41 protein-coding genes (1 of these 41 only partly in view) are annotated in these 52,782 nt (G+C 44.4%); 25 read left to right on the top strand and 16 right to left on the bottom strand.

What is annotated here, in order from left to right:
* Positions 1-136: 136 nt before the first annotated feature.
* On the bottom strand, positions 137-1,075 hold the full coding sequence (locus Q0590_RS18450; RefSeq protein ID WP_302039062.1) for a PIG-L deacetylase family protein: 939 nt from the start codon (positions 1,073-1,075) through the stop codon (positions 137-139).
* A gap of 228 nt (positions 1,076-1,303) precedes the next feature.
* On the opposite strand from Q0590_RS18450, the gene Q0590_RS18445 reads away from it, so the two are divergent.
* Positions 1,304-2,443 carry an acyltransferase family protein gene (locus tag Q0590_RS18445; protein WP_302039061.1) on the top strand — a complete coding sequence of 380 codons (1,140 nt, stop codon included), beginning with the start codon at positions 1,304-1,306 and terminating at the stop codon, positions 2,441-2,443.
* Between the two features lie 17 nt (positions 2,444-2,460).
* Here Q0590_RS18445 and Q0590_RS18440 read toward each other — a convergent pair whose 3' ends face one another.
* Positions 2,461-2,979, bottom strand: a complete 519-nt coding sequence (locus Q0590_RS18440; RefSeq protein ID WP_302039060.1) for a hypothetical protein — start codon at positions 2,977-2,979, stop codon at positions 2,461-2,463.
* 375 nt (positions 2,980-3,354) lie between these two features.
* Between Q0590_RS18440 and Q0590_RS18435 the strand changes: the two genes are divergently transcribed.
* Positions 3,355-4,341: a sugar phosphate isomerase/epimerase family protein gene (locus Q0590_RS18435; protein WP_302039059.1), complete on the top strand. Its 987-nt coding sequence runs from the start codon at positions 3,355-3,357 to the stop codon at positions 4,339-4,341.
* Between the two features lie 128 nt (positions 4,342-4,469).
* Here the strand turns inward: Q0590_RS18435 and Q0590_RS18430 are convergent, their stop codons facing one another.
* The 4 genes from Q0590_RS18430 to Q0590_RS18415 form a co-directional block, all read right to left on the bottom strand.
* Positions 4,470-6,134: a carboxylesterase/lipase family protein gene (locus Q0590_RS18430; protein ID WP_302039058.1), complete on the bottom strand. Its 1,665-nt coding sequence runs from the start codon at positions 6,132-6,134 to the stop codon at positions 4,470-4,472.
* Positions 6,135-6,400: 266 nt separating this feature from the next.
* A complete protein-coding gene (locus Q0590_RS18425) occupies positions 6,401-7,465 on the bottom strand; it encodes a GNAT family N-acetyltransferase (RefSeq protein ID WP_302039057.1) in 1,065 nt (354 codons plus the stop codon).
* A 145-nt stretch (positions 7,466-7,610) separates the two neighbouring features.
* Positions 7,611-8,174, bottom strand: a complete 564-nt coding sequence (locus tag Q0590_RS18420) for an NADPH-dependent FMN reductase (protein WP_302039056.1) — start codon at positions 8,172-8,174, stop codon at positions 7,611-7,613.
* Positions 8,175-8,333: 159 nt separating this feature from the next.
* Entirely contained in the window at positions 8,334-8,939 is a 606-nt protein-coding gene (locus tag Q0590_RS18415; protein ID WP_302039055.1) for an HAD family hydrolase, read from the bottom strand.
* Positions 8,940-9,179: 240 nt separating this feature from the next.
* Between Q0590_RS18415 and ggt the strand changes: the two genes are divergently transcribed.
* The 3 genes from ggt (at position 9,180) to Q0590_RS18400 (ending at position 15,255) form a co-directional block, all read left to right on the top strand.
* The gene (gene ggt, locus Q0590_RS18410; RefSeq protein WP_302039054.1) at positions 9,180-10,886 is read left to right on the top strand and encodes a gamma-glutamyltransferase; all 1,707 of its coding nucleotides are present in this window, start codon (positions 9,180-9,182) and stop codon (positions 10,884-10,886) included.
* A 181-nt stretch (positions 10,887-11,067) separates the two neighbouring features.
* On the top strand, positions 11,068-13,380 hold the full coding sequence (locus Q0590_RS18405; RefSeq protein WP_302039053.1) for an OPT family oligopeptide transporter: 2,313 nt from the start codon (positions 11,068-11,070) through the stop codon (positions 13,378-13,380).
* A gap of 330 nt (positions 13,381-13,710) precedes the next feature.
* Positions 13,711-15,255, top strand: a complete 1,545-nt coding sequence (locus tag Q0590_RS18400; protein ID WP_302039052.1) for a sensor histidine kinase — start codon at positions 13,711-13,713, stop codon at positions 15,253-15,255.
* A 70-nt stretch (positions 15,256-15,325) separates the two neighbouring features.
* Here Q0590_RS18400 and Q0590_RS18395 read toward each other — a convergent pair whose 3' ends face one another.
* The 3 genes from Q0590_RS18395 to Q0590_RS18385 form a co-directional block, all read right to left on the bottom strand.
* Positions 15,326-16,609 (bottom strand): dienelactone hydrolase family protein, encoded by a 1,284-nt coding sequence (locus Q0590_RS18395; protein WP_302039051.1) that lies wholly within the window; start codon positions 16,607-16,609, stop codon positions 15,326-15,328.
* A gap of 382 nt (positions 16,610-16,991) precedes the next feature.
* Positions 16,992-17,510 (bottom strand): Npt1/Npt2 family nucleotide transporter, encoded by a 519-nt coding sequence (locus Q0590_RS18390; RefSeq protein WP_302039050.1) that lies wholly within the window; start codon positions 17,508-17,510, stop codon positions 16,992-16,994.
* 198 nt (positions 17,511-17,708) lie between these two features.
* Positions 17,709-18,455 (bottom strand): glucosamine-6-phosphate deaminase, encoded by a 747-nt coding sequence (locus tag Q0590_RS18385; protein WP_302039049.1) that lies wholly within the window; start codon positions 18,453-18,455, stop codon positions 17,709-17,711.
* A 218-nt stretch (positions 18,456-18,673) separates the two neighbouring features.
* On the opposite strand from Q0590_RS18385, the gene Q0590_RS18380 reads away from it, so the two are divergent.
* The 15 genes from Q0590_RS18380 (at position 18,674) to Q0590_RS18310 (ending at position 39,307) form a co-directional block, all read left to right on the top strand.
* Positions 18,674-20,254, top strand: a complete 1,581-nt coding sequence (locus Q0590_RS18380; RefSeq protein WP_302039048.1) for an arylsulfatase — start codon at positions 18,674-18,676, stop codon at positions 20,252-20,254.
* A 44-nt stretch (positions 20,255-20,298) separates the two neighbouring features.
* Positions 20,299-20,670: a DUF6331 family protein gene (locus Q0590_RS18375; RefSeq protein ID WP_302039047.1), complete on the top strand. Its 372-nt coding sequence runs from the start codon at positions 20,299-20,301 to the stop codon at positions 20,668-20,670.
* Entirely contained in the window at positions 20,667-21,101 is a 435-nt protein-coding gene (locus Q0590_RS18370; protein ID WP_302039046.1) for a hypothetical protein, read from the top strand. The genes Q0590_RS18375 and Q0590_RS18370 overlap by 4 nt, the downstream gene beginning before the upstream one ends.
* Before the next feature lie 29 nt (positions 21,102-21,130).
* On the top strand, positions 21,131-21,436 hold the full coding sequence (locus Q0590_RS18365; protein WP_302039045.1) for a YrhB domain-containing protein: 306 nt from the start codon (positions 21,131-21,133) through the stop codon (positions 21,434-21,436).
* Between the two features lie 34 nt (positions 21,437-21,470).
* The gene (locus tag Q0590_RS18360; protein ID WP_302039044.1) at positions 21,471-23,564 is read left to right on the top strand and encodes a sulfatase-like hydrolase/transferase; all 2,094 of its coding nucleotides are present in this window, start codon (positions 21,471-21,473) and stop codon (positions 23,562-23,564) included.
* Between the two features lie 217 nt (positions 23,565-23,781).
* On the top strand, positions 23,782-25,515 hold the full coding sequence (locus Q0590_RS18355) for a tetratricopeptide repeat protein (protein ID WP_302039043.1): 1,734 nt from the start codon (positions 23,782-23,784) through the stop codon (positions 25,513-25,515).
* Between the two features lie 160 nt (positions 25,516-25,675).
* On the top strand, positions 25,676-27,082 hold the full coding sequence (locus Q0590_RS18350; RefSeq protein WP_302039042.1) for an amidohydrolase family protein: 1,407 nt from the start codon (positions 25,676-25,678) through the stop codon (positions 27,080-27,082).
* Between the two features lie 257 nt (positions 27,083-27,339).
* Positions 27,340-30,381 carry a hybrid sensor histidine kinase/response regulator transcription factor gene (locus Q0590_RS18345; RefSeq protein WP_302039041.1) on the top strand — a complete coding sequence of 1,014 codons (3,042 nt, stop codon included), beginning with the start codon at positions 27,340-27,342 and terminating at the stop codon, positions 30,379-30,381.
* Positions 30,382-30,863: 482 nt separating this feature from the next.
* Entirely contained in the window at positions 30,864-31,343 is a 480-nt protein-coding gene (locus Q0590_RS18340; RefSeq protein WP_302039040.1) for a hypothetical protein, read from the top strand.
* 144 nt (positions 31,344-31,487) lie between these two features.
* Complete coding sequence (locus Q0590_RS18335; RefSeq protein ID WP_302039039.1) at positions 31,488-32,156, top strand: DinB family protein; 669 nt, start codon at positions 31,488-31,490, stop codon at positions 32,154-32,156.
* 57 nt (positions 32,157-32,213) lie between these two features.
* On the top strand, positions 32,214-33,761 hold the full coding sequence (locus Q0590_RS18330) for an autotransporter outer membrane beta-barrel domain-containing protein (protein WP_302039038.1): 1,548 nt from the start codon (positions 32,214-32,216) through the stop codon (positions 33,759-33,761).
* 59 nt (positions 33,762-33,820) lie between these two features.
* Entirely contained in the window at positions 33,821-35,410 is a 1,590-nt protein-coding gene (locus Q0590_RS18325; protein ID WP_302039037.1) for an autotransporter outer membrane beta-barrel domain-containing protein, read from the top strand.
* Positions 35,411-35,434: 24 nt separating this feature from the next.
* Positions 35,435-36,163 carry a T9SS type A sorting domain-containing protein gene (locus Q0590_RS18320; RefSeq protein WP_302039036.1) on the top strand — a complete coding sequence of 243 codons (729 nt, stop codon included), beginning with the start codon at positions 35,435-35,437 and terminating at the stop codon, positions 36,161-36,163.
* 42 nt (positions 36,164-36,205) lie between these two features.
* Entirely contained in the window at positions 36,206-36,772 is a 567-nt protein-coding gene (locus Q0590_RS18315; RefSeq protein ID WP_302039035.1) for a nuclear transport factor 2 family protein, read from the top strand.
* A gap of 126 nt (positions 36,773-36,898) precedes the next feature.
* On the top strand, positions 36,899-39,307 hold the full coding sequence (locus tag Q0590_RS18310) for a VWD domain-containing protein (RefSeq protein WP_302039034.1): 2,409 nt from the start codon (positions 36,899-36,901) through the stop codon (positions 39,305-39,307).
* Between the two features lie 87 nt (positions 39,308-39,394).
* Here the strand turns inward: Q0590_RS18310 and Q0590_RS18305 are convergent, their stop codons facing one another.
* From Q0590_RS18305 to Q0590_RS18280, 6 genes are all read right to left on the bottom strand, one after another.
* Positions 39,395-39,853, bottom strand: a complete 459-nt coding sequence (locus Q0590_RS18305) for a GNAT family N-acetyltransferase (protein WP_302039033.1) — start codon at positions 39,851-39,853, stop codon at positions 39,395-39,397.
* 123 nt (positions 39,854-39,976) lie between these two features.
* Positions 39,977-41,293, bottom strand: coding sequence for a vanadium-dependent haloperoxidase (locus Q0590_RS18300; protein WP_302039032.1), 1,317 nt, complete (start codon positions 41,291-41,293; stop codon positions 39,977-39,979).
* A gap of 317 nt (positions 41,294-41,610) precedes the next feature.
* Positions 41,611-42,594 carry a helix-turn-helix domain-containing protein gene (locus tag Q0590_RS18295; RefSeq protein ID WP_302039031.1) on the bottom strand — a complete coding sequence of 328 codons (984 nt, stop codon included), beginning with the start codon at positions 42,592-42,594 and terminating at the stop codon, positions 41,611-41,613.
* Positions 42,595-42,746: 152 nt separating this feature from the next.
* On the bottom strand, positions 42,747-43,754 hold the full coding sequence (locus Q0590_RS18290; protein WP_302039030.1) for an enoyl-CoA hydratase/isomerase family protein: 1,008 nt from the start codon (positions 43,752-43,754) through the stop codon (positions 42,747-42,749).
* A complete protein-coding gene (locus Q0590_RS18285) occupies positions 43,744-44,841 on the bottom strand; it encodes a class I SAM-dependent methyltransferase (RefSeq protein ID WP_302039029.1) in 1,098 nt (365 codons plus the stop codon). Before Q0590_RS18285 ends, Q0590_RS18290 begins: the two co-directional genes overlap by 11 nt.
* Positions 44,842-45,161: 320 nt before the next feature.
* Complete coding sequence (locus Q0590_RS18280) at positions 45,162-45,932, bottom strand: MerR family transcriptional regulator (protein WP_302039028.1); 771 nt, start codon at positions 45,930-45,932, stop codon at positions 45,162-45,164.
* A gap of 561 nt (positions 45,933-46,493) precedes the next feature.
* Between Q0590_RS18280 and Q0590_RS18275 the strand changes: the two genes are divergently transcribed.
* The 5 genes from Q0590_RS18275 (at position 46,494) to purU (ending at position 51,778) form a co-directional block, all read left to right on the top strand.
* Positions 46,494-46,964 carry a T9SS type A sorting domain-containing protein gene (locus Q0590_RS18275; RefSeq protein WP_302039027.1) on the top strand — a complete coding sequence of 157 codons (471 nt, stop codon included), beginning with the start codon at positions 46,494-46,496 and terminating at the stop codon, positions 46,962-46,964.
* A gap of 172 nt (positions 46,965-47,136) precedes the next feature.
* Entirely contained in the window at positions 47,137-49,368 is a 2,232-nt protein-coding gene (locus tag Q0590_RS18270; protein WP_302039026.1) for an alpha-galactosidase, read from the top strand.
* A 48-nt stretch (positions 49,369-49,416) separates the two neighbouring features.
* A complete protein-coding gene (locus Q0590_RS18265; RefSeq protein WP_302039025.1) occupies positions 49,417-50,331 on the top strand; it encodes an SMP-30/gluconolactonase/LRE family protein in 915 nt (304 codons plus the stop codon).
* A 56-nt stretch (positions 50,332-50,387) separates the two neighbouring features.
* Positions 50,388-50,819 carry a hypothetical protein gene (locus Q0590_RS18260; RefSeq protein ID WP_302039024.1) on the top strand — a complete coding sequence of 144 codons (432 nt, stop codon included), beginning with the start codon at positions 50,388-50,390 and terminating at the stop codon, positions 50,817-50,819.
* Between the two features lie 119 nt (positions 50,820-50,938).
* A complete protein-coding gene (gene purU / locus Q0590_RS18255) occupies positions 50,939-51,778 on the top strand; it encodes a formyltetrahydrofolate deformylase (RefSeq protein ID WP_302039023.1) in 840 nt (279 codons plus the stop codon).
* Between the two features lie 25 nt (positions 51,779-51,803).
* Here purU and Q0590_RS18250 read toward each other — a convergent pair whose 3' ends face one another.
* Positions 51,804-52,782, bottom strand: partial view of an energy transducer TonB gene (locus Q0590_RS18250; RefSeq protein WP_302039022.1) — the 3' portion only. Its footprint extends 674 nt past the window's final position; 979 of the gene's 1,653 nt are visible here — the last part of the coding sequence; the start codon falls outside the window, past its right edge — the gene reads right to left on this strand; it ends in the stop codon at positions 51,804-51,806.

Here is a 52,782-nt window from a genome sequence, read left to right as displayed (position 1 = left end):
ACTTTGTTGTTTGGTCACACTAAGTTATTAGCTGATTCCCTTTTTTGTTCAATTATCATTCTTGCAATTTCTGCCTCTCTACTTTTTAAACATCTTCTAAATATCCAGATCCATTCCATTGTTTAAGCGTTTACTACTAGTTACTGCCCAGCATAGGGAATAACCGTTTTATATCTGCCTCGGTTGGCCGGGCGCCATATTCGCATATTTCGAAAGATTCGGCATGCTGCACCTGGGCTGCTTTTTCTGCTCCATACCATTTCTCCAGCGATTTTCTCACTTCCGGGGTAATTTTTACGGTCCGTGTTTGAGCCAGCCATTTTTCCCGGTCTGCTTTGTTTTTGGGTACATCCGACGCATGGTTCCCGATCCAGGGCAGCCACTCATACATCTGCGACTCGTGTGCATCCATGGCATGTATTTTCTGGGTAAATACCTTGGAAATATCCACAGCTACATCCGGGCGGAAAGGATTGGGCCGTTCAAAAGAATCCTGAAAATAGAGGAATATCGGGTTTTTTTTCAGGGGAGGAGTTTCCGGGGCCACATTGGGAACAGCCACCATATAGGCTGCATCCTGCACTAAAATGCCGGTGTAGCGGTGGTCGGGATGGTAGTCATTGGGGCGCGGAGCAATGACCACATCGGCATTCCATTCCCGGATTTTTTTGATGATCTGGAGGCGGACCTCCAACGTGGGCAGTAGTTCTCCATCATGATTGTTTAACACATCGTAGGTTACACCAAACCGTTTACCAGCTTCCTGGGCTTCGGCAAACCGGCGTTTAGCCAGCGATGCGCCTTTGTCGTTCTGGTGGCCGGCATCTCCATTGGTTACCGAAACAAACTTAACGGCATGGCCCATAGAAGAGAGAATGGCTGCTGTACCTCCGCCTTTCATATCACAATCATCCGGGTGGGCACCGATCATAATAATCCGTACTTTGCTGGCATCTGTCTGGGCCATAGTTAGCTGTGAAATACCTAACAGTAATAAGCAAATAACCTTTATACCTGCATTTATCCGGGCTTGCCCCTGCCTGGCGGCACAAAGAATAGTAGTAATTTTTTTCATATACGCAGTAATAGGGAGTAAGGAATGACGGGTAAAATATAAGCAATAAGCAAGTACAACTGCTACAGATTTCCAATTTATTTTATGTTTTCTGTTGGATTGTTTATAAAGCGGAAAGCAGGGCACACGTTAGTAAATTTTATTTAACAGCAAGGCTTTTATTTAGAAAAGGAATTTGTATTTTCAAAACTTCAGGCTTTTGAGTGTCAGCATTAGTTAACCCAGCGTATGTCCATCACCCTTCAAACGACCGCAACACAGCGCTTCACGGCACTGGATGTTTTCCGCGGAATTACGGTTTGCTTTATGATTATTGTGAACACGCCAGGGAATGGAGATACTAGTTATAGTCCTTTACATCATGCCAGCTGGCACGGATTTACGCCTACCGACCTGGTGTTTCCTTCCTTTCTGTTTGCGGTGGGTAATGCACTGATCTTTGCTACTGCACGCTTTCAACAACTCACACAGGCACAGGTGCTGGGTAAAATTTTTAAGCGGACCTTGTTAATTTTTTTGCTCGGCTATCTGATGTACTGGTTTCCCTTTGTACACTGGAATGAAACCGGCCAACTGGCAGCCAATCCATTTGAAAATACCAGGGTGTTTGGCGTGCTTCAACGGATTGCCCTCTGTTATGCTGCTGCCTCTTTATTGATCTATTACACTGGCTGGAAAAGAGCTTTGCTGATATCAGTGGCCGGGTTGTTTGCCTACTGGGCACTGCTATTTATTTTTGGAGATACCGGAAGCCAGTACTTACTCGAGGGCAATGCTGTATCGAAGCTAGATGTCTGGCTACTGGGCCCCAATCATTTGTATCTTAAACAAGGTACTCCCTTTGATCCGGAAGGATTATTAAGCACGCTTCCGGCTATTGCCAATGTAACAGCCGGATATGCTGCCGGTTATTTTTTGCAGCAGAAAGGCAGAAGTTATGAAACCCTGGCCAAACTGTTAATCGTGGGCTGTGTACTGCTGGCAGTAGCTTATGCCTGGGATCTGGTTTTTCCGATCAACAAAAAGTTATGGACCAGTTCGTTTGTGGTGCTGACAGTAGCCATAGATTGTATTTTGCTAGCCTTGCTGGTATATGTAATAGATTTCCGCAGGAGTACCCAATGGAATTATTTCTTCCAGGTATTTGGCAAGAATCCATTATTTATTTACCTGTTATCGGAAGTGCTGGCAATTCTGCTGTCTTTTTTCCGGGTAAACGGGCAAAGTATGTATGGAGTTATTTACCAGACCGTATTCCAGCCGGTAGGCGATTACCTGGGTTCGTTCTTGTTTGCTGTGGCCTTTATGCTACTCTGCTGGGTAGCCGGCTATATCCTGGATAAGCGTAAGATTTATATACGCGTATGATGTAGGCAGTAAACTTGCTAGAAACTTTTTCCGATACTGATGCCAGCCCAGAATATCATATAGCCATCCGGATTAAGGATGGGCATATACCCGGCCCGTAGCATAAATCCACCCTCAGGTTTCTGGTACCGGTACCCAAGTCTAAACGTTGTGGCGGCCTGCAGTCTTTCCCGCTCGTAGTCGCTTCCTCTTGCTCCTGCATAGGTTACATATCCTACAAAAGGGGTTAGTCCGATACCAGTTTCAAAATGATGGTTGCGTTTACCAGTGAACGCGAGTACTTCCAGAGGAACTATTGGGTAAGGGGCGGTAAGGTTGTTTTTTGGTAATAGACTGATACCTGCCCGTGCACCTACTTTTATATACTTTTCTGGCAGAAAAATCCGCTCATAATTTAAGGAATAGATGTACGCATTTCCGCCCATTTCCAGGTATAGGGCATTTCTGGCTTCCACACGTTGAGAAAAGGTAGTATGACTATACAATAAAAGGCTGCCCATCCATGCAAGGATTAACAGCCTGTACATGCGTTTCATAAGAGATGGGAGTAATGTTCTTTGGAGGTGGTTCTTATTTTCGATATATCCGAAGTAACAACACAGATTGGCTTTGCACAAAGCTGATTATTCGCCATTACAGTGTTGACAAAATAGGTAATTATATGTTGAATGGAGTGTAGTAAAGTTCTCATTTTAAATAGTTTGTTTGTATATGGCTTAATGTGAAACCCTCTTAAAAGTAAACCATGCCTGGCACCCGGATGAGAAAAGAGATAATGTAGTAAGAGGGTTATTGGGGTGGCTTATGCCCAGGAAAAGAAAAATAATTGCCTGAAAAGCCTGGCTATATTATAAATAAAAAACCTTTACTTATTTTTATCTTGTTCCACCTAACCCAATCTTTTCATACCTATGCATACTCCCATACCTTCCTTAGAAAGTGAATCAACCTCTTCCAGACGGGAGTGGCTAAAGAAAGCAGGATTAGTAAGTGTTGCGGCTGTTGGAGCACCTGCTATGCTGGCTTCAGCAGAAAAAAATGCCCCTGCTCCCGCTGCCCAACCTATCCGTATCAGTGTATCCACCTATTCCTACTGGCATTTTAGAGAGCCAAAATACCCGGTAGAAAAAGTAATTGAGGAGGCCGCGAAGCTTGGCTTTGATGGCGTAGAAATTTTGCACCGGCAGATGGACAACGAAACCATTCCCTATATGAATAAACTCAAACGGATGGCTTTTGAACGGGGACTGGCCTTGCCCATGCTGTCTATCCACCAGAATTTTGTGAAGCCAGATGCAGCTGAACGCAAGAAAGACATAGACCATACCATTAAATGTATTGGCCTGGCTACTCAAATGGGTATTCCGTGTATTCGCTTAAATTCCGGACGCTGGAATACGGCTGGTACCTTCGATGAGCTGATGAAAGTACGTGGAAAAGAAGCACCTTTGCCAGGCTATACCGATGATGATGCGTTTAAATGGTGTATTGATGCAGTAGGCGAATGTTTAAAAGAAGCAGAAAAAGCCGGCGTTATTCTGGCGATAGAGAATCACTGGGGCTTAACCACTCAAGTCGAAGGCTTGCTAAGAATCTACCAGGCACATGCAAGTTCACCGGCTATGGGTATGAATGTAGATACTGGCAACTTTGCCGGAGATCCGTATTCCCAGTTTGAGAAGCTGGCTCCCTATGCCACCATTGTACAAGCTAAAACCTATTATGGCGGCGGCAACTGGTACACTTTAGACCTGGATTATGGGCGGATTGCTAATATCCTGCGGAAAGCTAATTTCAAAGGCTATGTCTCTCTGGAAATGGAAGGAAAAGAAGATGCCGCCACCGCCGTTCCCAAAAGCCTGGCTGTGCTCCGGAAAGCTTTTACTACACCTGCATAAGAAATACTTCATTATTTCTGATTTGTTGGCAAGCTAAACAAGAAGACAAGGAATGTTAGATGCTAAAGTAAAAACTTCTTTATTCAACATTCCTTGTTCAATATTCAAATCTATAGTAAACAGCAAGCTTACACCACAGGCAAAGCCATTCTGGCACTTCTGTCTGGGTCGTTTTTTACTACCGGTGTATCATCCAGAATCATGGTTTCTCCATTCTGGGCAGTGAATTTAGGCCAGGTTGGGAGTCCGCCGCCGTTAGGGTTGCCGGTACGGGCAAACTTCAGGAAAGAGTCCGCCATTTTCTCGGAAAGTTTTCTGGGTCTTGCCCCGCCGCCAGTGTGGGTGAGCATTAGGTCGGTATTATAGAACCAGAAGCAAATATCACTGCAATGGAAAGCACGCATCCGGTTGTCGAACAGGGGAGGCTGCCATCCGAACCAGGCCAGGTACACAGGAGCCTGTTGCTTGGACTTGGCTGTGGCCAGGGCTACGGCATTTTGCCGGTTACTGATCGCCATCGACCATATTTCAATAGGCTTTTTCTCCGGGAACGCTTTAGCATAGGCATCGGCTATTTTTCCGGCATCTTCACCAAACCGCTCTTTCAATTTCTCTTTTACCCCATCCAGCGAAATCGTCTCCAGGGAAGAATCCGTACGGCTGGGAGATGCTTCATTAAATGTGGTGCAGATAATCATGGGAATGTCCGCCGCTAGCGGAGTAGGGGCAGGGTCATAGGGATGTTGAGGTAGAAATTTGCCATCGGCCACAGGGCTCCAGCCGCCTCCGCGTTTTCCTTGTGCCTTTAGTTCATCGGATAGTTTTTTGCTTGCCCGGCTGGCAATGTCATAGTATTCTTTCCAGGGCAACTGCTGAAGTTTGTCTACCTGGGCAGCGGTTAACCCGGCCTCCTGCAAGATATAGGTTCCCAGTTTTTCAGACACCTCTTTGTCGGTTGCCCGTAACGAAGCGCCACTCAGCACCACTGCTTTATGAAATAATCCTTTGGCCGAAGGCATGGCGGTTAGCGTGCTTACTTTCACTCCCCCGCCGGACTGGCCAATAATCGTTACATTGCCCGGATCGCCGCCAAAATTGGAAATATTGTTTTTTACCCATTCCAGGGCAGCCACTATATCGAACATACCTACATTGCCGGAAGCCGCATATTTTTCGCCGCCAGCTCCTGCAAAATTAGCAAAGCCCATAGGCCCCAGCCGGTGATTGAGTGAACAAAATACAATATCACCCCACCTGGTCAGATTTTCTCCGTTGTAGCCATCCTGTTCAATGCCATTGCCATTTGTAAAGCCTCCACCATGCAGCCACACAATCACTGGCCGTTTTTTTGTATCAATAGCAGGCGTCCACACATTAATCCGCAAACAATCTTCACTGACATCATCATAATTCCAGTGGTCAATAAATGAGCTGTAAGCATTCGCATAGCGGTTCTCCATGTTCTGTGGAGCAGTATTTCCCCACCAGATAGCGGGTTTTACCTCTGTCCAGGAAGCAGGTTTCTGGGGAGGCATAAAGCGGTTTGCCCCGGAGGTATCGGCTCCGTAGGGTATACCTAAAAATGTATGGATTCCCCGTAAGATGAATCCCCTGACTTTGCCATATTGGGTATTGGCTATTGCTATATTATCGCCGATAAAAAGAACTTGTCCATCTTCCGCTGCTTGTGTGTGTTCGGAAGTTGTAGCCGCTAAGGGAAGGGCTGAAGTTAGCCCCAGAGCCGTGGTACCAAAACCAAGTTTCTGGAGAAAGTTTCTGCGGGTATTTGCCATTGTGTAGAGTTTAAGGGTTGATCATGTATAAAAAAGCCTGATGGTTAGCCATATTGTTGCCTCCTAATCAGTCAAACTATTCTATAAATTGTACAATATACGAAGGGAGATGTTTTTCTCATACATTTTTGAAAACCTTTATTGAGAATTAATTGCTTGTAAAGGTAAATTAACCTCCTAAAATCTATACAGCTTTGCCAGTTAACAGCCACATTAGGTTATAAGGGCATAAACGGCTGCTATTTGTGATTAGCACTATTATAGCTTTAGGTATAATCGAATGCAGAGGTGTAAATAGGTTGATCTGGATATTGCTTAAGCTGTCCGATAGAAATTCCATTGGTCTTGGCCATCACATGCGTATGAATGTGCTGCTTCAGAGAATTCATAATGCCCAGTTTACCTGATTCTTTTAATTGCTTCATAAGGGGAGAATGTGTATCGAGCAGGTACAATGCAGAGCTGACCTGGAAATGATGTAGGACACTCTCTAGCATCGGAATTACTACATGATTATACCCTGGTTGTACAAATAAGGCTTCCAAAGCCAGAAAACGGTGCTGTACAGGATTGATAAGCTGCTTGAGTACTGGGATATGGGGGAGTACATGCATAATAAGTTTACCTCCTATGCCGGGCATATCCACGATCCGCCATGACACCGGATTGGCTTGCACCCCGGCAATAATTTTACCTTTTTCCTTCCATACAAAATAGTGCTGGTTATAAAATACCTGGTCGAAGTGGACGAGGGTATACTTTTTATAGGTTTCCTGGAGTACAGGAAGCAGGCTGGCAAATTCTTCATCTTGCAGTTGAACCACGCTAGCATCCTTTTTGGGATACAACCGGCTAAAAACAATTGCTTCCAGGAGGCCAATACTGGTAAAATTCTCTTTATTCGATATTCGCATAGACCGGCTATTGGATTCTTCCAGATAGGAATAAAATATGTGAGGTTGACTAACGGCACGTTCAATAAAGCGAACCGCCTCCCGTTTAAGCAAGCTGCCATAGCCTTTTCCGGCGAAGGAAGGGTTTACGGCTAATAGCCTGCCATAAAAGCTATCTACAGTTCCTTCAGCAATCTTCACAACACGTCCGGAAAGACAATATGTACCTACCACCGTTTGATCTTCTGTTAACTCAAAAAAATGAGCATGGGTGATATCCTTTATTTTGCTCTCCTGACTTATAGACTGATACCTGGGTCCGGAAGTGCCATAGATGGTGTTCGTTAACAACATGAGGGCATCAGGGCTACAGGTAGGACTTACCGTAATGCGGACATTTCCTTTTGAATAGATACACTCATAGGTAGGTGGTTTCATACAGGTCTGGGTAATTGCTATGAGGAGCATACCTGGTATGCCCTTGTACAGGAAGCAGCATATTTCTTGCAAAGGCAAATAAACAAAAAAGCTCTTTGTATAGCCAGGTATAGACAAAGAGCTTTAAAAAATAGGAGAGAATAACTTAGCCTACAGCTTTATATTCTGGCACCAGGCTTTCTGCCAGCCATAGGTATTCCTTAACAAACTGGTCTATAGAACTTCTGAACGATTCGTCGAGTAAATTTCCGTTGGCATCAAATTTTTTATCTACCTGTGGGGTAACGAGCATATACGGTGAAGCAATTCCAAATAAGGCATTAATGAGTAATTGCATTTGCTGGCTTGCCCGTATGCCACCTAGGGCCCCAGGCGATGCGGTAACAATGCCAAAGCCTTTGTGGGGTTGTTTAGGAAAATGATCAAACAGGTTTTTCATAGCTGGGGTATAACTGCCATTGTATTCCGGGGAAACCATAATAAAGGCATCGGCTTCAAACATCCGTTTGGCCAGCGGCTTTAACGGCTCCGGTGCCTTCTCCGGACTGGTAATTACTCCCTGTAATAATATGGGAATATTCCACTCCCGTACATCTAGAATAGTTACTGTATGGTCTGTTTTTTCTGTAAGATACTGCTGTAAAAAAAGGGCTACCCGGTGAGATAGACTGTCTTTTCTGGGACTTCCTGATACTATTTCTATGTTCATAATCTGAAATTTTGATTCTACTTACTTGTTTATTCCTTCTACGGAAGCATAACAACATTAGATAGAATAAAATTTACTGACACTTTTGATTGTTAGAATATTCGTGTTTATTCTAAGAAAATAGCAAAAAATACAGCTCTTACAGAAAAAATGGATGTTCTATAAAATCCCTTTTTCTGTAAGAGTTTCCCTCAGTTGCACCGGAGAAAGAAAATGCACCGTTTGTATGCCTAGCTGTTCGGCAGCCTGAATATTGCGCAGGTTATCATCAATAAACAAGGCATGCTGAGGCTTTATGGCATATCTGTCGAGCAGTAGCTGATAAAAGCTGGCAAAAGGTTTCCGGTTCTTTTCTGTGCCGGATACCACAATGCCATCAAACCAGCTTAAAAATTCAAACCGCTGCCGGGCAATAGGAAATGTTTCGGCAGACCAGTTGGTGAGGGCATAAAACCTATAGGTGTCTTTTTCTTTCAGCTCTTTAAAAATATCCACCGTTCCTTCAATGGCGCCACCCAGCATTTCTTCCCATCTTCCATAAAAATGGCGGATATTTTGGGCGTGTTCCGGATATTGGTTTACCAGCAGGTCGGTGGCTTCCTGTAACGGACGGCCGCCATCCTGCTCTTCATTCCAGGCGGGAGTACAAATGTTCTGGAGAAAATGCAGCATCTGGATTTCTTCCGTAAAAAGCTTTTTATACAAGTAGTGCGGATTCCAGTCAATCAGTACGGCGCCGAGGTCAAAAATAATTGTGTTAATCATCCCGCAAATTTAACAGGATCTCCCTACACATACCATAGCTGCGGTGTAAATGGGTGAAAATTACTTGTGTAAGTAAGCCTCATTCATAGGTAAGCCACTGTAAGAGGATCAGGTAAGAAGCATCTGGGATTTTTCAGGTTCAATTGTAGGTATTGTACGCATTAATTAGCATATTTTACCGCTTGAATGAGGCAGCAACCGGGTAATACCTGATTTACAGCCAATCAACCTCCATGAACTATGAAACAGCTATACTTCTTCCTTTTGCCCTTATTACTCATGGGTATGACTTCCCTGCTAAAAGCCCAGGACCGGACTTCCGGTAAATCATTTGCTACCAGGTCAGAAGTGCTAGCGGTCAATGGCATGGTGGCTACCAATCATCCCCTGGCCACCCAGATAGGCCTGGATATCCTTAAAAAAGGAGGTTCGGCGGTAGATGCCGCTATTGCTGCCAATGCCTTTCTAGGGCTGGCAGATCCGGCCATGAATGGGATTGGCGGCGATTTGTTTGCCGTAGTGTGGGATGCCAAAACAAACAAATTGTATGGCCTTAATGCCAGCGGCCGTTCTCCGAAAGGCGTAACCCTGGCGTATTTTAAAGAGAAAGGCTATGCCCGAGTGCCGGCTATGGGGCCCTTATCGGTAACTGTTCCTGGTTGCGTAGATGGGTGGGTGGAGCTAAACAAGAAATTCGGTAAAATACCCTTAGATCAAATTCTGGCCCCAACCATTGCGTATGCCAAAGCTGGTGTCCCCATTACGCAGGAAGTAGCCGACCTGATGATAGAGCCCCAGTTGCTGAGCAGAATTGGGTTGAAGGATGCAGGCAAGTTTTCTAATTTCAAGAAACAATATATGAAAAACGGTGCTTTTCCGGTGAAGGGTGACCTGTATAAAAACCCGGAACTGGCCCGTACCCTGGAGATGATCAGCAAAAAGGGAAGAGATGGATATTATATAGGAGAAGTAGCCCAGAAAATTGCCGCACATATTAAGCAGGAAGGCGGATTTCTCAGTACCGACGATTTAGCAAGTCACAAATCAGAGTGGGTAGACCCGGTTTCTACCAACTACCGCGGATATGATGTATGGGAGCTGCCACCCAACGGGCAAGGGATTTCGGTACTGCAAATATTGAATATTCTGGAAGGATACGATCTGGCAAAGGTAGGCTTTGGCAGTAAAGAACATATTCATTATTTCACGGAGGCCAAAAAACTAGCCTACGAAGACCTGGCTACCTATTACGGCGACCCGGCATTTAATGCCATTCCGCTGCCTAAACTGCTTTCCAAAGAATACGCTGCCGGGCGCAGAAAACTGATCAATGATAAACAGGCAGGCATTTACGAACCAGGCCTTGCCATAGCCGGCCATACCATTTACCTGACTGTCGCCGATAAAGACGGAAATATGGTTTCGCTGATCCAAAGTAACGCGGCCCCATTTGGTTCGCTGGAAGTACCGGAAGGACTTGGTTTTGTGTTGCACAACCGGGGTTCGTTCTATGAACTTACAGAAAATCACATCAATGCCTTTGCACCGGGCAAACGTCCGTTCCATACCATTATTCCGGCATTTATCACCAGAGAAGGCAAACCATTTATGAGTTTTGGACTGATGGGAGGCGATATGCAGCCACAAGGCCACGTGCAGATGGTGATGAACATTATTGATTTTGGTATGAATTTGCAGGAAGCCGGCGATGCTCCCAGAATATACCACGAAGGAACCTTTGCCCGGTTTGGCCATGTAAACGATGTGGGTACCCTGTATCTGGAATCTGGCTTCCCTTATGAAACCATCCGCGACCTGATGTTACTAGGCCACAAAGTTTCCTATGCCTATGGTCTTTTTGGCGGCTATCAGGCCATTATGCGGAAAGCGGGTGTGTATTATGGGGCTTCTGAGTCGCGTAAAGACGGGCAGGCGGCCGGGTATTAACTAAATAAGTAACAAAATACTGTTTCCATAATCGGAAGGTTATTTTTAGTAAATACTCATAAAATAGTTAACTAAGCGTTGAATTCAATATATTACCAACCTGCTACCGTTTATGCTGATTAGTGAGCAGTTGCACCCATGTTGCCAGATAAATTACGTATACTAAGGCTTTAATTATATTATGACTACCAACCCTTTTCTAGCAAACTTCCGCCCGTATATCTCTGCCAGTGTAAAAACAATGCGTGAACTCACGCCGGTTCCACTCATTGTAGGCACCTTGCTGGGGATTGTTTTTGGTGCCTCTTCTCTCTATCTGGTGTTAAAAGTAGGGCTCACCGTATCGGCATCTATTCCGGTAGCTGTTATTTCTATTACACTTTTCCGGGTACTCTCTAAACTGGGTTTGCGCGATGCCACCATTTTAGAGCATAACATTGTGCAAACAGCTGGAAGTGCTGGGGAGTCTATTGCCTTTGGCGTGGGGGTAACCATGCCTGCCATTATGATTTTAGGTTTCGATCTGGAGTTCTGGCGGGTAACGATGGTGGCCATTATGGGCGGTTTGCTAGGCATTCTGATGATGATTCCCCTGCGCCGCGCCCTCATTAAAGATCAGCATGGCTACCTGAAGTATCCGGAAGGAACGGCTTGTGCCGAAGTATTAAAAGCAGGAGCCAATGAAGAATCCAGAAAGATGTCGATTGAGGCTGAAAAAATAATGACTGATGACAAGGTAAACAGTGGAGGCAAAGTAATTGGGATTGGGTTTGGGCTGGGCTTTCTGTTCAATACCTTGATGCAGGTTTTCAAGAGCTGGAAAGACGTGCCGGGCAAAGAGTTTGGTGCGCCATTCCAGGGAGGTTCTATTTCTTTGGAAAATAACCCGGCCTTGCTGGGCGTGGGCTATATTATTGGGCCAAAAATAGCAGGAATTATGTTTTCCGGAGGTGCCCTGGCCTACCTGGTGCTTATTCCGATGATTAAGTTTTTCGGAGCAGGCGTACCTGAGCCTGTAACCCCGGCTACCGGCCTGCTGATCCGGGACATGGCGCTGGAAGGAAAAGATAGTATACAAAGTACGTATATTCTCTACATTGGCGCAGGTGCCGTAGCCGCCGGTGGTATCATTAGTTTATTCCGCTCACTGCCGGTAATTATCCATGGCATCCGGTCGGGTATTGCCGATTTCCGGCTAGGAAATAAAAACACGGTACAAGAAGAATTGCCAAGGACAGACCAGGATCTTTCCATGAAATGGGTGGTAGGTGGTATTCTGGCCTTAATGATTGTGATAGCTATTGTGCCTACGCTGAAAATGAACATCCTGGGAGCCATCCTGATTATTCTTTTTGGCTTTTTGTTTGTAACCGTTTCTTCCCGCTTAACCGGCGAAATTGGTTCCTCGTCTAACCCCATTTCCGGGATGACTGTAGCCACCCTGCTGCTGACCTGCCTGGTGTTTCTGCTCCTGGGCTGGACACAGCCTGATCCTTATTTTGTTACAGCTCTCTCCGTAGGGGGTATCGTTTGCATTGCCGCTTCTAACGGAGGTACTACTTCCCAGGACTTAAAAACTGGCTTTCATGTAGGCGGTACGCCCTGGAGGCAGCAAATTGCCATATTGACCGGAGCCCTAGCTTCAGCCCTGGTCTTAGGTCCCATTCTGATCAGCCTTAACAATGCCTCTACCGTATATGTGCCAGTGGCAGCAGCTACGTTTCCTACCGAATTCCGGGTGCAGGCCAGTCAGCTGGTGCAGCATGAGGGCGAACCCAAACAAGAGCAGGTAGAAGATGCTTCCCTGAAAGATTCAAATTCATACTATGTTTGGCATAATACAGAAGCAAACGGGGAGACCGGACGTTATTTAGTCAATGCAGATGGCAAACCTGTCTACCTGGTAGATCCTGGCATTAATGGCACCATCCGTACCCGGGTAGATGGCACCACCGTTACCAAATACAATGCACCCAAAGCTACTTTAATGAGTTATATTATTAAAGGCATTCTCAGCCAGGAGTTGCCCTGGAGCCTGGTGCTGCTGGGTGTGATGATTGCTGTCGTACTGGAACTGTCAGGCATTCCTTCCCTGGCTTTTGCTGTAGGATTATATTTGCCCATCGCTGTGTCTGCACCTATTTTTGTGGGCGGATTGGTACGCTGGATGGTGGATAAAGATTTGATACGAAAGCTCCAGGGGCGCAACCTGACAGAAGAAGAAGTAATTGCCGAAACAGATAAAAGTCCTGGTGTGCTGCTGGCATCTGGCTATATTGCGGGCGGCGCGTTGGCAGGTATTATGGTGGCACTGGCTACAGAATTTTTAAGCGGCACCATGGCATCTTTTACCAGCTGGTCGGAAGCCTATAACCCATTTTATGCCGGTAACCATTCCGACTGGCTGGCGCTGCTTCCTTTTCTGGTGTTGGTAGTGCTGTTGTATTATGCAGGCCTCGAACGTATTTTTCAAGGCAAAAGCAGCCGTCATTAAACTTTTTGTATAGCGTATGTAGCTGTCAGATTGGAAGAAAACGGACTCTGCCTGCGGAAAAATTAAACCTTTTACGTTGAAAAGCTATGAAATGTTAAACATTTGTGCCCATTTTACGTGCTTAAGCCTGATACAGGCACTTTCGGAACACCCGATTTACTGACCAGAAATGGTTTTAATGGAGTTGCAACAGATAGCTGTCCGGACCGATTAGATGCTCAGAGTAACCAACAAAATAGTTTATAAATAGTGGAGCAAAAAATTTTATAGTAGCCTCATCCGTATTGGGTTAAAAGTTTTTACTACTACTGGCAGTTCAATCTATAGACTATGAGTAAAACCGATGACGAAAATTTAGTAAAAGAGAATAATAATATTCTAAAGAACAGTGAATCAGTCTATAAACTGATGGTAGAGGGTGTGCGCGACTATGCCATTTTTATGCTCGATACTACCGGAAAAATTCTTACCTGGAATATTGGTGCCGAACGGATAAAAGGCTATAAAGCGGAAGAAATTATTGGCCGGCATTTTTCTGCCTTTTATCTGCCACAAGCTATAGCAGATAAATTTCCCGACTATGAGTTGAAAAAAGCCAGAGAAGATGGCCGTTTTGAAGACGAAGGCTGGCGGCTGCGTAAAGATGGCTCCACGTTCTGGGCCAATGTGGTGATTACTGCTATATTTAATGAGGAGCACAGACACATTGGCTTTTCCAAAGTGACCAGAGACCTGACAGAACGGAAAAAACTGGAAGAAAAGCTGATCCGGGCTAACAAGGAGATGTACGAAAGTGAAGAACGCTCACGCCTGCTTATTGAAGGTATACGGGATTATGCCATTTTTATGATTGGCACGGATGGGCATGTAACCAGCTGGAACATTGGCGCAGAGCGGATTACCGGCTATACATCCGAACAGATTATTGGCCGGCATTTTTCGGTATTTTACCCGCCACAGGCCATAGCCGACCGGTTTCCCGACTATGAGTTGAAAAAAGCCAAGGAAAATGGCCGCTTTGAAGATGAAGGCTGGCGGCTGCGCAAAAACGGCTCCACGTTCTGGGCTAATGTATTGATCACACCTATTTATAATGAGCAGAACAGACTGATCGGGTACTCTAAGATTACGCGCGACCTTACAGAAAAGGTCCGGAATGAAGAGTTGATGCAAAAAAATAAAGAATTACACAAGATCAATACAGACCTTGATAATTTTATCTACACCGCTTCACACGATTTAAAAGCTCCCATTGCTAACTTGCAAGGACTCATTGCCGTGCTGGAGAAACAGCTAAACCAGAAAGCAAGCCCTGCTGAAAAGAAAATCCTGGATCTGATGAATGTCTCAATAGAAAATTTAACGCAGACCATCGCAAATCTGACAGAGATTACCAAAGTTCAGAAGGATGTAGAGCAAAGTGCTGAAACTATTTCGTTTAAAGAAATACTCCACCAAATAAAACTAGATGTTGAGCAACAGCTACTTGATTCGGGTGCTATACTCGAAGAAAATTTAGCTGTGGAGGATATTGAATTTAACCGGGCTTACCTGAGAAGTATTCTTTATAATCTGTTGAGCAATGCCATGAAGTTCCGCTCAGCTGCCAGGCCGCTCCATATAACAATCAGTACCTATGCAGAAGATGCTTACATCGTATTGTCGGTAAAAGATAATGGCTTAGGCTTAACAGAGACTCAGCAAGCTAAATTATTCTCGTTATTTAAACGGTTTCACAACCATGTGGAAGGCTCAGGCATAGGCCTTTATATGATAAAGCGGATCATCGAAAATAAAAACGGGCGTATAGAAGTAGCCAGCAAACCGGATGTTGGCACCGAATTCAAAGTATTTTTCCCTAAAAAACAACCCTAAATTTTTGCTAGCAAGGCGTATTCAACCAGGTTAGGTTTCCAGAATTTAACAAGTTTTCAGAAAACAGCCGTTAGCTTTTTAGCCATTTATCAAACCAGGCAAACGCTTCTTTTTGCATAGCTGTATCAAACTTATGCGGACCGGGGTAGAACGAGCATTTGTACTTGTCGGCGGCATTTGCTTTTTTATATACTTCTGCCAGGATCGTATCTGCCCTTTTCATTTCCGGCATCGTAAACAAGTTATCATCTTCATCGTTCAGCACCAGGGTAGGCAGTGGGGCACGTAAGGCCATAATTTCAGGAAAATCTAACTCGTTGGGCAGCAAGGGTACATAAATCATCCAGGTATGGGTATAGGATTTGTGCAGGGCAAAGTCTTTCCAGGTAGTCATAAAGCCTACACTTACGGCACATTTAATACGGGGGTCCAGTCCGCCCAGGTATACCGAGCGCATGCCTCCTCCGGATAATCCTCCGCAACCAATCCGGCTTGCATCCACATCTTTACGGGCACACAAGATATCCAGGGCTTTCTGGTCTTCAGCAAAAAATACGGCCGGCCAGGTGGTACCTGCACAAAATAAGGATTTAGCCATAATGTGCTCATGTTCACTCGCCCACTGGTTATACGCCTCAATATTCTTCGGATTTTCCGGGTCCTGGTCACTTAAACCCTGGCGGATAGCGGTAGGTACATCCTGCAACAGCACCCGGCGGCTGGCAAACGGAAAGGCATCCGACACCAGTACCACATAGCCTTGTTTGGCAATTTCGTTAGCCCATGCCCGGCCGCTATAATAGTGTTCCTGATGTGCTTGTATCAGGGTGTGTGGTTTATCGGATGTACGGGTAATCTTACGGGTGCCAAAGTACTTGTTGCCCCCATGGTCATGAAAGGCCAGAATTCCGGGAAGTGGGCCTTTGGCATTAGCAGGTTTAAGTAAAAGTGCTTCAGTAGGCCGCCCATAGGGAAGCTGCCAGCTGAGTTCTTCGATGTGTAAGCCGTCGTAGGTATATTGCTTGTTTACTTTCACTTCTGGCGTGCCACTTATTTCCGGAACAGCCAATCTTTCCAACACACGGGTTTTAGCTGCTTCCCGCCACTTCTCCAGGTCTGTCCATTCTTTTTTCCGGAAAGATAAAGCCGGTAGTTGAGTATCTAGCCGTTTGGCAGCCCATGGACCATAAGCGCCAATCATGCTCGGCGTAGTGTCGGCAACAATAGTTTCAGAAAGCATAGAGTCAGTGGGTTTGTCGAATATACGAAGTTCATTGGGTAGCAAACTACTTCCGGAGAGGCTAATGCTGGCCAGTGCTGTCTGTTTAATAAAGTGCCGCCTGGTGTTTCCCATACAGTCAAAATGGTTATGGTTTGGTTACTGATTACCCTGTTGAACGTGATTTATAGATTATTCACGAGCTGCTTTCCAAAGCCTGGGAGCGGAAACGTATCAAAGGTTTTCCATCATAAAAATCACCCGGAAAGATGATTCCAATATAGAGGTTCCCGTCCACCGGGAAATTATAAAATGCTTATCAGATGACCAAAGAAAATAGAAGAATATCTAGTATATACCAGGCAGCGTGTTTTCCATTTGATAAAAAAACAAAAGTCTATACTCAGCCAGACAAGTATAGGTTTACAACCGCACAGCTTTTGCAAGGAATGATTACTCAAGTAGAAACCTGTTAGGTTTTGAAAACCTAACAGGTTTGAGCTTAAATATTACGTAATTATTTGCTAAAAGAACTATAAGCTACAGATTTAGGCAAGCGGTTGGTAAGCCATAACAGAAACAGCACTTCAAACACAATAGTGAAAGGAATGACAGAAAGATTTTTGAAAAACAGAATTACTGTCCAGGCAGAACTTTGTTGGTCAACTACCTGATGATCTTTTAAGGTAAGCAACAGGCAAGTTTGGTAAGCAATATGGTCAATAAACAGATTGAACAAAAAAGCAATACAGGCAAACACACCCAGGTTAATCAGCAGGGCAAGCCATCTGCCGCGGATGGTTCTGATGGCTGTGTGCCAGGTTTGCCTGCGGCCGGGCTTATTCGTAAATAAATGAAGTATTTTTAAAAATCCGCTTCTGATGTTAGACAGCCCCAATACGTACAAAAACAACAGTATTCTGGATGATTCAATTACAATTTCCAGTAATGTATGCGACAAAGGACTGACAGGGCCAAAAGCCTTCAACTGAATAGCCCGGCCAAAGGCAGCTACCAGGCCCAAGGCGAGAATCATAAGATAATGCTGTTTGATAAACCCAACTGTATATAGGGTGCAGTCTAAGGTGTTTAACCATTTACGGGAAGTAGCCATATCGGGAGAGCGTTTGGTGGAATGTATTAATTTGCTCTATCTCAACATAATATGCCATATAAAGTGTATAAATGGTTATACAAGTAGATAGACGTGTATCTTGAGCTACAAGTACCTGGTTTATCCCACTTTCTTACTTAATAACTGGGCTGATGCCTCATCCAGATAAAAATAGCAATGCGGATGTTGTTGCAGGATACTGGATGGATAGCGGTTATCCACCGGACCTTCCAGGCAATTTTTTACGGCCTGGGCTTTGCGGGCATCCGGAACCGAACAAACAATCTGCTTCGACTTCAAAATTTGTCTGATAGACATGCTAATCGCTTGCGTGGGTACATCTTCCAGAGAAGCAAACCAACCCTCGCCTAACTGTTGCTTCCGGCATTGTTCATCTAATTCTACAACAATATAGGGCACTTCTGTATCAAAATCTGCCGGAGGGTCATTAAACGCCAGGTGTCCATTTTCGCCAACCCCCACCAGCGCCACATCTATGGGATGCCGGCTGATGATCTCATTCAACTGTTGGCATTCCTGTTGCGGATTTGCTTCCCCATTGATCAGATGAACAGCTTGCAAAGGTGGAACTTTATTCAGAAACCGTTCTTGCAGGTATTTCCGGAAACTAGCCGGGGCAGTTATTGGTAAACCAATGTATTCGTCTAAATGGAACATTACTACCTTTCTCCAGTCAATATCAGTCCGGGAGATTAATTGCTGCAAGGTTTCAAACTGGCTGGTACCGGTGGCTAAAATGAGATAAGCATGCCCTTTCAAGCGGATAGCTTCTACTAATAAATCAGCCGCTGTATTACCTGCTTGTGTGCCAAGTTCCTGTGGATTTCTTGTAATGATTACTTCCATATGGGCAAGAGTTAAGCTTTATATCTGAGAGAAAATTATATAAATAGTTGAGAAAGTAATACAAATCTGATAATTTAAATTTTTACACACGTACATTGACCGTTATCCATCAGGTAACTTGGAAAACTACTATACAAACAACTGGAAGCTTGCTGTGTAAAAATCTGATTAAGAAAACTATCTTATATTCAACACTTGCCTAACCTTAGCCAACTAAAATGCCTTTTTTCTTCCGGAATAAACACTATACCCTTGCCAGCTGGCTGTTAATTCTTTTGTTAGCTTCTGCTGCTTCATCGCCGCAAATGCCGGCAACAGCCAGTAAACGTCCTAATATTATTCTCATTATGGCAGATGATATGGGCTTTTCAGATATCGGTTGTTATGGTGGAGAAATACGCACACCCAACCTGGACCGTCTGGGCAGAAAAGGCTTGCGGTTTACCCAGTTTTACAATGCGGCCCGCTGCTGTCCTTCCAGAGCCTCTTTGCTGACTGGCCAGTATCCGCATAAAGCCGGTATTGGCGAAATGGTAGAACCAGGGACGTATGCCGGCCATTTGTTGCCTACTACACTCACTATGGCCGAAGCGCTGAAAGGGGCCGGATACCAAACCTATATGTCAGGTAAATGGCATGTAGGCGAAGATAGTCTTTACTGGCCCAGGCAACGGGGGTTCGATGAATATTATGGACTCATCAGTGGTGCCAGCAGTTTTTATACACTCGATGAAGGCCGCACCTTTCTGGAAAATAATACCCGCATAAAGCCTGGGAAAGGTTTTTATGCCACCAGAGCCTATACCGATAAAGCGTTACAATTTATAGATAAAGGGCATGCATCCGGCAACCCTTATTTCCTCTATCTGGCTTATACGGCCCCACACTGGCCGCTGCACGCGCCGGAAGCAGATGTGCAAAAGTACCTAGGAAGCTATACCAAAGGATGGGACCAGGTTCGAAAAGAGCGGTACGGAAGATTAGTGAAAGAGGGAATTATCTCCTCCAAATGGCCACAGTCTATCCGCGATTCTATGGTAACCGCCTGGGAAGCGGAACCCCGCAAGGAGCATTGGGACCGGCGGATGGCCGTATATGCCGCTATGGTAAGTATTATGGATGAAGGAATAGGAAAAATCATCCGGAAGTTAGAAGAGCAAGGAGAGCTGGAAAATACGGTAATTTTCTTTCTGGCAGACAATGGCGGCTGTGCAGAAATTCCACACATTTATACTAAAAAGCTTAAAGAGGGTATGACGGAAGAACAGTTGTCGGGCAAAGTGGGCAATGAAACATCGTATGTGGGCTATGAAAACCGCTGGGCTCATGCCAGTAATACCCCATTCCGGCGGTATAAGTCGCATATCCATGAAGGAGGCATTGCCAGCCCGCTGATTATTCACTGGCCGGCAGCCATCAAAAAAGCCAGGCTGGTACCCGATGTTACACACATTATGGATATTATGCCCACCTGCCTGGAGATTGCCGGAACTACCTATCCTGCATCCGGCAAAGGCAATTCTTTGCAAGCCTTGGATGGCAAAAGCTGGCTACCCCTGATTACTAATAATCCATGGAAGGGCCATAGCGAATTGATATGGGAGCATTTTGGCAGCCGGGGCATCCGGCAGGGAAAATGGAAACTGGTAGCCGAAAAGAATGCTCCCTGGGAGTTGTATGACATGGAAAACGACCGCACCGAAACACGTAACCTGGCTACAACCAACCCACAAAAGGTAGCGAACTTGGTGAAACTCTATGAACAAAAAGCCAGAGAAGCAGGGGTGGTGAATCCGTGAGGGGGGTTGAATATAAATGATGCTCAACAATACAAAAGAAGAAAGTGGGACACATAAATAATATTTCTATTAGTCAAGATGTATGGATAGAATGGATTGACTTTGATCAAAAAAACGCCTCTGAATTAGAGATTGATCCATTTCTCAACTCAACCGATAAACTTTGGAAAAATTTAGAGACCGACTGTATAGCAGCATGCTGCGGAATAAATGCCTTTAATTTTTGGCCGGATAACATTCAGAAAGCAACCAGAGAATTAGATAAAGGTAGCTTGTTAAGGAATTTGGTTAATACAAGAAGTAGTATTTTAGCAGCTAAAGAGGAAGTTATTTCTAGTAACAAGCTAAATATCCTATTTCATAAACGGGTGTTTCTTACTTTGCTTGATCACATTATAAAGAACATTGATAAATGAAAGTGATAGAATTAATAGACAGGAGTATTATCGATATTCGAGTAAATCATGTCATGGAGCAATATGGACTAGATACATCTGACAGTTATCTTATTCTTGATAATGGCCTTGTTGTGTGCATACCTTTGTCTGATCTGGAGCCAGAGTTGGAAGTTGAAGTTGGTGAAGTCCCAGTCGAAGCAGAAAGTATCAGGAAGTTACTAAAAAAGAATTTTCGATGTTTACTTAATCAACCTATTACAGATATCATTTGCTTCAGAGAAGAGATAAGATTTGATAAAGCATTTATTGAATTAGCTAATGGCTATTTGATTAGTGAAATACCTATAGCTCCCAATGGTACAGGTGATGCGGGACTATGGTACTTTGAGTCAATACGCGTTATTGAAGCAGAATTTGGAATGAACTACAGCAGATTGACTGAACAATAATGGATAATAATTAAAAGATAAATACTTAAATGATAACTATAGAGGAGGCAAAAGCAAATGTCTATAAGATAGTATGTAATCTATGGAAAAGTGAGCTTTCATCTGACGATGAATTAATTATTTTAGATAGTGAAACTATAGAAAAAGAAAACTATTGGGTGTTTTTCTATACTTCTAAATTATGGTTCGAAACTAATGAATTGCGGTATGCTGTAGCAGGCAATGCTCCTATCATAGTAAATAAAAAAAGGGGAGAAATGAAATTAACTGGGACAGCATATCCAATAGAAAAATACATGGCAGAGTATGAAGAAGAAATAGAAAAAGCGAAATAACCACGATACATTCAGTTTTACATACTTTTATAGAATGAACAAACTTACCAGCCTTATTATAAGCTTTATCTGTATTGCCATAGCTGGTTGCCAGCAAACCGCAGAACAGAAAGCTCAAAATACCAACACCAGTAAACAGAAAGCACCTAATATTATTTTTATTTTGACGGACGACCTGGGCTATGGCGATCTGGGAATCTTGTTCCAGAATGAACGGAAGAAGGCCGGAAAACCCTATTTTCAGACCCCTCACCTGGATAGGCTAGCCCAAGAAGGCATGTTAATTACCCGCCATTATGTGCCAGCTCCGGTTTGTGCACCTTCCCGTGCCTCCCTGATGCTGGGGCTTCACCAGGGCCATGCCAATATCCGCAACAACCAATTCGATAAAGCCCTGGCCGACAATCATACCATAGCCACTGTGCTGAAAAAAGCCGGATATGCCACGGGCCTGGTTGGGAAATGGGGCTTGCAGGGACTAAACGGCAACAGCCCGCAAACCTGGGAAGCCTACCCAACCAAGCGGGGATTCGATTATTTTCTGGGCTATGTGCGGCACAAAGACGGGCATAACCATTATCCGGCCCACCAGGCATTGGAGCGTCCGCCGGTAGAGCTATATCAGAATAACGAAGAAATTTCCAGCCAACTGAAAGGAGTATATACCACCGATTTATTTACGGCTGCTGCCAAGAAATGGATCATGGAAAAAGAGCAATCAACCCCAGATCAGCCATTTTTCTTATACCTGGCGTATGATACGCCCCATGCAGGTTTACAGATTGCTTCTTCTCCTTATCCGGAAGGCGGTGGAGTAAAGGGCGGCGTACAGTGGACAGATGAAAAAGGGAAGTTCATCAATACGGTTACGGATACAGTAGATACCTATATTCACCCGGATTATGCCAGCCAGAACTGGCCGGAGGTGCAGAAACGTTTCGCCAGCATGGTTCGCCGGATTGACGATGGGGTAGGAGACATCGTACAACTACTTCAAGACCTCAACATAGATGAAGAAACCCTGATTGTCTTTACCTCCGATAATGGCCCGCATAAAGAATCGTATGGCTATGGTGAATACGACCCGGTTTTTTTCGATAGTTACGGACCTATGGATGGCATTAAGCGGGATGTGTGGGAAGGGGGAATCCGGGTGCCTACGTTTGTCCGCTGGCCCAAACGTATTGCCGCCAATGCCAGTAACGATACACCCAGTGGCTTTCATGACTGGCTGTCTACCTTCGCCCAGCTAGCCGGTATACCTGCCCCGGCCAATACCGATGGGGTTTCTCTGCTTCCCCTGCTTACCGGCAAGGGCAACCAGCAACCAGGAACGGTGTACATTGAATATAAAGTGGATGGAAAAACACCGGAGTATGAAGTGTTTCATGCCTCTCATAAAGGGCAGCCACATGGCGAAATGCAGGTTATATATATGGATGGCTACAAGGGAATCCGCACCAATATAGAATCACCTGGAGACAATTTTCAAATCTATGATACAAAGGCCGATGCCAAAGAAACAAAGAATCTGGCTGGGACCAGCATGTATTTTACTCGCCTGCAAAATCGCATGAAAAGCCGGGTGCTGCAACTTCGCCGCCCGGATACCAGTGCCGTGCGGCCTTATGATAACCTACCTGTTCCGGCATTAGATTCTGTGTCAGATCTAGGCAATGGCCTTCAGTATCAGGTGCTGGAAATGGCTACTCCCTGGACACCCAACCTAGCCAGCCTGGAAGTTAAACCAGCTCAAGCGGGAATCACTCCAGAACTAAACCTGAATATCCGTACCAGAGAGGAAGATATAGTAATAGAATACACAGGCGTAGTAAAAGTACCTCAGACAGGGGAGTATACGTTCTACCTGCAAACCGACCGGGGAGCCGTACTGCGGCTACATAACGCGACCTTGCTGGATGCAGATAAAAATTACCAGTCAGGAAAGGAAGTAGTAGCAGTAATCCTTTTGGAGAAGGGATATCATCCTATTACGCTTACCTATGCCAGGGGAAAAAAAGGAACACCTTTGCTGCAGCTGCAATGGAGTGGTCCGGGAATAGCCAGGCAATCTATAGGTTCTCCTCAGTTATTTCATCAAAACAAGCAGGCAAAAGCAGGGCTATAATACAGCTTCATACAGCCATACCCTTCATAATCCGTTATGTATTGGGGTATATACATCTTGGTTTAGCGAACTATTTTGTAGATAAAAAAATAAAAAAAACATAATCAGACAGGTTACTTAGAGGGAAAAGGTTCATAAATATACTACCGCTTCAGGATAGTGCATCTTATATGTGACCAAAAGCAGTTGATTTTCCATCTAAACACCCTGTACCCACATGAAAATTCTGATTGCCTGTCTGGTGCTTATTGGGTTTTCGTTCCCCTCCTTTAGTAAAGAATCAATAGATAAACTTACGGCGCAGCTTTCTGTACATCAGGCGGCCGATACAGTGCGGGTAAATCTGCTCAACAAATTAGGTTATGAGTATTGGATTGTAGATCCGGTGAAATCCGAAGATTTTGGAAAGCAGGCTATTCAACTGGCTACTTCGCTTGCTTATAAGCCAGGAATGGCTTTTGGCAACCGCATTGTCGGAGTATCGCACTGGGCAAGAGGCCAGTATCCGGAGGCCTTGCAGTATTTGATCAGTGGATTAACAATATACGAAAAACTTAAAGATTGGAAGGGAGTGGCAAGCATGTATAATAATATCGGACTTGTTTACCACGACCAGAGAAACTACACACAGGCACTGAAGTATTTTGAACAGGCATTAGCAATGGCTAAAACTACTGGATATAAAAAATTGCAGATAATCACTTTGGATAACTTGGGCAATACGTATTTTCAAATGAAGCAATATGCCAAAGCAGAAACATTATATCTGCAACATTTGCAGTTGAGCAAAACAGAGAATCTTACGTATTCCATAGCTGTGTCTTACAGTAATCTGGGCCAGTTACACCTGGAAAGAAATAATGTGGAAACGGCCCTGGCTTACTTTTTACAGTCAACCGAAATTCGTTCTGCCATTGAGGACAGAGAAGGAATAGCCATGTGCCACTATTATATTGGCAAAGCCTATCTGGCAAAGAAAAAGTATGCAGAAGCCGAGCAATACCTGCTCAAAGGCATTGACATAAGCAGGCAGGTAAATACCCTTCGATGGCTAACTTCTATTTATGAAACCTTAAAAGATCTGGAGAAACAGCGGGGAAACTATCAACAAGCTACTGCGTATTTTGAGGAGTTTATGACTAAAAAAGATAGCCTCTTCAATCTGGAAAAATCCAGGCAAATAGCTGAGATGCAGACTAAATATGAAACCCTGCAAAAAGAACAAAAGCTGAAAGCACAACAGCAAGAATTAGCCCTTCTCAAAGAACACAACCGCTTCCAGAAATTGCTGAAAAATGGTTTATTAATGGGTATGGGAGCTATTGCCGTCATTACCTACCTGATCATTAGCCGGCAACGCTTACGGATACGGAAAAATAAAGAACTGCTGATTAAGAATCAGGAGATCTACCAGACAGAACAGGCACTGGCAAAAGCTCAACTGGAAAATGCCAGGTTACAGGAACTGAAGCTGATAGAAGAACTGGAAGTGAAAAATAAAAAACTTACCAGCTATTCGCTCAACTTTATTCAGAAAAATGAATTGATGGAAGAGGTGAAACTGAACCTGAACCAGCTGAAAAAATCGAAAAATACAGAGAATACCAGGGAGTTAAATGGCCTGAGCCGCCTTATGGAACAAAGTGTGCAGATAGACAAAGACTGGGAAGATTTTCAGCGCAACTTCGGCGAAGTACACAAAGATTTTTACCGCATACTCAAAGCGTATTACCCCGACCTGACGAATCACGAACTCAAGCTTTGTACACTGCTAAAGCTGAACATGAACCTGAAGGAAGCAGCCAATATTATGGGTATTTCCCCGGAAAGTGTAAAAAAAGCACGTTACCGTTTACGGAAGAAGTTTAACCTGAGCCGGGAAGAAAACCTGATTGACCACATTATTCATCTCGAAAAACAGGCAAATGTGGAAACCATGAATGTAGCCTGATGGCTCAATTTCCAATATCACCCGGATTGGGGTATGTACTTTTACAAGCCCATTCGATATATTTATAGAAGCTTCCTGCCTCATTGATACCTGGTTGATTTTCAGCCAGGTTTTGCTGTATTCTAGGTAGCTGCTGGCGACTACTTTTACCCAAAAACCTATGAAATATATCTACTCCGTTTCCATCATTCTGCTTGGCTGTTTATTTCTGTTGAGGCTTCCTGTACAAGCCGAAGACATCCTGATTAAAGGCGTGCATATCATCACCATGAAAGATGACCAGGTGCTCAGGAACCAGAATGTGTTGATCCGGGATGGGAAAATAGCCTACATCGGCAAAAAGTCCGCAAAAGCCGGAAGAGTAGTACATGCTAAAGGAAAGTATATGATGCCCGGCCTGATGGATATGCATGTGCACCTGTTTTCCGATGATGCTATGCCTCAGGAAGCCGGACCGGAAGAATTGAAAGTGCTGCTCAGTAATGGGGTAACTTCCGTACGGCTGATGAATGGTTACCAGCACCATTTACAGTGGCGTGAGCAAATCAAAAACAAGCAGTTGCTGGGGCCTACGTTGTATGTAGCCAGCCCGGAAATTGTAGGCAGAAAATATACCCAGGACCTTCATGGACATTTGCTTACCGAGCCTGCCCAGGCCGATTCTGTGATCAGAGCCATCAAAAAGGAAGGCTATGAATTTGTAAAAATCACCGTAGATGTTTCCTTGCCCGTCTATAACCAGATCACTGCTACCGCAAAAGAAGTTGGCATACCAGTGGTGGGGCATGTAGGACCTAAAATTAAATTGATAAATGCACTCAAAGCCGGGCAGCAGATAGAACACCTGGATCAGTACCTGGATGCGTTGCTTAAAGAGGGTTCTGCTTATACAGAAAGTATTTCTGATTTTAACCTGTGGAAAAAGGATTTCTGGCCAAGTATATTTGAGGTAGATACTTCCAAAATTTCCGGGATCATCCGGCTGGTAAAAGAGAACAATGTCTATAATACGCCCACCAGCAATTTTCTGCAAAATGCTTTTGGCTATGGCATGGATTCGTTGGAAATTCTTTCCCGGCCCGATTATCAGTTTACTCCTGCCTCACGCAGACCAGAATACTGGCGGCGTAGAACCATTTATTTCACCAGAGTAAACCCTACGGAAGAAATGAAAGAGCGGTACAAAGCCATTAGGAAAAAGATAGTAAAAGAACTGCAGGCGAATGGATGTAAACTGATGGCAGGCTCCGATACACCCGACTGGTTTTATACCTATGGTTTCAGCCTTCACCGGGAACTGGAAGAATTTGTAAAAGCAGGCTTAACCCCGTATCAAGCCCTGGAAACAGCTACCATCAATCCTGCCCAGTATTTAAAGGTGTCAGACCAGTATGGTACCGTGGAAGTAGGCAAAGTGGCCGACCTGGTTTTGCTCTCAGCCAATCCGCTGGAGTCTATCACTCATTCCAAAAAAATCAGTGCGGTAGTTAAACATGGCCGCTATTTGCCAGAAAAGGAAATTGAGCAGATGCTGGAACAGGTAAAAGCAGTGTATGAAGCCAATTAACAGATAGCTGTTAAAAGATTTATTCTATCGCATAGCTGATTCTATGAATATTTTTTGAAAGTTTAGCAGAAAGTACCGGTTACTCACTCCCTTTTTTTTCATCAAGATGGCATCGTGTACAACCTGTTTAAGATAAGCGCTTTGAGCCCTATCTACTTGTTTGCTTGCCTATATTACTCTTCTGCTGAAGATTGAATTACGTATGTACACAGTCATGAAAGAAACGTTTGTATTTACCGCCAGTACAAAATATGCCTGTGAAATTCTTATTCCATGTTATTGTTCTCTTCCTTGCCTGTCTTGCTAGTCCGGGTATAGCACAGCAAAAAACACTAGACAGCCTGCTCCATCAACTTCCGCAGGCAATGGATACGGCAAAAGTAACACTACTCAACCAGATCAGTAATCAATACGGGTTCGCCGACCCTGCCAAGGCAATCGAATATGCCGAACAAGCCGCCAGCTTAGCACAAAAGCTAAATTTCAGTAAAGGCAAGGCTGAGGCGTATCATTTTTTAGGAAGCGGAAATTATTACCAGAATAACTATACGCAGGCGATTCAATGGCATGAAAAAGCCTTGCAACTACATAAAGAATTAGGAAATTTAAAAGGCGAGCGGCTTGCCCTAATCAACCTTGGGTTAATCTATCATAAACAAAACAACTACCCTAAAACCCTGGAATATTATTTAAGGTCCTTGAAAATCAGTGAGCAGACTGGCGATGAAGCATTAATTGCTTCTGCACTCAACAACATGGCCAATATTTATGTGGAGCAGCAGGAGTACGACAAAGCTTTGGATTATTATTTGAAATCGCTTACCCTCCGCAAAAAAATATTTAAAGAAGGGCGGAAAGTGAGCCAGGTACTTAACAACATCGGAGATATTTACCTGAAAAAACAGCAATATCAACAGGCACTTACTTATTTTAATTTAGCTATGGAAGGCCTCACCGAGCAAGATAAAGATCAGAAAGGCATTGTTCTGGCCAATATTGGCATAACCTATGGAGGAGGAAAAGATGGCGGATTGGGTGACTATTCTAAAGCTCTACATTATTTGTCGGAAGCATTGCAACTCCATCAGGCAGCAGGCGATCAGTATCTAATGCCGTATACCTTGCAGTCACTTGCGTATGTGTATCAGCATACCAATAACCTGGATAAAAGTATAGCCACCGCCCGGCAGGCTTTAGCATTAGCGCAATCACTGGAAATTAAAAGTCTGATAGCAGACATATACCTGTTGCTTTCAGAGGTAGCAGAAAAACAAGGAAAGTATGAACAGGCTTACCAATACCACAAAAACTTTGTAGAAGCACAACATATCGTGCATAATGATGAAAAAACCCGCCAGATTGCCCAATTGCAAGCTAATTATGAACTAGACAAGAAGCAGACAGAAATTGAACTGCTGAAAAAAGACGGAGAGTTGCTCAAGAAAGATACGGAAAGAGCTACCCTGGTAAGAAACGGAATTGCGGCAGGTCTGCTAGCTACCTTACTTATAGCTGGCTTATTGCTTAGTCGCCAGCGGTTGAAAATCCGGCAAAACCGGCTATTGCTGGAAAAAAGTGCAGAAGTAGCCCAGAAGAACCAGCAACTGGAACAGCAAGCAGTTATATTGGAAAAGCAGGCTACCGCTTTAGCCCACCAAACAGAAAAACTGAAAGAACTGGATCAGGTGAAATCAACCTTTTTTGCCAATATTTCGCACGAATTCCGTACCCCGCTTACCCTTATCTTGAGCAACTTGCAGGATAAACTAGCCGGAGAGCAAAGCGGAGAATCGATACAAGTAAACTATAGTGAAATACGTATGATGCACCGCAATGCCAACCGCCTGTTGCAGCTCATTAACCAGTTACTGGATCTATCAAAAGTAGAATCGGGCAAGATGCACCTGGCACCTGTTAAGGGAGATCTGGCGCATTTTTTCCGGGTAATGGCTGGTTCTTTTTCCTCCCTGGCGCACAACCGGCAAATTGAATTTGACCTGCGGCTGCCTTACGCAGCTTTGCCTGCTTTTTTTGATGAAGATAAGCTGGAAAAAATTTTTATGAATCTGCTCTCCAATGCATTTAAGTTTACAGCAGATGGCGGAAAAATACACCTGGAGGTGCAGGTACATGGCCAGGAAGGTTCCGCTCCAAGCCTGGAAGTAGTGGTAGCAGATAACGGTGCAGGTATTGAGGCAGAAGGATTGGAAAAAGTATTTGAACGGTTTTACCAGGGAACTACCTACTACAGTGATGGACAAGGCACTGGCATTGGATTGGCTCTAACCAAAGAACTGGTAGACCTGCATCAGGGCAGCATCCAGGTAGAAAGTGAAAAAGGCAAAGGAGCCCGGTTTGTAGTACACCTGCCCTATACTCCGGCTACAGAAGAGGCGCTTAGCCAGCGTATAGAAAGCTACCCGGAAATAAGTATAGGCACTGATCAGCGGCCTGCCAGTGCTACAGTTGCGGTTTCTAACCCTGAGGAGCTAAATATAGGTTTACCAGCAGGAGAGGAGCGGCCTTTGGTATTAGTCGTGGAAGACAATGAAGATCTGCGCACCTATATCCGCACGAAACTGGAGGCTACTTACCGGGTAATTGAGAGTGAAAATGGATTAAAAGGCCTGGAAAAAGCCAGAGTCACCATGCCCGACCTGATCATCAGCGACTGGATGATGCCCGATATGGATGGCCTTCAACTATGCAGCATTGTTAAAACAGAAGAATGCACCTGTCATATTCCGGTTATTCTACTGACAGCTTTGTCTGCAACAGCAAGCAAACTTACCGGGCTGGAGAAGGGAGCAGACGAATACCTCACCAAACCTTTTGATGTGCGGGAGCTGGAGATACGGGCAAAAAACCTGATAGATAACCGGCAAAAACTCCGGCAGCACTATAGTAAAAAAATACTGCTGCAACCTATCAACATAGAAGTTACTTCTACCGATGAGAAATTTCTGCAACGGGCCATGCAAATTGCCGAATCTCATTTAGGAGATTCCACATTTGGAGCAGAAGCCTTTAGCCATGAAATAGGCATGAGCCGCATGCAATTACACCGCAAACTAACCGCCTTAACCGGACAATCTACCACCGACTTTCTGCGTACGCTGCGTCTGAAAAGAGCCGTAAAATTACTGGAGGGCCATACGGGCAATATCACCGAAATAGCTTATGAAGTTGGTTTCAATAATCTCTCCTATTTTGCCAAATGTTTCCGCGAACAGTATGGCCGCTCACCGAACGAATATATAGCAGCTTACCAGGCTACCGACAGCTTCGCTACACGCTAGATAACTTCTTAGCCTAGCTTCCTTTGGCATAGGTAGTCCTCACGGCTAATGAGTTTTGATTTTCCTCTTGCTTTATCAGCCTGCTTCCATACGTTTTGTACAACAGCTCGTCCACTTGCTGAGGTGGACAAGCTGTTGCTATTTTCCCTAGAGTTCCTTTCCTTCCTATCCTGTCAGTTACTTTTTACTGGAATAGCCACAAACCGTAAAAATTCAATTTCTTATTTTGTAAATTTTTTAGCTTGTTATATTCAATAATAGTGAATTATGAATATTTAATTAGATTATTTAAATAAAAATCAAGCATGTTACATTTGTGTTCAAAGTTGTTACATCTGTGTTAGCCAAAAAGCCCTCTGCCAACCTACTTTTGCAACGTCTTCAACAGACAAAAAACTTGGCAAGACATTCCCCGGATATGTAAAAAGTACAATTATTCACTAAATAAAAAAGCTAATACAAACCCACAAATTAAAACAACTATGAAAACAACAAACAATGCACAAATGCACCTGTCAACAGTAGTAAGCCTGCGTGGCCTGATTATAATATTCGTCATTTTTACATCCATGCTTATGAGCTGCAAGAAGGACGAGGGCGAATCGGTTAATCCACAAGAACGAATTCCCTTTCTGGGTTCTTATAAAGTGATTGATAAAAACAACAATAATGGGGAAGGAGCTTTTCAGTTTAAACTGGAAGTACAATCTTCTTCCAAAGGGGAAGATAAAGTGGAGTTAAAAGGATTCAGATATGTAAACAATGGGGTGGTTGCCCGCATCAAGGGGAATAAAATGTACATTTCCCAGGTTTTAGAAGATAGTGATGAAAAAGTAGAAATCAGTGGCGAAGGCGCACTGGATGGCGATACCCTAACCTATACCTATGTGTTGAAGCACAAAAAAACAGGAAAACCAGAAAGAGTATTTGAAAACTCAGCTACGGCTACCAGATTAGAGTAAGAAGTCCCTACGTGCTTGCTGCTAGCGCACGATCCCGGCTAAGATATTGCTTGAGAACAATGCTTTAGTAGCAAGCTCCACTCTGTTTTTATTTCCTGTACATATAGGAAAATCTCTCACCCCCTTCTTTTACAAAAATACCACATGAAAATTTTATTAGTAACCCTCTCCTGGGCAGGGATGGTATGGCTTTGCTTTGCCTGCCACCATAGCCTTGCCCAGACCTCTGCTGCTGAACCCTCTCAAAGCAATGCAAGCCAGTGGGCAAAAGAAGAACGCCGGCAGTTACTGAAGCTGCTGTCAGATTCGCGGCAATTGCTACTGGATGAGCTAATGCATATAACAGTTGCCCAGTGGACATTTAAACCATCGCCTGACAAATGGTCTATTGCGGAAGTGGTAGAACACCTGGGCTTACAACAGGATGCATATTACCGCGAACTGTCCGTTGTAACCTTGATGCCACCTATGCCCCAGTACCAGGAACAGGTGAAAGGCTTAGACGACAAGATTCTGCAATACACCCATCAGGAAAAAAAAGACCAGGCTCCCTGGCTGTTGGAACCCATGGGAAGGTGGTGCAGCCAGGAAAAAGCCATAGCGCAGTTTGTGCGGAGCCACAGCAAAATCATCGGGTTTATTGAAGCAACAGATGCAGATTTTCGCAGTCACTTTACCTTCAGGCAATACACCGAAGGCTCTCTATGGAATATCCGGGATCTGCACCAGCTCATGCTGACCAATGTCGCCCACACCCAAAGGCATGTAAACCAGATCCGGAATATTAAAAAAATGGCTCAATTTCCAAAGTAAACTAGTAATCAAGCAGAATCTTTTTTATCGTCAAAATCTATCAACTATTATAAAATCATGTTTACTCGAAAAAATCTTATTTGCTTTATTTTATTTGTCTTTTTCTCTACCACAAGTTGGGCGCAGTATAATATAGCAGTTAACAAATCAGTGGTAGATTCTGATGAATTAAGAGGGACTTATAATAGTTTCTTTGGCCTGGGTATAGGTTGGAAATATACTACCGGCAGTTACAACACTTTTATGGGTGGACAAGCTGGTGCTTCTAATAAAAGCGGCCACCGCAACACCTTTTTAGGTGTATATGCTGGCTTTGCGAATACTACCGGTAACCGAAATGTGTTTCTTGGGGTAAGTGCTGGTCGCCTTAACACATGGGGCGTCTCCAATACCTTCGTGGGAACTGATGCTGGTTACAGTAACCAAAGTGGTTCAGGGCTGACCTTCCTTGGTGAATCAGCCGGCTTCAGAAACTCTACTGGAAAAGAGAACACGTTTTTAGGTGGCTGGGCCGGGCAGGAGAATACTTACGGCAGCTACAACACCTTCACGGGCTACGGAGCCGGGCAGAAGAACTCCTCAGGCAACGCCAACTCTTTCTTCGGCCAACAAGCCGGCCGTTACAACACCACCGGTAGTATGAATGCCTTTATGGGCGCACAAGCAGGCCTTAGTAACTCTACCGGCCACAACAACGCTTTCTTTGGTTACAAAGCCGGGCAAGCCAACACCACCGGCCATAGCAACATCTTCCTTGGTCCGGTGGCCGGCTACAGCAATAAGAGCGGCCACGACAACATCTTCATTGGCCGGGAGGCCGGAGAAGCCAATATTGGTGATAGTTATAGTGGTAACCAAAACTTGTTTATCGGCAGCCAGGCCGGGGAAAAGAATACCGGAAGTGATAATATGTATTTGGGTCACCAGACTGGGATGAGTGCTACCGGTGTGAATGGCAACACATTTGTGGGGAGCAAAGCGGGCATGAATAATACTACCGGTTATGAAAACACCTTCATTGGTTGGGAGGCTGGAGTCAACAATAAAACCGGTAGCGCCAATACTTTTCTGGGACCGTGGGCTGGCTATGCAAACGAGACCGGAGCGCATAACGTGTTTATAGGCTACAATGCAGGCTTTTTCGAAAAGGGCTCCAACAAACTCTACATTGCCCATGATGGCACTACTACTCCGCTACTCTACGGAGAATTCGACAACAAAAAACTCACCGTGAATGGCTGGCTGGGCATTGATACTAAAAACTCAGAAGGCGGCTACAAGCTCTCAGTCAATGGAGGCATCCGGGCCAAGAGCATCAAAGTAGAAACTAGCTGGGCTGATTTTGTCTTTGCTGATAATTATAAACTGCGTCCTCTATCAGAAGTAGAAAGCTTCATCAAAACCCACAAACACCTGCCGGATGTACCTTCTGAAGCACAAGTAACTAAAGAAGGTGTAGACTTAGGACCGATGCAAGCTACCCTGCTGCAAAAAATAGAAGAGCTTACTTTGTATCTGCTTGAAATGAAGAGAAAGCAAGATTTGCTAAATACAAAAGTAGAAAAGTTAGAATTCGAAAATGCGCGACTCAAAGGGCAACGCTAATCATATCTTTAACCTTTTTCAAATACTCACCATCATAACTTAATCATTTACTTATATCTATGTTTACTCAAAAATATTTTATCCTATTCGTTTTATTAATTACTTATGCTACTGGTAGCTTAGCGCAGGACAATTTATCTATTTGGTATTCATCGGAAGATGATTACGTTAAGGGCTCTAATAACACTTTTTTCGGGGTTACTGGGGCAGGTTCAAATACTACTGGCAGTTATAACACAATGATTGGTGCACGAGCCGGAGATATAAACTCCAGTGGCTACCGCAACACCTTTTTGGGTGTATATGCTGGCTATAGGAATACTACCGGTAACCGTAATGTATTTCTTGGGGTAAGTGCCGGTCTCCGTAACACATGGGGTTTCTCCAATACCTTCGTGGGAACGGATGCTGGTTACAACAATCAAAGTGGCTCAGGCCTGACTTTTCTTGGTGAATCAGCCGGTTATAATAACACTACCGGCAAGGAAAACACGTTTCTGGGCGGCTGGGCCGGGCAGGATAATACGTATGGCAACAACAATACCTTCACAGGTTACGGAGCCGGTCAGAAGAACATTAGTGGCAATGCCAACTCCTTCTTCGGACAACAAGCCGGCCGTTACAACACCTCAGGCAGCATGAACACCTTTATGGGAGCAGAAGCGGGCCTTAGTAACTCTACCGGCCACAACAATGCTTTCTTTGGGTACAAAGCCGGACAAGCCAACACCACCGGTTACAGCAACGTCTTCATTGGTCCGGTTGCCGGCTACAGCAATAAGGGCGGCCACGACAACATCTTTATTGGCCGGGAGGCAGGAGAAGCCAACATTGGCAGTTATAGTGATTACTATGGCAACTACAACTTATTTATCGGTAGCCAGGCCGGAGAAAAGAATACTTGGGGAAGTGATAACGTGTACCTGGGGCACCAGACCGGAATGAGTGGCACTGATGCACACAACAACACATTTGTGGGCAGCAAAGCCGGGATGAATACTACTTATAGTGATGATAATACCTTTATTGGAAAGGCAGCCGGGATGAAAAATACTACCGGTTATGGAAACACTTTTATTGGTAGATTGGCAGGCTACAACCATAAAACTGGTGATAACAATACTTTTCTGGGATTAGGGGCTGGCTATGCAAACGAGACCGGAGCAAAGAACGTGTTTATAGGCTACTATGCAGGCTCTATTGAAAAGGGTTCCCACAAGCTCTACATCGCCAACAGTAACACAAATACGCCCCTGCTCTACGGGGAGTTCGATAACCAAAAACTGACTGTAAACGGCTGGCTAGGCGTGGGCACCACTAACAACAGTGGCGACTACAAACTCTCCGTGAATGGCAAAGTCAGGGCAAAGGGCATTACTGTGGAGACTAATTGGGCTGATTTTGTTTTTGCTGAGAATTACAAGTTACGCCCTCTTTCAGAAGTAGAAAGCTTTATTAAAGCAAACAAGCACTTACCTGATGTTCCCTCCGAAGCACAGGTGGCTAAAGAAGGGGTAGAACTTGGTTCTATGCAAGCTACTCTGCTGCAAAAAATTGAAGAGCTTACCCTGTATTTATTACAGGCGCATGAAGAAAGCAAGCAACTGCGTCAGGAAGTAGAGACTTTAAAAGCAGCTGTAAATAAATAAGCCATCTATCACATCGAAATCATTATGAAAAATTTTATTCTGTGTTTCCTCTGCCTGGTTTGTATACAGGCTCAAGGGCAAACTATTGGCAGCGATTCTGCCGGTGTTTCTCTAAACCAATCTATAGATGTACTGGTTATTACCAAAACTTTACTGGCTGCTCCGCTTACCGAAAAAAGTTTACCAGCCAATGCTTTAAGAAATGGCCAGTTAGAGTTCTCTACCTCCCAATATTATGCGCGAAAGATCCTGAAAACAGCAGGAGAAGTGCACTTGACAGCCGGAGACAATAAACATTTCAGGGCAGGGGAGGCCATTTTGCTGGAGCCTGGTTTTACAGTAGATGCGACAGCTGAATTTACTGCCGAGATTGCTGCCGTCGAAACTAGTAGTAAAGACATACCTGTGGCTTCTACACCACCCGCAGATACGCAGGAAAATGTATTGTCAAAAGCACGGATAGATATACAAGCTGACATAAAAAAACCTTCCACTGAAGCTGAATTCACCTTATTTCCTAATCCGGTATCTGAAAGGTTTTATATCCGCTACCAGCTCACCGAGGAAGCACCTGTTGCCGTCACACTTTTATCCATTACCGGGGCCGTAGTACAAGCCCTCCGCCCGGCAGAAGCACAGGCAGCAGGAACATACGAACTGGCTTTTACAGTAGGCGACGTACCCACCGGTATGTACCTGGTTTCTCTGGAAATCGGCAAACTGAAATTCACACAACGTCTGGTGGTGCAATAATTTTTAAAACAATTTTTACAGCAATACTCACTCATACAAAACATGAAAACACTTAAAATCTCCCTCTTTATAGGACTAATCGTAGGTTTTATGGCTTCTATCAGCATTATCGGATGCCAGAAAAACCTCCAGGCCGCTAAACAACCTGCCAGCTCCCTGGAAATGGAAAAAGAAGCCATCCGCAAAGTGATAGACCAGGAAACCACTTCCTATTACAAACAGGATTTTGACGCCTGGCAAAGCACGTACGTCAACGAACCCTACTTCCGCTATCATGGATATTGGGAAGGTTTTCCGGAAAAAGTAGTGTATTACAATGGCTTTGATTCGTTAAGGCAGATCAAGAAAAAGCAATTTGACGAAAACCGCACTGTATGGCAACAGTCCCGCATCGAACGCCGAAATGAAAATTTCCGGATCTATGGTGAGGTAGCCTGGTATACGTTTGAGGAGATTACCTATGATACAACCACAAACCAGTTACTAGGTACCTGTATGGGAGCCAGGCTGATGGAGAAGCATAACGGAGCATGGAAAATAGCGTATCTGGGCTTTCATTTCCTGCCTATAAAAGAAGATGCTTTACCACTAACAACCGGTAAGAAGTAAACAAGACTTTATCTTTATCTGCCTGCTGCTACAGCAGGCAGGTATTTCTATGCCCGTTTCATAAGATAGCCCCTCTTTAATCTCTCTAAACCCTTCCTACATTCTACATCTCAATTAATTTTTGTCATGGTACATCCTAGATTTCAACTTTTTTTCACCTTACAAAAGCAACTATCCATATTCCTTATCCTGCTGCCTGCTATTTTTACCAGCTGCAATAAAGACATAGAAGAGCCAGTAAACCCTAACCCCATTCCGGGTAGTAGCCAGCCCGATGTGTTCTTTATCACCTCAGTGGTTGGGAACGAAAATGATCTGGGGCTGATGATCAATGATCCTGTATCGGGCAAACAATTTGCTGCCTCTGGTCCAAAGAATGAACAGGGAAAACTGGATTCTATCTATTTCTTCATTGAATCTGAACCTGAAACGGGTAAATGGCTGGCTCATGAAATTAGTGAAGACTACACGCCGGTTAAAACCACTACTTCCACCGGACATACCCTGGAGTATACAGCTATTGACCCGGTTACAGAGACCGGCACTATTACCGTAACAGAAACCAATTCTGGCCATGTAGTATGGGAAGGGAATAATCTTAAGTTCGACCATACCTTTTTTGAAAACAGAGAACAAGCCCGGCAAAGAGGAGCCAATATCCGAAAGAGTAAAGGAGCCAGTGGCGCAGAAATGTTATATATCCTCAGCAGTATGGCCGGTTGTGGTCTGGGACTTGCCAGCTTGGGTGGAGGTCCGCTACTGGGCGCATTGGGAGTGTATAATACCTACAATAGCTGCAAATCGGCTAAGGATGCCCTGGAGAATTTGTATAGCGGAAAGCCGGCTTTTGGGTGTTTGGTTACCAAAGACCATCTGAATACGATGTCTGCTCTGGGTGAAACCTTGGCTTCCGGGGGAAGTTATGGTGCCCTGGCTACTGGCTTATTACCTACGTTGGTTAATTACGGGTCTCAGTATGCCGGTGCCGGAGATTGTGGGGACGATGATAACGATGATGGCAACAATGGCAACTCAAATGGAGAAGATGGCCAGAATGGGAATGGCAGCAACGGAGGCGGCTTGTGGGAAGATTTGTTTGGAGGTGGCGGAAAAAGCTGGGGCGATCCGCATCTGAGCACCCCTGATGGATTGCTGTATGATTTTCATGGCTATGGCGAATTTATATTTACTAAATCCATGCAAGATAATTTTGAAGTACAGGTACGGATGGGCAATCCTTACAGCACCACCTTGCAGGCCACACTCAATACCGGCCTTGCAATACAAACCGGAACCGATGTCGTATGCATTGTGGCAAATCCGCAGAAGTTATATATCAACAATGTAGCGCAGGAGTTAAATTTCGACATAATACCTTTAAAAGAAGGGGCAGGCATTAAACGGGAAATAGATAAAACGTATCAGGTACTCACTATCCGGAGCAAAAAAGGCGATCTGGTGAAAGTGCGCCTGGACGGAGGGTATTATTTTGATTTTGAAGTAACAATAAACGAAAGCCGCAAAGGCCATGTGCAGGGCTTATTAGGAAATTACGATGGAGACAAAGGAAACGATCTGCAACTGAAAAGTGGAGAAAGAGTGGAGAAATCATTCTCGTCTATGTATCCCAGGTTTGCTGACAGCTGGCGGGTAGAGGCTGCTAACTCGTTGTTTTATTATGCAGCGGGTACAAATACAGAAACCTTTACCAAAAAAGATTTTCCCAAAGCACCCTTACATATTCCTAATGATAAACTAAAATGGGCGGAGAATATTTGTTTGCAGGCTGGTATTACCGAAGAACCTTTTTTGACCAATTGTACCTGTGATGTAGCCCTCACCGACGACCCGGCAATGGCTAAGTCTGCGGTATGGGAAGCCCAAAAACAGATAGAAAACAGCCTGCCGCCCATGGATATGAGTAAAATACAATTACAGGGAGAAGCCCAGGTAAGCGGAAATTTTATCCGGCTGACAAAGTATGAATTTTACCGATCGGGACAGGCATTTTACACCACCCCCTTAACTGGTGATTTTGAAACAGAGTTTACCTTCCGGATACCCTATAACAAGAATGGAAGTGGAGATGGCTTAGCCTTATTGATAGCCAAAGACATTCCTCAGCTGAGAAGTAACTCCTATCCTGGTAAGGATGGTAAATTAGGATATGAAGGTGTACCCGCATCGCTGGCTGTAGAATTCGATACATGGGCAGATGCCTCTAGTGATGAAAGTGGTAATCATATAGCCATTCATACCAATGGAAAAGAAGCGAACAGTACCAGTTATACAACCAGATTAGTATACAACAATAAGATAGTTCCTTTAGTAGATGGCTATTTCCACTCCGTAAAAGTCAGATACAAAAACAAAACTATAACGGTGTATTTAGATGGAGCACAGGTTTTGGAAAAAGAGGTAGACCTGGCAGAAAAACTGGGCCTGGAAGGTAAATGCTATGTAGGCATTACCTCCTCTACCAGCATTGCTTGTGGCATTCACAGCATCAGCGGCTGGTCAGTTAAGAATCTGTAAAAGTCAACAATAACCCTGTTATGTTTTCACTACCTAACAGGGTGCTTTTCTAGCCTACCCATAATTTTACTGTTTCTGTAGAGATACTTAAAGGTCCATACTCATCCGAATCATGTCGCGGCACTGCATACCATTTTCAAAAATAGGTTCGGGATAATGCCTGATAAAAAAATCACGGTCTATCCAGGTAATCCGGAAGCCACATTTCTGGTATAACATTAGTTGAGCGGCCCCAGGGTTACCGGTACCTATTTCCAGGGTTTTTATACCCAGCCCTTTGGCTTGTTCAATGGCATAAAGAATGAGTTTGTTGCCGATTCCTTTCCTCTGATAGGTTTCTTTTACAGCTATATTAACTATTTCCATCATTTCCGGGCGGGTACGGATCAGCACTAATACCCCAACAATTTCCGCTTCATACGAAGCAACAAAGCAAGTTCCGCGGGACAGGTATTCATCTACCAGCTTTCTGGAAGGATCTGCCAGCAGAAGTAAATCGTAGGGAGTTGCTTCCTGAGCAAGTAGTGGTCGTAGTTGAACGTTCATTGGTTGAGTTGATGGAAAACTTCAGGCAATATACAAAGGCAAGCTCCCTGGTCAAAGTTTCTGATTCTTTGCCAGGGAGCCTGCAAGTTTACATATACTCGTAAGCCAACACAGTTGAGGATCTTATTGCTGGCTGGTTTTCACCGGGCGGAGCTTATTTTCTACGATAAATTTGCCCACTTTATTGCCCAGGTCCTGGCCTGCTTCACAGGAGAAGCGGAAGTGAATACCTGCCATCACACGTGAATCGGCATTTTCATCAGCCGCCTGGCTGAAACTCTTGAAGCTGCGGGTAGACCCAGGTATTTCAGCTGTATTAGAGATCATGGTGAACTTTGTATTATCTCCTAATATCGCAGCTAACACAGTGGCACCTGCATTCCCTAAGGCACTATGGGTAGACGGATAATCCTGTACCGGCGGTGTAGGCATCAAAGGTTCCCAGCTCTGGTCGGCTACGGTTTGTCCGTTGCCATCGTTTTCAGCTGCCCGGATAGCAGTGTAGGGTCTCCAGAAATTGTAGTGGAATTTTGAATCCCAGCCGGCTGTATAAGAATCTGCCAAAGCCATGTTAAGTAAAGCGAACAAACGGGCTGTAGTGAGTAGATCCAGTTTTTTGCCGGAGATAGCTGAACGGGCCACCCGGTTCCAGCCTGCTTCTGAAAACTCATACCAGAACTTTGCATAGGAAGTTTGTTCGGCAGTGCGAGTCTGGCTGTTTAGTTGGCCTACACTTTTTATTTCATTGTAATCCTGGGTATATACCTCACTAGTGAGGCTAGGCTGGGGGGTACTGCGGAATTGTTCCGGGCTTTGCAGGCCAAAAGGTTGCATGGTTTTCCAGAAGGGAGCAAAGATAATGTCGAAGGGTGGAACAGCCTGGTAAACACCTGGTTCAGTAGAAGGCTCAATAGCACCAAAAGGATCTGCAAAAGCTCCATCGTTTTGGCGGAGGGCCAGAATGGCATTGGCAGCTTCTACACCAAGTGCCAGTCCATGTGCTTTAGGCTGGCCTTCCGGAATACCTGCCAGCGATTGTTGCAGCCTGGCATCTAAGTCCGCTTTTTTATCCGGGAAATGAGCCACTAATACCCGGTGAGCGGCTGAGGCAGCTGCACTAATTGGTTCAGCCTGGTAGTCTTTGGTTTGCAGGGCATATGTTTCGAACGCCGGGCCTATGGCATTTAAAGCATCGTGCATAGCAATGTGTACCATGGCATTTACCCGGGAAGCCAGTAAAGAGTGCTGATAGGTAGCTCCACCCATTGCATCAAAGGCGGCTATGTTCCAATCCAGGATTACCTGGTTGGAAATCCCTTTGAAATACTTTTTCTCCGGTTTGGGGCCTTCCGCATAATCCGGAGTAATGTCTTTAAACTTGTTGCAGGCAAACAGAATCGTAATTGCCATTAGCAGGGCAAATAAGTTTGTTGTTTTCATAAAATGTGTGTTGTTGTTTGATGATACAAATTTGCAACCCGGAAGCCTGAAACCGGATATGAAAAAAGGAGTATGATGTATGAGAAAAGTATTATCCGAAAAAATGAAAGCGTTGTATTTAGTATTCATCTGTTGGCAACAAGCACATAGGAAGATATGTGAATAAATGGTTGATAAATAGTATGTTATTTGATAATACTTAGCCGATTAGTTAATGGATAAGCGTGGGTGAGGGTAGAGCTGATGAAGCTAAAAAGCCGGAAAATTACAATAAGAACTATTGTAATTTTCCGGCTGCTGCCAGATACTATGCTGGTTTAAATATGTGCTATGTATTCTTCTTTCTCCACAAAAAAAGCAGGCGAATATCCATATTTCCGTTTAAATGCTGCACTAAAATTATTGTAATGATTGTATCCGAGCCTTTCGGCAATATCCATAACCTCTGTATGGCGGTCAAGCAGCAGTTGTTTGGCATAAGCCATTTTCTTATCGTCAATAAACTTCATAACCGGCATGCCAAATAATTTTTTGAATCCGTATTTCAGCTTAAATGTGTTGATGCCAAATTCTTTTACAATCGCATCCAGCGAAAGGTCGTCCAGGTAATGCAGTTCCAGGTATTCTTTAATGGCATGCAGCACTTCTATATCACGTTTGTGCAATTTAGTATCAATAGTGGGTAATGCTTTGCCGGTTGGCTGCCGGAAGCTCATGATCTGGTGTATAAATAACATACGTATCAGCAATTCTTTGTACATCTTTGCGACTGACCCGCTATACGGACAGTGAAGCAGCTGAAAGAGCGTATCCCAGATAACCGGATTCATTTTTTTACTGTCATGCAGGGTCACATAAGGTTCTTTGTCTTTTATCAGTTGTTGCCAGCGTTCTTCGGGTATGTCGTTTCCTAAAAGTTTATCGGCCAATGCCTCCGGCGTAATTTTAATAGACATATCCTGCAGGTATTTGTTCTTTCCTACAACATATTGCGATTTAAAATCGGGTAAATAATTAAGAGAATGGTGTTTTTCAGGTATCTGGGCAGCCGGGTAATCAGCAAAGTTCGAACTTCCTTTAATCTGAAAGAACAGGCATATAAAAGGAAATTGCTTGTCTACTTCAAACCGGATGCTTTCTTCTCTGGTTTGAATTTCGTTTTTTGTTATACAATACCATTCGCCTTTCTCTATTTCTACTTTCAGTTCACCAATTTCTGGTTGCTGAAAATAGATAGAAGCCGAGTTGGTGGACTGTAAAGCTTGATTTACGGTAAATTCAATCTCTTCTTTTGTTTTCATAAGGTATGCAAGTTCTGTTTTGTACGTGTTGGAATAACCGGTCTTTTAATTTCTTCAGAAGATGTTTTATCGTTCTTTCAGCAACTAATCGCCGAAGCGTTACGCACAAACCTGTTAGATTTTGTAAACCTAACAGGTTTCTAGGTGTGTAATCATTCCCTGAAAAAAGGGATGGATTCATACACTGGCGTACGTTTTTGTGTGAATGCCTGAAGCCCTTCTCTTCCTTCCGGATGGTTGGCGCTGTAGACAATAGCCTGTTGCTCGGCAACTAATTGTTCTTTCAAACTGCGGTCAAATGTATCATTCATCAATAGTTTAACCTGCCCTATAGCATGCACGGCCTTTAGAGATAACTCCTGTGCAAAGGCCTCTGCCCCAGGGTAAATGGATTTATCTTCCAGAACCATGGTTACCAGCCCCAGCGATTGCGCTGCTTGTGCAGAAATAGGTTTGTCGAGCATTATAATCTCTAATGCTTTACCCATGCCTACCAGGCGAGGCAGGGTATACGTTCCACTAGCCGGCAATGTAAGACCGTAGGAGGTATTGGAAGCTTTCATATAGGCATTTTCTGCCATTAAGCGGATATCGCAGGCCAATGCCAGAAATAGTCCGGCACCTGCTGCAGGCCCGTTAAGGGCAGCTATAACCGGCTTTGGCATATTTCTAATCACTTCAATGCACTCATGGAGAATGGTTGTTAGTGCCTGAAATGAATCGCCGGGCTGTTCTGGATTGGCTTGTAAGGCAAATGTTAAATCGCCCCCTGAGCAAAAGGCCCGTCCTGTGCCAGTAAGGATTACTACCCGGATGGCAGGGTCTTCGGCTGCTTTTTTTACCTGTTCAAGCAAGGCCTGGGCCATCTGCATATCCATTGCATTCAATACCTGTGGCCGGTTAAGAAAAATAGTCAGTGTATGCTTGTTTCTTTCTGTAATAATAGAATCTGCGGCAAGAGGAGGGGATGTTCTGCCATCAGTAGCTGGTACCTTTGCCGGATGTATGGCTGTTTCTGGTCTGTTAAGCCATGTAACAAGTTTTTTGCTCACTGCAACCAGGCGGCCTGCCAGTATTGCAAGGAAATACCCTACAGTCTGGGAAATAATTTTGTTCATATGCATAAGCTGAGTATGGAAAGGAATCCGTTCAGATTCCATATACTTTTGGGTAGGTAATTTCTTTTTTTACGATGTAATAACAGTTCTGCGCATCATGGGGCAGGCGTTTTACGGACATGTGTTTAAACCCTGCTTCTTTCAGCAATTGCTCTGCCTTTTCGGTGCCCCACATGGTACCCAGGGCCATTCCGTCCTGTGCCAGCGAAACAGTCATGCAGTGCATACAGGAAACTGTATACAAAAACGTGCCTAAGGGATGGTGTAGATTGTTGTGCAGATGGCTGGAACCGTCAATGTCCTGCATCAGAAAGGTACCATCTTGTTTGAGTGACTGATAAATCATCGCTAGTACTTGATCTGGCCGGGCCTGGTCGTGTATGGCATCAAAGGCAGTAATCAGGTCAAACGGCTGGTCGGGTGCAAAATGAGTCAGGTCCCGTTGTTGGAAAGTAACATTGGTCAATCCGGCTTTATGAGCTTCAGCCCTGGCAACTTCAAGAGGCTCCAGACATAAATCATAGCCGGTAAAGCGGCTTTTGGGGAATGTTTTAGCTAGCAGATTCAGTGCCCGGCCGCTGCCGCAGCCTACATCCATTACCTCTATTCCTTTTTCTAACGAGGCCGTTAGTCCGGGAGCCAGCGGAAGAATCTGGTCTATGAGTGAACTAAGTACACTTTGGCCGCTGTCTTCCGCCATTACTTCATGGAAACGCGAATACTTGGCGTACGGCACGCCACCCCCATTTTTGAAGCAATTGAGAATATCATTTTCTACTGTGGCCAGCACTGGTATGTATTGAGCAAACACCGCCAGGTTATCCGACCCGGACGAACGCATAAGAAAAGCTGCACGACTGGCAGGCAGGTGATATTGCCCGGTTTCTGGGGTATAGTCTATAATTTCTCCGGTAACCATGGCTCCAAGCCATTCCCGCACATATCTTTCCTGCAAACCGGTGGCAGCAGCAATTTCCACACTGGTAGCCGGTGGCATTGTTCCCATCTGATCAAATAAACCGGCCTGGTGGCCCACGGATATCATTAAGGTGAGTGCTGCCTGGTTATAGGTGTGGAGGAGCGTTCCGGCAAAATCCTGAGTAGCGGTTGGCATTTCTAGGGTACACATAGGGAATACAAGTTTTAAGTGAATGCGTATAAAAGGTGACATGAAAAAATGATGAACAGCCTCTGGTAGAAGTAATCAGAATGGCTGTCCTTCTATGCTTGCAAAGGTATTGGCCAGGTGCTTTTGTAAGAAAATAAAGAGGTAGACAGGAAGTGGACAGTGACAAAAATGCAAGTAGATACCAAGTGGATATTCCTGAAAAAGAGTCAATTGCTGTGGATAATATACTTTGTAAATGCTAACCGGAAGGTACTTTATAAACAAGCATGCCCGGAGAATCCTTCTCCGGGCATGGGTAGTCATTAGCAAATACAGGCTGTTTATGTCAAAGAATTTTTGGCAAAGTAGCCCATGGCTTTACTCATAAACAAAGCATATTCCGGTTGAGCTTGTCCGTCAACCAAGGTAAACCGCTCGTCGGAAACATATAACTGGCCAAGGCCTTCATAGGCTTCTGCCTGCGGGTCTGCGGAGTTAGCGGTGCCCCAGAATTGGCGGATAATGGCATAATGCCGGGCTATCAGCTTTTGTACCGGTTCACTTTCGGGATTTTGCTGCCGCATGGCAAAAAGGGTAGAAGCAATCTCCTTACTCTCCTCTTTCAGTTTGGCAAAGTCTGCTTTGCTGAGTTGCCGCAGGTAGTTTTCAGAGGTTGCCAGGGCATCGGCCCCATATTTGGCGGACGCTTCGTTGCGGTAGGCTTCTGCCGTTTCTTTGGGCAGGCCTTCGTATAATTCTTCTGGTGTTAGCATTGTGTTGTTTTTTACATGTGAAATAGTTTTGTCAAGCGTTTGCAGCAAGGTAGATAATCTGTTGCGGCGGGCTTCCAGGGCTGTTTTGTGTTGTTCCAGCGCTTTCAACTTGTCGAAACCAGGCTTATCTAAGATGCGTCCGATTTCGTGCAGGCTAAAATCCAGTTCTTTGTACAACAGTATTTGCTGAAGCCGCAGCAGTTGCTCCCTCCCATATAACCGGTACCTGGCCTCGGTACGGATGGCCGGTTTTAGTAGCCCTATCTGGTCGTAGAGATGAAGCGTGCGCACACTTACACCTGCTAACCGGGAGAGCTGTTTTACAGAATATCTTTCCATAAGCTGCTGTTATTGATTACCTATGCAAACATACACTATGACGTAAGGTAAGAGTCAAGTCTTTTTTTTAGAAAATTTTTTGAAGTTAATTCTGTAGCAAAAAATGCTCTTCTGAATTCCGGGCATCTACCTATTAGAACATAGTACTCCCTTTCTTTTTATCAATCCATGTACAGTGTATGCTTAACCAAGATACCATTTGCCAGGCATAACTTGCCCGTGGAACTAGCCGGAGACATATTGCAGGCACTCTGTTAAGGCCAACACCAATAAAAATGGGTATGGGATAAATGGATGTTTTACATTCCACGCGTCACTCACACGGGGTGCGTATAGTAGACTGTTACTTTTCTGCGTGTGCACAGATGAGTTTTGTTTACATTCATTGCCACCTTATTGTCTACTCCCAAGGTGTCTGCTGTGTACCTGCTGTCTACCTGAAAAAATAGGAATGGCTGCCGGTTGCCACTAGTTTTGTGCCCATGGATTTACAAGAAATAATACACCTGTTCCTCTTGTAATCCTGCTATTTATATACACCAATAAACACCCTTCTACCCCATGAACACTGTTCTTTTCCGCTTCTGCAGAAATGGTTTCTGTAAAGCACTTCTATTAGCTGTACTGGCCGGTACACTCCCGGCAAATGAAAGTATCGCCATGCCTGGCACGTTAGCAACGGCGCTTATTCCAACTGAAAACACAGGTTCCCCCAGCCATTTACAAGCCCTGAGTTACTCCTTTCCGGGTAGTTTTACGATAGCTGTACATCTGGAAAATCCTCAACTAGAAAAAGTATATATTCTTATACTGGACAAGCACAATCAGGTGGTTTATAGAAAGAATCTGGGCAAGACGGCCACCTATGTAAGCAAGTTAAATGTAAAAAATTTGCCCAACGGCAGCTATAGGATTATGGTTAAAAGTCCTACCCATACCTATACGAGGGAGTTTTCTTTGCAAACCCTGACCAGGCGAACCATTACCGTAGCGCATCCCAATGAAATGCAGCTACCACAAGAGGCTATGTAATAGCCTCTTTTTTTGTGGAAATACCAAAGCTTTTAGAAACAGATAGGCTTATCCTCATTACCGGGTACTCCAATTTTTTCCACATAAAGTATCAAACAATCCCAACTAACTTGTAATTTGCCTGATTCAAGGAAATATAGAACAACCTCCATTCAAGTTAACCTGGTTTTGTATGAAATATACCTTTGCCGGTAGGTGTACTTTTGCCTTTTTGGTTAAAGTAACAGCCGTACTGTCTCCCCTAATGAGTCTATGCCTGATTGGGGCGTATGCCCAGTCTTCTACCGTTATTCCTATCGAAACACAGCATTATGGCCTGGCGTTAGGTGTGGATGCAGATAAACGGGTAGGTATACTTTATTTTGGTACCAAGCTGAACAATGCTTCTGAATACCAATATGCACCGGCCATGTACCGCCAAGGAGATGATTATTCGGGTATATTAAATGCTGCCTATACGCCCAGTGGTTCCCGCAACCTGGTAGAGCCTGCCATCTGGGTAACGCATGCCGATGGCAATACTTCTCTGGATCTTCAATACGTAAGCCACCAGGTGCAAAAAACCGACAACAATGTATCTACCACTAACATCCTGCTCCGCGATCCGGTGTATGCATTGGAGGTTATGCTCTATTATAAAGTTTATGCGCAAGAAAATGTGATTGAGCAGTGGTCGGTGATAAAGAACAACGAAAAAGGCAATGTAACCTTGCATAAATATGCCTCGGCAAATCTGTATATGAAGGCAAATAGCTACTGGCTGAAACATTACCACGGCGACTGGGCCAAAGAAATGCAACCAGAAGAAATCCGCCTGACTTCTGGCATCAAAGTACTGGACACCAAACTAGGTACCAGGGCTAACTTGTATCAGCCGCCAACCTTTATGGTATCTTTAGATAAAGCCGCCTCCGAAGACGAAGGCCGCGTACTGTTTGGCTCCGTAGAATGGTCGGGCAATTTCCGGGTAGATCTGGAAGTAGACCCGCTGAACAACCTGCGCATTATTGCCGGAATCAATCCGCATGCGTCTGCTTATACCTTAGGCAAGGGCCAGGAATTTACAACACCCATGTTTGTGTATACGTATTCTGATAAGGGCAAGGGGGAAGCCAGCCGCAACATGCACCGCTGGGCCCGTAAATACAAAATAATGAACGGCAACGGTTCCCGCCTTACCTTGCTCAACAACTGGGAAGCTACCTATTTCGACTTCAACGAACCCAAACTGGCCGAACTCATCAAAGACACCAAAAAACTGGGCGTAGATATGTTTCTACTGGATGATGGCTGGTTTGCCAACAAATATCCCCGCAACAGCGACAAAGCCGGCCTGGGCGACTGGCAGGAGAATGTGCAGAAACTGCCGCATGGCATTGGCTACCTGGTGAAAGAAGCCCAGAATAATCAGGTAAAATTCGGCATCTGGGTAGAGCCCGAAATGGTGAATCCCAAAAGTGAATTGTATGAAAAACATCCGGATTGGGTCATTCGTGAACCGCAGCGGCCAGAGCACCTCTACCGCAACCAGCTGGTGCTGGACCTAAGCAACCCCAAAGTGCAGGATTTTGTGTTTGGCGTACTGGATAATATTCTTACGAAAAATCCGGATGTGGCTTTTTTCAAGTGGGATTGTAATGCCGTAATCTACAATGCCCACTCTGCCTACCTGAAAGACAAACAGTCGCATCTGTATGTAGAGTATGTAAAAGGCCTGTATAAAGTGCTGCAACGCTTCCGGGCCAAGTATCCGGATATGCCTATGATGCTGTGTTCTGGTGGGGGAGGCCGTGTAGATTATGCGGCTCTGCAATATTTTACGGAATTCTGGCTCAGCGACAATACTGATCCGCTGGAACGCATTTTTATTCAGTGGGAGTATTCGTATTTCTTCCCGGCCATTTCGCACGACAATCACGTAACCGACTGGGGTAAGCAACCCATTAAATTCCGCACCGACGTAGCCATGATGGGCAAACTGGGTTTCGATATTGTGGTAAGTGAACTGAAGCCAGAGGACCTTAAATTCTGCCAGAATGCTGTGAGTACCTATAAATCTATTAGTGAAGTGGTATGGCATGGAGATTTGTACCGCTTGGCCAGTCCGCAGGAAAATGATTTTGCTTCCCTGATGTATGTAAATGAAGCCAAAGACCGGGCGGTGATGTTTAGTTACCTGGTATCCAACAGGTATGGCGATGGCAGTTTGTCGCCGGTAAAACTTGGTGGCCTGCACCCGGATAAAAAATACACCGTAAAGGAAATTAACCTGTATCCTAACACCAAAACAACCATTTCTGGCGAAACCAGTTATTCTGGCAACTACTTGATGACGATTGGTTTTAATCCCGGGGTGAATGCCCGCCGGACGAGTGTTATTCTGGAAATTACGGAAGTTCAGTAGCTACTTTTACTCATACTTATCTATCTACCCTAACTTTAAACACATTTTATGAAAAACCCTTTCACCCCTATACGAAGCCTGATCTTGTTGTTGCTGGTTAGCCTATCTATAACTACCTATAGCCAGGAGCTGAGTTCCTTGGTAGCTGGAGAAGCTACTCCCAAGCTGGTATCCAGCCAGTTCAGTTTTACAGAAGGCCCGGCAGTAGATAAGCAAGGCAATGTATACTTTACCGACCAGCCCAATAATAAGATATGGAAGTATAGTACCGATGGAAAATTGTCTGTGTTTCTGGATAAAGCCGGCCGCTCCAATGGCATGTTTTTCGACAAGCAAGGCAACCTGATTACGTGTGCAGATGAGAAAAATGAACTCTGGTCTATCAGCCCAAAAGGCCAGGTGACGGTGTTGTTAAAAGACTATCAAGGGCACACATTCAATGGGCCAAATGACCTATGGATTGACCCAAAAGGCGGCATTTACTTCACTGATCCGTATTTTCAAAGGGAGTATTGGGAGCGGAAAAGCCCTGATCCAGGAATGAACGGAGAAAAGCTTTATTATTTAGCTAAAGGCAAAAAAGAGCCGGTTTTAGTGGATATGGAAATAAAAAAACCCAATGGACTTATTGGCACCCCGGATGGGAAATACTTATATGTAGCCGATATGGGCAACAAAGCTATATTCAGATATGATATTGGTGCCAACGGAAGCCTCACTAACCGCCAGCCATTTGCCGAAGAAGTAATCGACGGCATGACTATCGATACGCAAGGCAACATTTATATGGCCGGAAAAGGTGTAAGTATATATAACCCGAAAGGCGAAAAGATTGGCCAGATTGAGGTGCCTGCCAAATGGACAGCCAATGTGTGTTTCGGAGGCAAAAACCGCGATATGCTGTTTATTACGGCCTCTGAATCTGTCTTCGTTTTGCCGATGAAAGTAAAAGGAGCATATTAAGTAGATATTACTTTAGCATAGGTATAATAAGCTTCACTATTGCAATATTTTTGAAAATGAGATGGGTGAACAGAAATATTTCTGCACTACTAGGTCTGCTTGTGTTAGTGGATTGCGCTCCATCAAATAAAAACAGATATCAAAGGTTTGATAAAGTAAGCTTTTGCGATTTACCAGCCCACCTAAATAAAGTTGTTTACATTGAAGGAATTTTCAGTGGATCTAATAAAGATTATATGTTTCTTGGTTCAAATAAAGAGAACTGTAAAAATTTGCCACCCTTATGCCTTGATATTAAAAACTTTAATCAGCAACCAAAAGATGTTAAAGATAAATATAGTACGGTGATTCACAATCCCCAAACTATGTATTTGTTGATTAAAGGAGTAGGTAAATATATATCAGATGCTAAATGCGGTCATTTATTTACTCATAATCATGCATTTGTCTTTCAGAAAATAATTAGTATGGAGATAGTTAAAAAGTAGCTACAACCAAATTGCTATTCAATTTTTATTGATACAAAGATTTTGTGGAATAGTCGGATATAGAGCATACGGATCAGTGCTATTTCTAATGTTTAATCTTCAAATTTCCAAGTCTGCCTATGCCTGATGAATATATTTTGCGGATAGACTGCCCGGATGAAACAGGCTTGGTGCATAAAATTACCGGGGTGCTCTACCACAATCAGCTCAACATTATCCGCAACGATGAGTTTGTAGACAAGGAGAATGGGCAATTTTTTATGCGTACTGTGTTTTCAGGCAAGACCAATCCGGACAAAATTATGTACGGGCTGCAAGGGATTCTGCCCAACACGGCCCGGATCTACCTTACGGCTAAACAAGTAAAAAATGTAGTTATCCTGGTAACCAAAGAACATCATTGTGTAAGTGATCTGCTGATCCGGCATGCATTTAGGGAATTGCCTATGAATATCCGGGCGGTTATTGGTAACCACCAGGTATTGGAGCCCTTAGCCGGGCAATTTGGCGTACCCTTTCATTATATATCGCATGAGGGCATCAGCCGGGAGACACATGAAGAACAGCTAGCAGCGGTTATCCAAACTTACCAGCCAGATTACCTGATCCTTGCCAAATTTATGCGGGTGTTAACGCCCGGATTTACGCAGCGGTTTCCCAACAAAATAATTAACATTCACCATTCCTTTTTGCCTGCTTTTATTGGGGCCAATCCCTACCGCCAGGCCTATAACCGGGGCGTAAAAATTATAGGAGCCACAGCCCATTTTGTCAATGATAACCTGGACGAAGGCCCCATTATTACGCAGGATGTAACCCATGTAAATCATAGCCAGAGTACCGCCCAGATGGCTATGGCCGGTAAGGATGTGGAAAAACTGGTGCTGGCAAAAGCCTTAAAACTGGTTCTGGAAGACAGGGTGTTCATTTACGGAAACAAAACCATTATTTTTGAGTAAGCTCATCGGGCATATCGTGGCCTGGCTATTTTGTATCCAGTAGCTTTTTTAATTGAGTGTTAAATTCTTTTTTAGTGGTGGGCTTAAATTCCAGGGCCAGTTGTTCAGCAGGCGATTGAGTTAAACTGGTTTCGTGGAAGGCTATCATAGGCACCTCATTTACCAGCTTCAAACCCAAAACCACTAGTTTTTCATTTACCGGAATTCCGTCAAAAATCAGGGTTGCTCCCGAGCGGCGGTTAGCTGGTAATACAGATTTGTAGTTTTTGAAAATAACCACCACCGAAGCTTTTTTATCTTCTGGTAGAGGTACCTGCAAGCTTGTTTTCTGGCCGGTTAAAACAAGGAAGTAATCGCAGTTTACCCAGCCAAGCTTGTTGCTTTTCAGAATATAGTAGTAATCTGCATCTTTGGTATTTCCGGTTGAAGGCTTTTTGCTGGTAGATTGCCTGGGTTGAGTAAGTACGTTCTCATTCGGTGAAGTGGGTTCCCCGTCAAGTATAAATGACACCGGTATAGCCATTCGTACTCTTACGGGTACACCGCCCTGCTTGCCTGGAATCCAGTTGGGGGAGTTCTCAATTAGCCTGACTGCTTCCCGGTCACAGGCTTCATGTATGCCTTTTAGAATCTGAATATTGCTCAAACTGCCATCTGGTTCCACAACAAATTGTATGTATACTTTACCCTGAATGCCATCCCGGCGAGCTTCCACAGGATAGCTGAGATTGTTTTTAATATATTCATTGAATGCTTTCATGCCTCCTTCAAAGGTAGGTTGTTGTTCGACTACCTGGAAAATGGGTGATTCCTGGGTTAGATCTGCCTGGGCAAGTAGCCAGTTGACCGTACCAGAAGCCGGTTTTTCGCCAGTAAACAGTTTCATGGGTTTCTTTTTACCTTTGAAAGGGAATTTCAGGGTTAGCTGCTTATCTTTTTTCAAATAGACCGGCTTTTCTTCCACTGAAGCAGTTATATTAACCATTCCGCCACTCTCCAGCGGC

Origin of the sequence: Rhodocytophaga aerolata (genome assembly GCF_030503435.1) — a bacterium.
GTDB lineage: Bacteria > Bacteroidota > Bacteroidia > Cytophagales > 172606-1 > Rhodocytophaga > Rhodocytophaga aerolata.
The sequence above is the reverse complement of the archived record's forward strand: the minus strand, read 5'-3'. Positions and strand labels throughout refer to the sequence as shown.

Bases quoted from the DNA above. Each gene is read 5' to 3' on its own strand.
- Q0590_RS18415 (WP_302039055.1), bottom strand. From the start codon at position 8,939: ATGATTAACACAATTATTTTTGACCTCGGCGCCGTACTGATTGACTGG.
- Q0590_RS18445 (WP_302039061.1), top strand. From the start codon at position 1,304: ATGTCCATCACCCTTCAAACGACCGCAACACAGCGCTTCACGGCACTG.
- Q0590_RS18310 (WP_302039034.1), top strand. From the start codon at position 36,899: ATGGTACATCCTAGATTTCAACTTTTTTTCACCTTACAAAAGCAACTA.
- Q0590_RS18395 (WP_302039051.1), bottom strand. From the start codon at position 16,609: ATGGGAAACACCAGGCGGCACTTTATTAAACAGACAGCACTGGCCAGC.
- Q0590_RS18280 (WP_302039028.1), bottom strand. From the start codon at position 45,932: ATGGAAAGATATTCTGTAAAACAGCTCTCCCGGTTAGCAGGTGTAAGT.
- Q0590_RS18420 (WP_302039056.1), bottom strand. From the start codon at position 8,174: ATGAACATAGAAATAGTATCAGGAAGTCCCAGAAAAGACAGTCTATCT.
- Q0590_RS18295 (WP_302039031.1), bottom strand. From the start codon at position 42,594: ATGAAAACAAAAGAAGAGATTGAATTTACCGTAAATCAAGCTTTACAG.
- Q0590_RS18360 (WP_302039044.1), top strand. From the start codon at position 21,471: ATGAACAAACTTACCAGCCTTATTATAAGCTTTATCTGTATTGCCATA.
- Q0590_RS18265 (WP_302039025.1), top strand. From the start codon at position 49,417: ATGAAAAACCCTTTCACCCCTATACGAAGCCTGATCTTGTTGTTGCTG.
- Q0590_RS18290 (WP_302039030.1), bottom strand. From the start codon at position 43,754: ATGGAATCTGAACGGATTCCTTTCCATACTCAGCTTATGCATATGAAC.
- Q0590_RS18450 (WP_302039062.1), bottom strand. From the start codon at position 1,075: ATGAAAAAAATTACTACTATTCTTTGTGCCGCCAGGCAGGGGCAAGCC.
- Q0590_RS18300 (WP_302039032.1), bottom strand. From the start codon at position 41,293: ATGAAAACAACAAACTTATTTGCCCTGCTAATGGCAATTACGATTCTG.
- Q0590_RS18320 (WP_302039036.1), top strand. From the start codon at position 35,435: ATGAAAAATTTTATTCTGTGTTTCCTCTGCCTGGTTTGTATACAGGCT.
- Q0590_RS18340 (WP_302039040.1), top strand. From the start codon at position 30,864: ATGAAAACAACAAACAATGCACAAATGCACCTGTCAACAGTAGTAAGC.
- Q0590_RS18260 (WP_302039024.1), top strand. From the start codon at position 50,388: ATGAGATGGGTGAACAGAAATATTTCTGCACTACTAGGTCTGCTTGTG.
- Q0590_RS18330 (WP_302039038.1), top strand. From the start codon at position 32,214: ATGTTTACTCGAAAAAATCTTATTTGCTTTATTTTATTTGTCTTTTTC.
- Q0590_RS18425 (WP_302039057.1), bottom strand. From the start codon at position 7,465: ATGAAACCACCTACCTATGAGTGTATCTATTCAAAAGGAAATGTCCGC.
- Q0590_RS18355 (WP_302039043.1), top strand. From the start codon at position 23,782: ATGAAAATTCTGATTGCCTGTCTGGTGCTTATTGGGTTTTCGTTCCCC.
- Q0590_RS18380 (WP_302039048.1), top strand. From the start codon at position 18,674: ATGCCTTTTTTCTTCCGGAATAAACACTATACCCTTGCCAGCTGGCTG.
- Q0590_RS18430 (WP_302039058.1), bottom strand. From the start codon at position 6,134: ATGGCAAATACCCGCAGAAACTTTCTCCAGAAACTTGGTTTTGGTACC.
- Q0590_RS18385 (WP_302039049.1), bottom strand. From the start codon at position 18,455: ATGGAAGTAATCATTACAAGAAATCCACAGGAACTTGGCACACAAGCA.
- Q0590_RS18440 (WP_302039060.1), bottom strand. From the start codon at position 2,979: ATGAAACGCATGTACAGGCTGTTAATCCTTGCATGGATGGGCAGCCTT.
- Q0590_RS18370 (WP_302039046.1), top strand. From the start codon at position 20,667: ATGAAAGTGATAGAATTAATAGACAGGAGTATTATCGATATTCGAGTA.
- Q0590_RS18400 (WP_302039052.1), top strand. From the start codon at position 13,711: ATGAGTAAAACCGATGACGAAAATTTAGTAAAAGAGAATAATAATATT.
- Q0590_RS18435 (WP_302039059.1), top strand. From the start codon at position 3,355: ATGCATACTCCCATACCTTCCTTAGAAAGTGAATCAACCTCTTCCAGA.
- Q0590_RS18390 (WP_302039050.1), bottom strand. From the start codon at position 17,510: ATGATTCTCGCCTTGGGCCTGGTAGCTGCCTTTGGCCGGGCTATTCAG.
- Q0590_RS18305 (WP_302039033.1), bottom strand. From the start codon at position 39,853: ATGAACGTTCAACTACGACCACTACTTGCTCAGGAAGCAACTCCCTAC.
- Q0590_RS18285 (WP_302039029.1), bottom strand. From the start codon at position 44,841: ATGTGTACCCTAGAAATGCCAACCGCTACTCAGGATTTTGCCGGAACG.
- Q0590_RS18350 (WP_302039042.1), top strand. From the start codon at position 25,676: ATGAAATATATCTACTCCGTTTCCATCATTCTGCTTGGCTGTTTATTT.
- purU (WP_302039023.1), top strand. From the start codon at position 50,939: ATGCCTGATGAATATATTTTGCGGATAGACTGCCCGGATGAAACAGGC.
- Q0590_RS18270 (WP_302039026.1), top strand. From the start codon at position 47,137: ATGAAATATACCTTTGCCGGTAGGTGTACTTTTGCCTTTTTGGTTAAA.
- Q0590_RS18405 (WP_302039053.1), top strand. From the start codon at position 11,068: ATGACTACCAACCCTTTTCTAGCAAACTTCCGCCCGTATATCTCTGCC.
- Q0590_RS18325 (WP_302039037.1), top strand. From the start codon at position 33,821: ATGTTTACTCAAAAATATTTTATCCTATTCGTTTTATTAATTACTTAT.
- Q0590_RS18275 (WP_302039027.1), top strand. From the start codon at position 46,494: ATGAACACTGTTCTTTTCCGCTTCTGCAGAAATGGTTTCTGTAAAGCA.
- ggt (WP_302039054.1), top strand. From the start codon at position 9,180: ATGAAACAGCTATACTTCTTCCTTTTGCCCTTATTACTCATGGGTATG.
- Q0590_RS18315 (WP_302039035.1), top strand. From the start codon at position 36,206: ATGAAAACACTTAAAATCTCCCTCTTTATAGGACTAATCGTAGGTTTT.
- Q0590_RS18335 (WP_302039039.1), top strand. From the start codon at position 31,488: ATGAAAATTTTATTAGTAACCCTCTCCTGGGCAGGGATGGTATGGCTT.
- Q0590_RS18365 (WP_302039045.1), top strand. From the start codon at position 21,131: ATGATAACTATAGAGGAGGCAAAAGCAAATGTCTATAAGATAGTATGT.